The following is a 57,237-nucleotide window of genomic DNA, read 5'->3' as shown; positions in this document are numbered from 1 at the left end:
CCCGCGGCTGGTAACGACTGCCGCGCGTGCGCCCGTGACGACTGCCGCGCGTCCACCGGGGCGGTGGTGTGCCGGTGAGCGTCGCTCACGCGCGCATGCCGCGCGGTGCCGCGCGGTGTGGGCGTCTAGGGGTGTGCCGGCCGCCCGTCCGCCAGCCGGTCGCCGATGTTCCGCAGGCCCGTGAGGTCGTGGACGTCGCCGGGCAGTGCGGGCACTTCCACCACCGCCACCTCGGGGTGGCGGGCGGCGAAACGGTCGCGCGTGCGCTGCTCGCGCGAGAGCAGCTGCATACGCTCGGCGTGCAGCCTCAGCAGGGCCGCGGTGAGTTGGTCGACGGAGCGTTCCGCATCGGCGGGGGAGCCTTCCTCGGCGGCAGCGGCTGGGGCGGCGGCTGCGGTCTCGGATGCGGGAGAGGGTGAACTGCCGTGCGGGTCGGGAGAGTTACGAAGTCCAGCTTTCCCGCCCCCCTGACCCACAATGCGGGCGTCCTCAAGATTTTCCGCGGCCGCGAGCGCACGCTCGGCCGACAGCCCGCCGGCCCCGCTGCCGTGGACCCGGTTGAGCACCAGGCCGACCAGGGGCATGTGCTCCGCGGCCAGTCGCTCCACGAAGTACGCGGCCTCGCGCAGCGCGTCCCGCTCCGGGGCCGCAACCACCAGGAACGCCGTGCCGGGTGCCTGGAGCAGCTTGTAGGTGGTGTCCGCGCGCGTACGGAACCCGCCGAAGGTGGTGTCCATCGCGGCCACGAACGTCTGGACGTCCTTCAGCAGCTGGCCGCCCAGCAGCTTGCCCAGTGTGCCGGTCATCATCGACATGCCGACGTTCAGGAACTTCATGCCCGCGCGCCCACCCAGCTTGGCGGGAGCGGTCAGCAGGCGGATGAGGCGGCCGTCCAGGAAGGAGCCCAGCCGCTTGGGCGCGTCCAGGAAGTCCAGTGCCGAACGGGACGGCGGGGTGTCCACGACGATCAGGTCCCACTCGTCCCTCGCCCGCAGCTGGCCCAGCTTCTCCATCGCCATGTACTCCTGCGTGCCCGCGAAGCCCGCCGAGAGCGACTGGTAGAAGGGGTTCGCCAGGATCGCGGCGGCCCGCTCCGAGTCCGCGTGCGCCTCCACGATCTCGTCGAAGGTGCGCTTCATGTCGAGCATCATGGCGTGCAGCTCGCCGTCGCCCTCCGTGCCCTTCACCCGGCGCGGCACGTTGTCGAGCGAGTCGATGCCCATCGACTGCGCCAGCCGCCTGGCCGGGTCGATGGTCAGGACGACCACCTTGCGGCCCCGCTCGGCGGCCCGGAGCCCGAGGGCCGCCGCGGTCGTCGTCTTGCCCACTCCGCCCGAGCCGCAGCACACCACGATCCGGGTCTTCGGGTCGTCCAGCAGCGCATCGATGTCGAGCACGCGCGCGGAGGAGAGCCGGCGTCCGGTGTCCGCCACCCCGGCAGCCCCCCGCCCCTCGGCCTCCGCCGGTTCCGGCACCTCCTGGGGTTCCGCCGACTCCTCGGCCTCGACCGGCACCTCGGACTCGGCCAGCTCCTCGGCCTCCGCAGGCTCCCCAGGTTCCGCCGGCTCCTCGGCCTCCGCCAGTTCCTCGGCCTCCGCAGGCTCCCCAGGTTCCGTCAGCTCTTCAACCTCCGCCGGCGCCGGCTCTCCGAGGGTCTCCGGCTCTCCGAGAGTCTCCGGCCCCCCGGAAGTCTCCGGCGCCGCGGAGGCCCGCTTCTCGGCGGCCTCCCACTCCTCGGCGGCCTCGCGCGCCTCGGCCGGGTCCGGACTCATGACAACCCCTGCTTCCGCAGCTCGGTGGCGAGTTCGTACAGGCCCGCCAGCTCCATGCCCTCGGCCAGCAGCGGCAGTTCGGCCAGCGGCAGGCCCAGCTCGCCGAGGGCCGCGCGCTGCTCCTGCTCCAGCGCGTACCGCTCGGCGTACTCCGCGGCCTGGGCCAGCAGTGGGTCCACCAGCCTCTCGGCGTTCCCGCCCCGCCGGGCCCCGCCCAGACCGGCGGCCGAGAGCGCCCGCGCGACCGATGAACGCTCCACGTCCCGTACGAGTTCCAGGTCGTCCGCGTCCAGCACCTGCGGCCGGACCATGTTCACGATGACCCGGCCCACCGGCAACCGCGCCGCGCGCAGTTCGGCGATGCCGTCGGCGGTCTCCTGGACCGGCATCTCCTCCAGCAGCGTCACCAGGTGCACCGCCGTCTCCGGCGACTTCAGCACCCTCATCACCGCCTGCGCCTGATTGTGTATCGGGCCGATCTTGGCGAGGCCCGCCACCTCGTCGTTCACGTTCAGGAAGCGGGTGATGCGGCCGGTCGGCGGGGCGTCCATGACGACGTAGTCGTAGATGAACCGCCCGCCCTTGTCCTTGCGGCGCACCGCCTCGCACGCCTTGCCGGTCAGCAGGACGTCCCTGATGCCGGGGGCGATGGTGGTGGCGAAGTCGATGGCGCCGAGCTTTTTCAGGGCTCTGCCCGCCCCGCCCAGTTTGTAGAACATCTGGAGGTAGTCCAGAAGGGCCAGTTCCGGGTCTATGGCGAGGGCGTACACCTCCCCGCCGCCCGGCGCGACCGCGATCTTGCGCTCCTCATACGGCAACGCCTCCGTCTCGAAGAGCTGTGCGATGCCCTGCCGGCCCTCGACCTCCACGAGAAGCGTCCGCTTCCCCTCGGTCGCGAGGGCCAGCGCGAGGGCTGCGGCGACCGTCGTCTTTCCGGTCCCGCCCTTGCCGCTGACGACCTGGAGCCTGCTCACGTCCTCGAGCCTAACCAGTCCGGCCGACAACCACGCGGGAGGCTGTGGATAAGGGAGGTCCGGCCCGCTCCGGCCCAGCGGCTAAAGTCGGCCCCATGACCAAGTGGGAATACGCAACCGTGCCGCTGCTCGTCCATGCCACGAAGCAGATCCTGGACACCTGGGGCGAGGACGGCTGGGAGCTCGTCCAGGTCGTGCCCGGGCCGAACAATCCGGAACAGCTCGTGGCCTACCTGAAGCGGGAGAAGCAGGCGTGAGCGCGGTCGAGGCCAGGCTGGCCGAACTGGGACTGACCCTGCCGGACGTCGTACCGCCGCTGGCCGCGTACCAGCCGGCCGTGCGGTCCGGTGCGTACGTGTACACCTCCGGCCAGCTGCCGATGGTCCAGGGCAAGCTGCCGGTCACCGGCAAGGTGGGCGCCGAGGTCACGCCGGAGGAGGCCAAGGAGCTGGCCCGCACGTGCGCGCTGAACGCCCTGGCCGCCGTGAAGTCCGTCGCCGGCGACCTGGACCGCATCGCGCGCGTGGTGAAGGTCGTCGGATTCGTCGCCTCGGCGTCCGACTTCACCGGGCAGCCCGGTGTCGTCAACGGCGCCAGCGAGCTGCTCGGCGAGGTCCTCGGCGACAAGGGCGTGCACGCCCGCAGCGCCGTCGGTGTGGCGGTGCTGCCGCTGGACGCGCCGGTCGAGGTCGAGATCCAGGTCGAGCTGGCCCAGTGATCCTGCCGGGGCGCCGCTGACCTCGGTACCTCTCGAACATTCGCCCTACACGGGATAGCCTCCGGCCATGGCGAACGGTCAGTGGTACCCCCCGGAGTGGCCGGACCGCATCCGTGCCCTCGCGGACGGCACTCTCACCCCGGTGTCCCCCCGGCGCGCGGCCACGGTGCTGCTCCTGCGGGACACCGCCGCCGGTCCGGCCGTCCACATGCTGCGCAGACGCGCCTCCATGGCCTTCGCCGGAGGCGCGTACGCGTATCCCGGCGGCGGTGTCGACCCGCGCGACGACGACCGCCGGGTCCGCTGGGCCGGCCCCACGCGCGCGTGGTGGGCCGAGCGGCTCGGCGTCGACGAGGCGGGCGCCCAGGCCATCGTGTGCGCGGCCGTCCGCGAGACCTACGAGGAAGCCGGTGTGCTCCTCGCCGGCCCCGGCCCGGACTCGGTCGTCGGCGACACCACCGGCGAGGCCTGGGAGGCCGACCGCGCGGCCCTGGTCGCGCGTGAGCTGTCCTTCGCCGAGTTCCTCGACCGACGCGGTCTGGTGCTGCGCTCGGACCTGCTGGGCGCCTGGACCCGCTGGATCACCCCGGAGTTCGAGGCCCGCCGCTACGACACTTGGTTCTTCGTGGCCGTCCTGCCCGAGGGGCAGCGCACCCGCAACGCCTCCACGGAGGCCGACCGCACGGTGTGGATCCGCCCCGAGGAGGCCGCCGCCGGGTACGACAGGGGTGAGCTGCTGATGATGCCGCCCACCATCGCCACCCTGCGCCAGTTGCTGCCGTACGCCACCGCCGCCGAGGCGCTCGCCGCCGCTCCCGCGCGCGACATGACCCCGGTCCTGGCCCGGGCCCGCCTGCGAGACGGCGAGATCGTCCTCTCCTGGCCCGGGCACGACGAGTTCACCAGACACGTCCCGGCCGCCGCGACGACGGCTCCGACGACCGCTGAGAAGACCGGTGGAGGCCCCGCATGACCGACGCAGCAGCCCTGCCGGGCCAGCCCCGCGGCACAGTCCTCTCGGGGCCCGCCACCGAACGGGCCGTCAACGTCCTCGCGCCCAACGCCTCCGCGATGACCCTGGACGGCACCAACACCTGGATCGTCGCCGAGCCCGACTCCGATCTCGCCGTGGTGATCGACCCGGGTCCGCTGGACGACGTTCATCTGCGCAACGTCGTGGACACGGCCGAGAAGGCCGGCAAGCGCATAGCCCTGACCCTGCTCACCCACGGCCACCCCGACCACGCCGAGGGCGCCGCCCGTTTCGCCGGGCTGACCGGTACGCGCGTGCGTGCCCTGGACCCGGCGCTGCGGCTCGGTGACGAGGGCCTGGCCGCCGGCGACGTGGTCACCACCGGCGGTCTGGAGCTGCGCGTCGTACCGACCCCCGGGCACACCGCCGACTCGCTGTCCTTCCATCTTCCGGCCGACCGCGCCGTGCTGACCGGTGACACCGTCCTCGGCCGCGGTACGACGCTCGTGGCCCACCCCGACGGGCGGCTCGGCGACTATCTGGACTCCCTGCGGCGGCTGCGGTCCCTGACGGTGGACGACGGCGTGCACACCGTCCTGCCGGGCCACGGGCCGGTCCTGGACGACGCCCAGGGCGCCGTCGAGTTCTACCTCGCCCACCGCGCCCACCGGCTCGCGCAGGTGGAGACGGCGGTCGAGAACGGCTACCGCGCCCCGGCCGAGGTCGTCGCCCACGTGTACGCCGACGTGGACCGCTCGCTGTGGCCGGCGGCGGAACTGTCGGTGCGGGCCCAGCTGGACTATCTCAGCGAGCACGGGCTGATCTAGCCGGCCGCGGGTCCCGCAGGGCGTGCACGCGCGCGTGGGCGCCCTGCGGCCGGCCCGGCGGACCCGGGCGAGAGGCTGGGCGGCACGGCACCGCGTACGGCAGCGGGGCCCGTCCGCGCGTGCAGGGGGCCCCGGGGCCGTGGGGCGGGGCCCGGCGTCAGCGCGACCTCTTGGCCAGCCGTTCGACGTCCAGCAGGATGACGGCCCGCGCCTCCAGGCGCAGCCACCCGCGCTGGGCGAAGTCGGCCAGGGCCTTGTTCACGGTCTCGCGGGAGGCACCGACCAGCTGGGCCAGCTCCTCCTGGGTGAGGTCGTGGACGACGTGGATGCCCTCTTCGGACTGCACGCCGAAGCGGCGGGAGAGGTCCAGCAGGGCCCGGGCCACGCGGCCGGGGACGTCCGAGAAGACCAGGTCGGACATCGCGTCGTTGGTCTTGCGCAGCCGGCGGGCGACGGCGCGCAGCAGGGCGCCGGCCACCTCCGGGCGGACGTTCAGCCAGGGCTGGAGGTCGCCGTGCCCGAGACCGAGCAGCTTGACCTCGGTGAGCGCGGTCGCCGTGGCCGTACGGGGGCCGGGGTCGAACAGCGACAGCTCGCCGATCAGCTCACCGGGTCCGACGACGGCGAGCATGTTCTCGCGGCCGTCGGGGGAAGTGCGGTGCAGCTTCACCTTGCCCTCGGTGACGACGTACAGCCGGTCTCCGGGGTCGCCTTCGTGGAACAGCGAGTCGCCGCGTGCGAGGGTCACCTCACTCATGGAGGCGCGAAGCTCCGCGGCCTGCTCGTCGTCGAGTGCCGCGAAGAGCGGGTTGCGCCGCAGAACGTCGTCCACGAGTTATCTCCTTGTCGACCTGCTCAGGGGATGGTGCTCCCCGCGTGCCAGGGGACCGTGTTCCCCGTTTTGCCGGACGGTCCAAACAGTGTGATCTGTCACAAGGATGCCGCACACGTGTCCCGGGGTAAGCGTCAGGGGTCCAATCGGGGGCCGGTGAGCCGGGTCCGGGACGGATCACGGTGCCGGGCTCTAGGCTGGCCGGGTATCCAAAATGCCGGTGAGAGCACAGGCCAAGGGGGCTGGGCGGGTGGTTGTACGTCGGGATTCCGCCGTGGGCGAACAGGTCCCCGAGGAAAGTAATAAAACAGGCAAATCGGCTAAAAAGGTTGTCGACGCCGCGAAGAAGGCAGCGACTGTCAAGAAGGTCGCCAAGAAGGCCGCCGAGAAGACGGCGAGCGCGAAGAAGCCCGCCGAGAGGCCCGCCGAGAAGGCGGCCGCGGAGAAGGTCGCGTCCGCCGGAGGGCCGGCCGGGGGCGAGTCCCGTACCGCCCTGGTCCGCCGTGCCCGCCGCATCAACCGCGAGCTGGCCGAGGTGTACCCGTACGCCCACCCCGAGCTGGACTTCGAGAGTCCCTTCCAGCTGCTCGTCGCCACCGTGCTGTCGGCCCAGACCACCGACCTGAGGGTCAACCAGACGACCCCGGCGCTCTTCGCCAAGTACCCCACCCCCGAGGACCTCGCCGCCGCCAACCCGGAGGAGGTCGAGGAGATCCTGCGCCCCTGCGGCTTCTTCCGGGCCAAGACCCGGTCGGTCATAGGGCTCTCCAAGGCCCTCGCCGAGGACTTCGGCGGCGAGGTGCCCGGCAGACTGGAGGACCTGGTCAAGCTGCCCGGCGTGGGCCGCAAGACGGCCTTCGTCGTCCTCGGCAACGCGTTCGGGCGGCCCGGGATCACCGTCGACACGCACTTCCAGCGGCTCGTCCGGCGCTGGCGGTGGACCGACGAGAGCGACCCCGACAAGATCGAGGCCGCCATCGGCGCGCTCTTCCCGAAGGCCGACTGGACCGACCTGTCCCACCACGTCATCTGGCACGGCCGCCGCATCTGCCACGCCCGCAAGCCGGCCTGCGGCGCCTGCCCCGTGGCCCCGCTCTGCCCGGCCTACGGTGAGGGCGAGACCGATCCCGAGAAGGCGAAGAAGCTCCTGAAGTACGAGAAGGGCGGCTTCCCCGGCCAGCGGCTCAAGCCGCCGCAGGCCTACCTGGACGCGGGCGGCAGGCCGGCGCCGCCACTGGGGGCCGCGTGACGGAACGATCCCGGGCCCCTCGGGCGTTGCAGAGGGCAGAGCGACGGGGGTGGCGATGACGAGTAGTGACACGCAGGGCGGTCCGGTGGCGCTCAGCGTGGAAGGGGTGCCGGACTGGCTGGAACCCGTGGCGCGCGCCGCCGAGACGGTCCAGCCGCTCCAGCTGAGCCGCTTCCTGCCGCCGGAGAACGGCTCGGGGCGGCAGTCGGCCGTCCTGATCCTGTTCGGCGAGGGCGAGCGCGGGCCCGAACTGCTGCTCATGGAGCGCGCGGGCTCGCTGCGTTCGCACGCCGGGCAGCCGTGCTTCCCGGGCGGCGCGCTGGACCCGCAGGACGGCGACCCGCACGGTGAGGGCCCCCTGCGGGCCGCGCTGCGCGAGGCCGAGGAGGAGACCGGGCTCGACCCGTCCGGTGTGCAGCTCTTCGGCGTGCTGCCCCGGCTGTACATCCCGGTCAGCGGCTTCGTCGTGACCCCGGTGCTCGGCTGGTGGCGCGAGCCCAGCCCGGTCGGTGTGGTCGACCCGAACGAGACCGCGCGGGTCTTCACGGTGCCCGTGGCGGATCTCACGGACCCCGTCAACCGCGCCACCGCCGTGCACCCCAGGGGCCACCGCGGCCCGGCATTCCTGGTCGAATCGGCCCTCGTCTGGGGCTTCACGGCCGGAGTGATCGACCGCCTGCTGCACTACGCGGGCTGGGAGCGTCCCTGGGACCGGGAGAAGCAGGTCCCGCTCGACTGGCGCGCATGACAGGGTGATCCCGTGCTGTGTCTTCCGGGGACGCCGGGTCCCTCAGCCACTGCGCGGCGCGCCGGACCCCGGCCGGGCCGCGGGGACCGGAGTGAGTAGGCGAGGCCTGAAGCGGTGAACGTGCTGGACATCCTGTTGCTGGTCGCGGCCGTGTGGTTCGCGGTGGTGGGCTACCGCCAGGGCTTCGTCGTCGGCATCCTGTCGGTGATCGGCTTCCTGGGCGGCGGCCTCGTCGCCGTGTACGCACTGCCCCTGATCTGGGACGCCGTGACCGAGAAGAGGGACGTCGGCACGACCGCGGCCGTCGTCGCCGTGGTCGTCGTCATCGTCTGCGCCTCCGTCGGCCAGGCGCTGACCACCCACCTCGGCAACAAGCTGCGCCGGCAGATCACCTGGTCGCCGGCGCGCGCCCTGGACGCCACCGGCGGCGCGCTGGTCAACGTCGTAGCCATGCTGCTGGTCGCCTGGCTGATCGGCTCCGCGCTCGCGGGGACGACCCTGCCGACGCTCGGCAAGGAGGTCCGCGGCTCCAAGGTGCTCCTCGGGGTCTCCCGGGCACTGCCGGCGCAGGCCGACACCTGGTTCGCGGACTTCTCCTCCGTGCTCGCGCAGAACGGCTTCCCGCAGGTCTTCAGCCCGTTCGCCAACGAGCCGATCAAGGACGTACACCCCCCGGACACGGCCCTCGCGCGCAGCCCGGTCGCCGGTGCGGCCCAGCGTTCCATCGTCAAGGTCACCGGCACGGCCCAGAGCTGCGGCAAGGTCCTGGAGGGCACCGGCTTCGTGTTCGCCGACCGCCGGGTGATGACCAACGCGCACGTCGTCGGGGGCGTGGACGCGCCGAGCGTGCAGATAGGCGGTGTGGGCCGCGCGTACGACGCGAAGGTCGTCCTGTACGACTGGAAACGCGACATCGCCGTCCTCGACGTCCCGGACCTGAGGGCGGCCGCGCTGAGGTTCTCCGCGCGGGACGCCTCCGGCGGTGACGGCGCGATCGTCGCGGGCTTCCCGGAGAACGGCGCCTACGACGTGCGCGCCGCGCGCGTACGCGGGCGCATCACGGCCAACGGCCCGGACATCTACCACCGCGGCACGGTCCGCCGCGACGTCTACTCGTTGTACGCGACCGTCCGCCAGGGCAACTCCGGCGGCCCGCTGCTGACGCCGGACGGCAAGGTGTACGGCGTCGTGTTCGCCAAGTCCCTCGACGACGCGGACACCGGCTATGCCCTCACCGCGGACGAGATCCGGGCCGACATCCGACAGGGGCGCACGGCGAACGAGCAGGTCGGTACGGACAGCTGCGCCCTGTAGGCGGGCGGCGGTCGCTCAGCCGCGCGGATGACGCAGCCGCACGGAGACCCAGCGGGCCCGACGGCGCAGGATGCGCGGAATGCCCACTCGGAGGTCCGCCTCCGCGACCTGCGCGGTGCCTCGCCGGGGCGTGCTCAGGCCGGTGGCCGAGCGGCGGGTGCGGGGTGCGTCACTGTAGTCCTGCGTCCAGCCCATACCCGGACGTGTGCCCCCGCCCCAAGGTCCATAACCGCCTGGGCGCCGCCCAATTGGCCTATGCGGCGGGCATGAGCCGTCCGGGGGACAAGTGTTCAGGAAACCGGATACTCCGTACGTCGTTTCTTCACCGCACGGTCACCGGCCGGACGCCGGCTCCTCAGCGGTCGGGCTCGGGGTCCTCCAGCCAGTTGACCAGCTCGGTCGAGAAGGCCGCCGGGTCCTCCTCGTGCGGGAAGTGGCCGAGACCGTCGAACAGCCGCCAGCGGTAGGGGGCTTCGACGTACTCACCGGAACCGGCCGCGCTGCGCGTCCGGGCCACCGGGTCCAGCGAACCGTGCAGATGCAGGGTCGGTACCCGCACCGGCCGCTTCATCCGGCGGTAGAACTGCACGCCGTCCGGGCGGGCCAGCGAACGCACCAGCCAGCGGTACGGCTCGATCGCGCAGTGCGCGGTGGACGGGATGCACATGGCCCGCTGGTAGGTCTCCACGGCCGCGTCCTCCGGCGGCCGCGGCCCGGACCAGTCCCGGATCAGCCGGCCCGTCAGGGCGCCACCGTCGGCGGCGAGTTGACGTTCGGGGATCCACGGCCGCTGGAACCCCCAGATGTAGGAGCCGGCGGCTGTCTGCCGGGCGTCCCGGAGCATCGCCGCGCGCCAGCGCCGCGGGTGCGGCATGGACACCACGGCGAGACGCCGGACGAGCTTGGGCCGCATGGCCGCCGCCGTCCACGCCAGGTATCCGCCGAGGTCGTGGCCGACCAGCGCGGCGTCCGGCTCACCGAGCGAGCGGATCACGCCGGTGACGTCGAGGGCCAGGTTGGCGGGGTCGTACCCGCGGGGCGTGCGGTCGCTGCCGCCGACGCCCCGCAGGTCCATCGCCACCGCCCGGTAGCCCGCGTCGGCGAGCGCGGTCAGCTGGTGCCGCCACGTCCACCAGAACTGCGGGAAGCCGTGCAGGAGCAGCACCAGGGGGCCGTCGCCGAGTTCGGCGATGTGGAAACGCGCACCGTTCGCGGCGACGTCCCTGTGCGTCCAGGGACCTTCGATCCGTACGGCCGAGGAAGGGGCGGGGTCCGTCATGACGACGAGCGTGCCACAGCCTCGATGGCCGCGGGTCCCCGGTCCTCGGGCAGTTCGGGGCGCGGGTGCGGCTTCGCGTTCTGGAGGACGCCGGCCGTCTCCTTCATCGAGGCGGCCGCCTTCTGCGGGCCCTGGCCCTTCTTCGCCTTCTTCGCGAACACCACGCCGATCAGGCCGAGGAGGCCGGCGACCAGCACGTTGGCCGCGAAGGACAGCACGAAGCAGATCGCCAGGTTCCAGTGGCTCCAGGTGCGGATGCCGTACGCCAGTGCGAAGTTGAGCATCGGCAGGGAGAACAGCAGTACCGCGCCCGCCACCGAGAAGGCGCCGCCGCTGACCGCGCCACGCTTCACGTCCTGTTTCAGCTGGGCCTTGGCCAGTGCGATCTCGTCGTGCACCAGCGCGGACATCTCGGTCGTCGCCGAGGCGAACAGCTGGCCGATGCTGCGTTCGGCGCCGACCGGGCTGCCGTCGGGTGCGCTCATCGCGTTCTCCCTTGAAGGTCTCTCGTGCCGCGAGCGGGCTGTGCCGGGTGGCCGCCGCGCTCGTACGGCCGGGTGCGGCCGTACGTGTCCCGGGTGGCCGGCCGGCCGCCGTGCTCGGTGGGCCGTCTTGTTTTGTACCGTCTCGTCAGATCATGCCGGACGGTCGCCCTCCTCGCCTGCCCCACCCGGTACTTCCGCAAGCCCGTGGCGCGCCTCGGCCGCCCGCTCGGCGGCCAGGCGGCGGTGCTCGGCGGCCTTGCGCTCGTGGATCTCGGCCATCCGCAGGTGGTACGCCGGGTCGTCCTGCTCGTAGACGTCCGGGATGCCGTCGAGGTCCTCGTCACGGTCCTCCTCCTCGCACAGCCTGCGGTAGCGGGCGTTGCGCATCTTCAGCAGCACCGTCGCCCACGCCGCCGCGATCAGCGATCCGGTGAGGACGGCCGCCTTCGCCTCGGCCGTCAGTGCCGCGTCACCGCCGAAGGCCAGCTCGCCGATGAGCAGCGAGACGGTGAAGCCGATCCCGGCGAGTGACGCCACCGCGAAGACGTCGGCCCACCGGAGGTCCTCGCCGAGCCGGGCCCGGGTGAAGCGGACGGTCAGCCAGGTGCCTGCGAAGATGCCGACCGTCTTGCCGACGACCAGGCCGAGTACGATCCCGAGCGTCTCCGGCCGGGTGAACACATCACGCAGGGCCCCGCCGGACACCGGCACGCCGGCGCTGAACAGCGCGAACAGCGGCACGGCGAGTCCCGCCGACAGCGGTCGCACCAGGTGCTCGATGTGCTGGCCCGGCGAGTGCCGCTCACCCTCGCGGGGGGTGCAGCGCAGCATCAGGCCCATCGCCACGCCGGCGACGGTGGCGTGCACGCCGCTGTTGTACATCAGCGCCCAGTTGACGAGCGCGAGCGGTACGTACACGTACCAGCCGCGTACCCCCGTGCGCAGCAGCAGCCAGAAGACCACGAGGCCGGCGGCGGCCCCGCCGAGCGCGGCGAAGTTCAGCCGGTCGGTGAAGAAGACCGCGATGATCAGGATCGCGCACAGGTCGTCGACGACCGCGAGGGTGAGCAGGAAGGCGCGCAGGGCGCTGGGCAGCGAGGTGCCGATCACCGCCAGCACGGCGAGCGCGAAGGCGATGTCGGTGGCGGTGGGCACCGCCCAGCCCTGGGCGGTGCCGCCACCGCTGAGGCTGGTCAGGGTGGAGACGAGCGCGGGTACGGCCATCCCGCACAGCGCGGCCACAACGGGCAGTACGGCCGCCCTGGGGTCGCGGAGGTCACCGGCGACCAGTTCCCGCTTGAGTTCGATGCCGGCGACGAAGAAGAACACCGCGAGCAGGCCGTCGGCGGCCCAGTGGGCGACGGAGAGGTGCAGGCCGAGGGCGCCGGGGCCGAAGTGGAAGTCGCTCACGGCGTCGTAGCTGTGGCGCAGGGCGGGGATGTTCGCCCAGGCCAGCGCCGCGACCGCGGCGAGGAGCAGCAGGACACCGCCGGTGGTCTCGGTGCGCAGCGCCTCGGCCACGAAGTTCCGCTCGGGCAGGGACAGGCGTCCGAGAGCCTTGCGGGGCGTGTTCGGGGGGCGGGGCGGCGCGGTCACGGCAGACCTCCGGGTCGGTACGGCGACGTACGGCCGCCGCGGGGATCGCCGACGGCCCTGCCGACCAGACTTCCCGGCACACCCGAGCCGCAATTTTACCCGACTGTGACTTCGGGGGCCCGTGGGACGGACGGGAAGGGGTGCCCGGTGATCCACCGGGCACCCCTTCCCGCCGCCATGAGGTCGTACGGGCTAGTCCTCGTTCGGCGCGGCCGGCAGCTTGGCCTGGATGAAGTCCATGACCGTGGAGTCCGTCAGCGTGGTGACGTCACCGAGCTGGCGGTTCTCGGCCACATCGCGCAGCAGTCGGCGCATGATCTTGCCCGAGCGGGTCTTCGGCAGCTCCGCCACGGGCAGGATCCGCTTCGGCTTGGCGATCGGGCCGAGCGTGGCGCCGACATGGTCGCGCAGCGCGCGGACGAGCGCCTCGTCCTCGGACGCCGTGCCACGCAGGATCACGAAGGCGACGATCGCCTGGCCGGTGGTCTCGTCCGCGGCACCGACGACGGCCGCCTCGGCGACCGACGGGTGCGAGACCAGCGCCGACTCCACCTCGGTGGTGGAGATGTTGTGGCCCGACACGAGCATGACGTCGTCCACCCGGCCGAGCAGCCAGATGTCCCCGTCGCCGTCCTTCTTCGCCCCGTCCCCGGCGAAGTACCTGCCCTCGAAGCGGGACCAGTAGGTGTCGAGGAACCGCTGGTCGTCACCCCAGATGGTGCGGAGCATCGCCGGCCACGGCTCGGTCAGCACCAGGTAGCCACCGCCGCCGTCGGGCACCTCGTTCGCCTCGTCGTCCACGACCGTGGCGCTGATGCCGGGCAGCGCGCGCTGCGCGGAACCGGGCTTGGCGGCGGTGACGCCCGGCAGCGGCGAGATCATCATCGCGCCGGTCTCGGTCTGCCACCAGGTGTCCACGACGGGCGTCCGGTCGCCGCCGATGTGCTTGCGGTACCAGATCCAGGCCTCCGGGTTGATGGGCTCGCCGACCGAGCCCAGGACACGCAGGGAGGACAGGTCGAACTTGGCGGGGATGTCGTCGCCCCACTTCATGAACGTCCGGATCGCGGTCGGCGCCGTGTAGAGGATCGTGACCTTGTACTTCTGCACGATCTCCCAGAACCGCCCCTGGTGCGGGGTGTCCGGCGTGCCCTCGTACATCACCTGCGTCGCGCCGTTGGCCAGCGGGCCGTAGACGATGTACGAGTGCCCGGTGACCCAGCCGACGTCGGCCGTGCACCAGTACACGTCCGTCTCCGGCTTGAGGTCGAACACGGCCCAGTGGGTGTAGGCCGCCTGGGTGAGATAGCCCCCGGAGGTGTGCAGGATGCCCTTCGGCTTCCCCGTCGTACCGGAGGTGTAGAGGATGAACAGCGGGTGCTCCGCCTCGAACGCCTCCGGGGTGTGCTGGTCGGACTGCCGTCCGACCAGGTCGTGCCACCACACGTCCCGCTCGCCGTTCCAGGCCACGTCCTGCCCGGTACGGCGGACCACGAGCACGTGCTCGACGTTCCCCGCCTTCTGGACCGCCTCGTCCACGGCCGGCTTGAGCGCGGACGGCTTGCCGCGCCGGTAGCCGCCGTCACAGGTGATGACGACCTTGGCGTCCGCGTCCTGGATCCGGGTGGCGAGCGCGTCCGCCGAGAAGCCGCCGAAGACGACCGAGTGGGCGGCGCCGATCCGGGCCGAGGCCAGCATCGCGATCGCGGTCTCGGGGATCATCGGCATGTAGACGGCGACCCGGTCGCCCTTGCGGACGCCCAGCTCCAGCAGGGCGTTGGCGGCCCTGGAGACCTCGTCCTTCAGCTCGGCGTAGGTGATCGCGCGGCTGTCGCCGGGCTCACCCTCGAAGTGGATCGCGACACGGTCCCCGTGCCCGGCCTCCACATGCCGGTCCACGCAGTTGTACGCGACGTTCAGTTCGCCGTCCTTGAACCACTTGGCGAACGGCGGGTTCGACCAGTCCAGCGTCTCGGTCGGTTCCTTGGCCCAGGTCAGGCGGCGGGCCTGCTCGGCCCAGAAGCCGAGCCTGTCAGCCTTGGCCTGTTCGTACGCCTCCGCGGTGACGTTGGCTTGCGCTGCCAGGTCGGCGGGCGGCGCGAACCTGCGTTCTTCCTTGAGCAGGTTGGCCAGGCTCTCGTTGCTCACGACATCTCCCTTTCCAAGGGTGTCCGTTGTGTCCCAGGCCACAGCTCATCAGACGTGGGGGGCCGATGACAAGGGTCGACGGCAATATTGGTTTAGACCTGTCCGACGGTTGGCGCCCACATCGGCCCGCGCACCGCCTCACCTCCCTCGGCTCCACCCGCGACCTCCTCGAAGACCGCCGCCCCCTCCGACTCCGTGAGCAGGTACGCCTGTGCCTCGCCCACGTGGAAGTACATCCCGTGCAGTTCCAGCGTGCCCCTGGCCAGTGCCCGGGCGACCGGCTCGTGCGCCCGCAGGTGCGCCAGCTGCTGGACCACGTTGGCCAGGCACAGCCGCTCCACCGCGTCCGTGGGGACGCGCCCCGCCGGCCCCGGCAGCCCGCGCCGGTCCCCGGCCGTCCGCGCGAGACTCGGCAGCCCGTGCCGCAGCCAGCGGTGCAGCGGACCGAGCCCCTGGCCGGCGCCGGCGGACAGCAGTGCCTGCATCGCCCCGCACCCGGAGTGCCCGCACACCGTGATGGAGCGCACCCCGAGCACGTCCACCGCGTACTCGATGGCGGCGGAAACCGAGTCGTCGCCGTGCCCCTCACCGGGCGGCGGCACCAGATTGCCGACGTTGCGGACCACGAACAGGTCACCGGGACCACTGGCGGTGATCATGGACGTGACGAGCCGTGAGTCGGCACAGGCCAGGAAGAGCTGGGAGGGCCGCTGGCCCTCCCGGGCGAGCCGCGCCAGCTCCTCCCGCACCAGCGGCGCGGTGTTCCGCTGGAACGCGCCGATGCCACGGGCCAGTTCCCCGCCGCCCCGGCCGGCCCCCGGTCCCGCCGGGGCGGCGGGGGATCCGGCGAAGCAGGACCGGTGGTTGCGCCAGGGCGTCCACGGGTGACACCGGCACTCGGCTGCCGGGGCCCTCCCGACGGTCCGGCTCGCGCCGCCCCGTCCTGTCAGCTCGGCCGTACCACCGCGGGCGGTGTGCGTACCGCGCCAGTCCTGGAGCGACTCGTACGCCGCGTGGTCCATGAACGAACCGTCCAACTCCACGACGGCGTGAGCGCCCTGGGGCACGAGGTGCAGGGCTCTGCTGAGCCGCGGCACCGCGAGGAACGTCAACTGGCCCCGGACTCGTACGTGATGGACTCCTTCCTTCTCCTCGTGGGTGATGCGGGTGCGGGCGAGGCGGTGCAGGGCGACGGCGACCGCCACGGCGACCCCGAGGAACACGCCCTCCAGGACGCCGAGGCCCACCACGCCGAGTGTGGTCGCGGCGTAGACCGGCACTTCGCGGTGGCGGGTCACCGTGCGGATGTGGTGCGGGGACACCATCTGGATGCCGACGGCCATCACCAGGGCGGCGAGGGAGGCGAGCGGGATCTCCTCCAGGACCGGGACCATCAGCAGCGCGGCGACTACTACGAGAACGCCGTGCAGCATCGTGGAGTTCCGGCTGACGGCACCCGCTCGCACATTCGCGGTGCTGCGCACCGCCACCCCCGCGACGGGCAGTCCGCCGAGCGCCCCGGAGATCAGGTTGGCCGCCCCCTGGCCCAGCAGCTCCCGGTCCAGGTCGGAGCGGCCGGGCCGGGTGTGGGGGCCGGGGCGGGCGGCGACCAGCTTGTCCACGGCCACCGCGCCGAGCAGCGACTGCACGCTGCACACGAGGGTGGTGGTGAGCACGGCGGCGACGACGCCGGACACCGGTCCTTCGGGCAGCCCGGCCAGGGCGTGGCTGTGCCAGGACGGCAGGTCGACCCGGGGCAGGGACAGGCCGGCGAGGGCGGCGGTCGCGCCGGCACCGGAGACGGCGACGAGGGCGGCCGGCACCGTACGCAGCAGACGGCCGACCCGGCCGGGCAGGCGCGGCCAGCCCAGCAGCAGGGCCAGGGTGAGCAGGCTCATCGCCACGGCGGCCGGATGCAGACCGGCCAACTGGGCGGGCAGCGCACGCAGGTTGGCGAGCACGGAACTGTCCGGGGTGCCGCCGAGCACGATGTGCAGCTGGGCGACGGCGATGGTGATGCCGATGCCGGCGAGCATCCCGTGCACCACGGCCGGGCTGACCGCGAGCGCGCCGCGCGCCACCCGCAGGCAGCCGAGGCCGACTTGGGCGAGTCCGGCGAGGACGGTGATCCCGCAGGTCGCCCGCCAGCCGTAGCGGTGGATCAGGTCGGCGGTGACCACGGTGAGTCCGGCGGCGGGGCCGCTCACCTGTAGCGGGCAGCCGCCGAGCCGTCCGGCGACGACTCCGCCGACCGCGGCGGCGACGAGACCGGCCTGGAGCGGGGCTCCGGTGGCCAGGGCGATGCCGAGGGAGAGGGGCAGGGCGATCAGGAAGACCGCGACGGCCGCGGAAAGGTCGGCGCCCTCGACGGGGGAGCGGCGGCGCTTCGGCGCGGCATCGTGCGGTGGGTCGGGGTGCTGGATGTTCGGGGGTGCGCAGGTCGGCATGGTCCCGTCTCCTCCGGGGCGGCGCGGTCGCGGACTGGATGGGACCCCGCGGCGATGGGCGGGGCTCGGTCGCGGCCGTGGGTCACGGCGTGCAGCGGCGGGATGAATCTATGTCGGTAAAAGAATCGTAATGCCACGTAAAGGCAAGGCATAACTTTCTGAGGCAAATGGCGTAGTGCATCGCGCGTCAGGGTGAAGTGAGCATTTCATCGGCTTGTCGTATTAATTCCTTCTCGGCCTCGTGGGACCTTGGCGCCGCTGCCGGTGCAAGCCCGGCACATCAGCACAAAAACCCTCGTCAGCGTTGGCCTGAGAGAAGGAAGAAGGTGGGCGGAACATGGCCGCCACCCAGAGGATCGCCGTCGGCGCCGTGGCCGCCGCGGCCTGTGCGGCGTCGCTCGCCGGTTGTGCGACCGGCTCCGAAGGCACGAAGGAAGGGGCGTCCGGCCCGCAGAAGGGAGCGCCCGCGCCCAAGAGCGTGCTGCGACTGATCGGCGACGGATCCACCGCGTACACCGGTGCCCAGCCGTATCTGCCCAGCCCTGAACGGCTGAAACCCGGTCAGAAGCCGCCGCAGTTCGTCGTGTTCTCCTGGGACGGCGCGGGCGAGGACAGCCAGAAGCTCTTCTCGCACTTCCGCAAGGTCGCCAAGGAGAACCACGCGACCATGACGTACTTCCTCAGCGGCGTGTACATGCTGCCGGAGGAGAAGCGCGACCTGTACAAGCCGCCGCAGCACGCGCCCGGCCGCTCCGACATCGGATTCAACGACGAGCAGGGCATCACCGACACCCTCAGACAGGTACGCCTGGCCTGGCTGGAGGGCAACGAGATCGGGACCCACTTCAACGGCCACTTCTGCGGCCCCGACGGCGGTGTCGGCACCTGGTCGGTGAAGGAGTGGAAGAGCGAGATCGCCCAGGCGAAGGACTTCGTGAAGTCCTGGAGGTCCAACACCGGCATGAAGCGGGCGGCCCCGCTGCCCTTCGACTACGACAAGGAGCTGATCGGCGCCCGCACTCCCTGCCTGGAAGGGCAGAAGAACTTCATGAAGGCCGCCCGCCAGCTGGGCTTCCGCTACGACTCCAGCGGGGTCGACAACCAGGTCTGGCCCAGGAAGAAGCAGGGCCTGTGGGATCTGTCGATGCAGCTCGTGCCCTTCCCGGGCCACACCTATGAGCAGCTGACCATGGACTACAACTTCATGGTCAACCAGTCCGGCACCCAGACCCAGGGCGACCCCGACAAGTTCGACTACTGGGGCGACCAGATGCGCGACGGCCTCCTCAAGGGCTTCTACCGGGCCTACGACGGCAACCGCGCTCCCCTGATCATCGGCAACCACTTCGAGTCCTGGAACGGCGGCACCTACATGCGCGCCGTCGAGGACGTGGTGAAGGAGGTCTGCAACAAGCCCGACGTGCGCTGCGTCTCCTTCCACCAGCTGGCCGACTGGCTGGACGCCCAGGACCCCCAGACCCTCACGCGCCTGCGCACCCTGAAGGTGGGGGAGGCCCCCCGGCAGGGCTGGGCGTCCCTGATGTCCGGCCGTCCCGCCCCGGCGCCCAAGGGCGTGCCCGGGGCGCCGGCGGACAGGCCGTAGGGGTCAGGCGGGCGTCACCACCCCTTCGCCGAGCACGAACCCGGGGTCGACCTGCGCCGCCAGGTCGGCCCCGGTGCGCTCGTTGCCCCACGACTCGGCGTTCTTCAGGTGGAAGTGCACCATCTGCCGGGTGTAGCGCTCCCAGTCGCGAAGCTCGTACGTGGCGTCCGCGGTGGCCCGCAGGGTGTGCAGGGCGCGGGCGTTGGCCTCCTCCAGGAGGTCGAAGCGGGGCGGGCGGCCCTTCTCCATGGCGCGCACCCAGTCGGAGCGTCCGACCGTCACGAGCAGGTCGTCACCGACCTCCGCGCGCAGGAAGTCGAGGTCGTCCTGTTCCTGGATCTTGTTGCCGACGACCTTCAGGGCCACGCCGAAGTCGCGGGCGTACTCCTTGTACTGGCGGTAGACGGAGACCCCCTTCCGGGTCGGCTCGGCGACGAGGAACGTCATGTCGAAGCGGGTGAACATGCCGGAGGCGAAGGAGTCGGAGCCGGCCGTCATGTCGACCACCACGTACTCGTCGGGGCCGTCGACGAGGTGGTTCAGATACAGCTCCACCGCTCCCGTCTTGGAGTGGTAGCAGGCGACCCCCAGATCGGCGTCCGTGAACGGGCCCGTGACCATCAAACGGACGGCACCGCCGTCGAGTTCCACCGGACGCGCGCAGGCGTCGTAGATCGGGTTCGGGTCCGCGACCCGCACCAGCCGAGAACCCTCGCCGGGCGGCGTCGTCTTGATCATCGTCGCGGCGGAGGCGATGCGCGGGTTGGTGCCGCGCAGGTGGTCCTTGATCAGCGACAGCCGCTCGCCCATGGCGGGCAGCGCTGCCGCCTCCTGCTCGTCGAGGCCGAGCGCCGGCCCGAGGTGCTGGTTGATGTCCGCGTCGATGGCGACCACCGGAGCGCCGGCGGCCACGAGGTGGCGGACGAAGAGGGAGGAGAGAGTGGTCTTGCCGCTCCCGCCCTTCCCGACGAAAGCAATTTTCATGTTCACGAAGCGTAGTCGCGTCCTAGCGGTGTGTGTCACGCGGACGTGAAGAAGACCACTCCTTCGTGGGGTCGGCCGGTGGGGTGCGTAGTGTCGTACTCATGAGTACGACAGGCGCGACCGCCGATCCGCTCGCGGCCCTGGGTGCACTGCCCGGCGTGGCCGAGTCCGTGGAGTCCGTGCGCAAAGCCGTGGACCGGGTCTACGGGCACCGGGTCATGCGGCGCCGCAGCAACGCGATCACCTCCGAGGCGGCCCTGCGTGGCTCGCGCGGCTCGGCGGCGCTGTCCGGCGCCGACTGGGCCCTGGAGGAGGTGCGGCGGCGTACCGACTTCAGTGCCGACGCCGAGGCTCGTGTCGTGGGAGCGGCCCTGCGGCTCACCGCCGAGGCGGGACAGCTGCTGTCCGTCTGGCGCCAGTCGCCGCTGCGGGTGCTGGCCCGGCTGCATCTGGTGGCCGCGGCGAGCGGTGGCGACGAGGTCGGCCGGCCGCGCCAGGCGGGCGAGCCGGTGGACGAGCCGCTGGTCGGACTGCCGCTGCCGGACGCCGCCGAGGTGTCGGGCCGGCTGGAGGGGCTGGCGGACCTGATCATCGCCGGCAGTTCCGCGCCCGCCCTGGTGACGGCCGCCGTGGTGCACGGCGAACTGCTCGCGCTGCGTCCCTTCGTGTCCCACAACGGCCTGGTCGCGCGCGCGGCCGAGCGGATCGTGCTGATCGGCAGCGGCCTGGACCCGAAGGCGGTCTGTCCGGCCGAGGTCGGCCACGCCGAAGCGGGCCGGGCCTCCTACCTGGCCGCCCTGGACGGGTACGTCTCCGGCACCCCCGAGGGCATGGCGGCCTGGATCGCCCACTGCGGCCGGGCGGTCGAGCTGGGGGTCCGCGAGTCGACGGCGGTGTGCGAGGCGCTGCAACGCGGCGCGGCCTGACACCCGCCGGACAAGGGTTGCGGCGGTACGAATTCTCGTACCGCCGCTGGCATGCTCACCGGGTTACCAAGCGTCCTCGAATGATGCCCATCAGGCCGGGGACTTTGCCCTCACCTGGTGCGGCTGGCCCGTAATCGACGGGTCGACGTCGCGTGGGTGCGCGGTGTTCATGCGAGGTCCGTGGGGCCGCGTGCGTAGTGGTAGGGGATCCTCTCGGATGTCCTCTGGTCTCGCGGGCCTTGACTCCTTTGTACTGCAAGCCGGGACAGAGTGGAACCTCTGCCCGCACTTATTTATTTTCTGCATCAAATAGGGGTGAAACGGGCGTCGGTCAGGTGGTGCCGCGGCGCCGGCTGGCGTACCAGACGAGGCCCGCGGTCGCCCCTGCCGCCGCCACGGCCGCCGCCGCGACCAGTGCCGGGCGCGGTGGGACGGACAGCGCCGGCAGCCGCTTCTTGAGCGGGACCGGGCGGCGGAACTCCAGGACCGGCCAGCTGTGCGCGAGTGCCTCACGGCGCAGTGCGCGGTCCGGGTTCACCGCGTGCGGGTGGCCGACCGTGCGGAGCATCGGCAGGTCGGTCGCCGAGTCGCTGTAGGCGTAGCAGCGGTCGAGGTCGTAGCCCTCGGACGCGGCCAGCTCCTTGATGGCCGCGGCCTTGGTGGGGCCGTACGCGTAGTACTCCACCTCCCCGGTGAAGCAGCCGTCCTCGCCGACGACCATACGGGTCGCGACCACGCGGTCGGCGCCCAGCAGTTCACCGATCGGCTCGACCACCTCGGCACCCGAGGTGGACACGATCACCACGTCACGGCCGGCCGTGTGGTGCTCCTCGATGAGGGAGGCGGCCTCGTCGTAGATGATCGGGTCGATCAGCTCGTGCAGGGTCTCGGCGACGATCTCGCGTACCTGCTGGACGTTCCAGCCGCGGCACAGTGCGGACAGATACTCGCGCATCCGCTCCATCTGGTCGTGGTCCAGGCCACCGGCCAGGAAGACGAACTGGGCATATGCGGTGCGCAACGCGGCCCGGCGGTTGATCAGCCCGCCTTGGTAGAAGGACTTGCTGAAGGTGAGCGTGCTCGACTTCGCAATGACCGTCTTGTCCAGGTCGAAGAAGGCTGCTGCGCGGGGCAAGGAGTGGTTTTCCACGCCCCTGAGCATAGGCGCCCACCATTCGGCGTAAGGTGGGGCGCGTGGGTTTGCCTGAGAGGCCTCTCGGGTACACCATGGAAGTCACGGATCGTTCGCGACCGTGCTAACCCGGTCCGGCTCCTCCCCCCCCGAGTCGGCCGTGGGGACGACCCCCGCTCTCCCCCCCGGCGGGGGTCGTCGCATGTCCGGACGCATTTTGCCTGTCCCTCCCTTTCCTTCCGCGGTCGTACGGCCGGCGTCGCGCCGCCATGTCCGCGGTCTGCCTGCGCCCATGATTGCTCACGCCTGGTAATCGTCGCGGTGCGCTGTGGAAACCGCACGCGGATCAGCACAGTGGTCACCGGTATGGGTGACGGAGATATTCACAGGGTCCGCGTTGTCCACAGTTTTGGACCAAGATCCCCATCATTTCGCAGATCGCTGCACCGTGATTGCAGCGCGCTCGGGCCGCGGCGAGTTCCTGGCCGGTTCCGATTGCCCGAGCGCGCCCGGCCGGTTCCTATCGGCCGTTCATATGGAGGCCGCTCGCCGGTTCTCCACACGTTCGGGAATCGCGTGGCCACGGGGCCGCGCGGCCCGCGCAGCGAAGGGGGAACACCGTGACCGGAACCGTCACCCACGACCCGCCGCCCGGCACCGGAGAGCGGCCCGGACGACCGCTCATCGTCACCGAGGACGCCGCCCTGCTGGACGACCTGCTGCGCCTGTGCGCGGCGGCAGGCGCCACACCCGAGGTCCACCACGGCGTACCGGATTCCGGTGATCACTGGGAATCCGCGCCGCTGGTGCTGGTCGGTGACGACGCCGCCCGCCGGGTGCGCGGGGCCGTGCGCCGGCCCGGGGTGGTGCTCGTCGGCCGGGACCAGGACGACTCGGGGGTATGGAAACGAGCCGTCCAGATCGGCGCCGACCACGTGTTGATGCTCCCCGACGGCGAGCAGTGGCTGGTCGACCGCATCGCCGACGTCGCCGAGGGCATCGGCCGCCCCGCCCTCACCGTCGGGGTGATCGGCGGCCGGGGCGGCGCCGGGGCCTCCACCCTCGCCTGCGCGCTCGCCGTCACCTCAGCCCGCGAGGGGCTGCGCACCCTGCTCGTGGACGCCGATCCGCTCGGCGGCGGCCTCGACGTGCTCCTCGGCGGCGAGAGCGCGGAAGGGCTGCGCTGGCCCGCCTTCGCCGCCTCCCGGGGACGCGTCGGCGGCGGCGCCCTGGAGGAGTCGCTGCCCGAACTGCACTCCCTGCGGGTGCTCAGCTGGGACCGCGGTGACTGCGTCGCCGTGCCGCCCCAGGCGGTGCGCGCGGTGCTGGCCGCCGCCCGGCGGCGCGGCGGCACCGTCGTGGTCGACCTGCCCCGTCGCCTGGACGACGGGGTCGCCGAAGCCCTGGCCCAGCTCGATGCCGCACTGCTCGTCGTCCCCGCCGAACTGCGCGCGGTCGCCGCCGCCGGCCGGGTCGCCTCCGCCGTCGGGATGGTCGTACGGGACCTGCGGGTGGCCGTCCGCGGGCCGTACGCACCCGGTCTGGACGACCAGGAGGTGGCCCGGCTGCTCGGCCTGCCGCTGGCCGGCGAGGTGCCCGTCGAACCTGCGCTGCTGCGGCCGCAGGGCGGCGCGAAACCCCCCGGCGCCACCGGACGCGGCCCGCTCGCCCGGTTCTGTGTGAACTTCTGGGAGCGCGCCCTGGTCGAGGCGGGAGGCGCCCGATGACCCTCCCCGGGCTCGAACGGGCCGACGGCACGGCCCTCCTCGACGGCGTCCGCCGCCGGCTCGCCGAGAGCGGCGCCGAACCCACCCCCGCGCGCGTGGCCCAGGCCCTGCGCGAACAGGGCCGCGTGCTCGGCGACGCGGAAGTCCTCGGCGCGGCCGAGCAGCTGAGATCCGAACTCGTCGGCACCGGCCCCCTGGAGCCGCTGCTCGCCGACCCGGACGTCACCGACGTTCTGGTCTCCGCCCCGGACCGGGTGTGGGTGGACCGCGGCGGCGGCCTGGAACTGACCCCGGTGGCCTTCCCCGACGCGGCAGCGGTACGACGCCTCGCGCAGCGGCTGGCAGCCGTGGCCGGACGCCGGCTGGACGACGCCCGGCCCTGGGCGGACGCCCGGCTGCCCGACGGGACCCGGCTGCACGCGGTGCTGCCCCCGGTCGCCGTCGGCTGCACCTGCCTGGCCCTGCGGGTGGTACGGCCGCGGGCCTTCACCGTCGAGGAACTCGTCGCGGCCGGCACGGTGCCGCCCGGCGGCGACCGGATCCTCAGGGCGCTGCTCGCGGCCCGGCTCTCCTTCCTCGTCAGCGGTGGCACCGGGAGCGGCAAGACGACCCTGCTCAGTGCCCTGCTCGGCCTGGTCGGACCGGGTGAGCGGATCGTGCTCGCCGAGGACTCGGCCGAACTGAGACCGGACCACCCGCACGTCGTCCGGCTGGAGACGCGGCCCGCCAATCAGGAGGGCGCCGGCCTCGTCACCCTGGAGGACCTCGTGCGGCAGGCGCTGCGGATGCGACCGGACCGGCTGGTCGTCGGTGAGGTGCGCGGACCCGAGGTCGTGCACCTGCTCGCGGCTCTCAACACGGGACATGACGGCGGCTGTGGCACGGTCCACGCCAATACCGCGACGGACGTACCGGCCCGGCTGGAGGCGCTGGCCACGGCCGCCGGCCTGGACCGGGCCGCACTGCACAGCCAGTTGGCGGCGGCCCTCTCCGTGGTGGTGCACCTCGCACGGGACCGGTCCGGACGGCGCCGGATCGCTGAGGTCCACGTGCTGGAGCGGGACAGCACCGGGCTGGTGCGGACGGTGCCCGCCCTGCGGTGGGGCGAGCGGGCCTTCGTGCGGGAGCGGGGCTGGGAGCGGTTGCGGCAACTGCTCGACGCGGCGGACCAGTCCGGGGACGAGCTAGAGAGGCGACCGAGGTGACCGGTGGGACGACGACGGGGGCGTTGCTCTGTCTCGGCGCGATGGCCTGGCTGTTCCGTGGACGGCATCACGGGAAGCGGCGGGCACGACTGCTGTTCGCCGGTGGCGGGGTGGTGGCGACCGGGCCGCCCGCCTGGGAGCAGGCCCTCGCGGAGCTGCGGCGGACGCACGCGCGGTGGGGGCCGGAGTGGTGGGCGCTCCTTGCCGGGCTGGTGATCGGCCTGCTGGGTGCCTCGGTCCTTCCGGCCGTCGCGGGGGCGGCCGGGGTGCCGGTGCTGCGCCGGCTGCGGCTGGCCCGGCAGACCCGGCGGGCCCGGGAGCGGCGGGCGGATGCGGTGATCGCCCTGTGCGGGGCGCTCGCCGGGGAGGTACGGGCGGGGCGGCAGCCGGGCGAGGCGCTGCTGCGGGCCGCGCGGGAATTCCACGGACTCGGTGACGCGCAGGCGGCCCTGGTCGCGGCGGCCCGGTTCGGCGGGGACGTACCCGGCGCCCTCACCGCGGCGGCCCGGCAGCCGGGCGCCGAGGGCCTGCTCGGACTCGCGGCGTGCTGGCGGGTGGCCGTCGACCAGGGTGCCGGACTCGCCGGTGGCCTGGACCGGCTGGACGGTGCCCTGCGGGCCGAACGCGACCAGCGTGCCGACCTGCGCGCCCAGTTGGCGGGTGCCCGAGCCACCGCGGTGTTGCTCGCCGCCCTGCCCGCCCTCGGCCTGCTGCTCGGCGCGGCCATGGGTGCGGACCCGCTCCGGGTCCTGCTGCACAGCGGCGCCGGCCTCGGCTGTCTGGCGGTGGGGGCGGTGTTCGAGGCGGCCGGGATGTGGTGGGCGACGCGGATCGTGCGGGGCGCTGAGGCGGTGTGAGGGGGCTGGGCGGGTGGTGGAGGCCGGGTGGGCCGGTGGGTGGCCGTGGCCCGCGGCCGCGGTAAGGGGTTGTCGATGGGCGGGGTGGCGGGCGGGGTGGTGTTCGAGGTGGTTGTGATGCGGGGCGCGGTGCGAATGACGGGGAGAGGGCGGACGGTATGAGCGGAGAAGTCGTCCACAGGCTGGGGATGGCTGTGGCCGGGGTGCTGGCGCTCGGCTGGGGGGTCCGGAGACTTGAGCTGGCGCGGCGGCGGCGCCTGGCGCGACGCCGGGTGGTCGAGTTGCTGGGCTTCGAAGAGCCTGTTGCCGGCACATCGTCCGCGATCCCGGGGGCCGTACGCCGATGGCTGCCGCCGGCCGGTGCGGCGTGCGGGGTGTGGGTGCTGGTCGGCGGAGTCACCGGGGTCCTGCTGGGGCTCTGCCTGGGCGTGGTCCTGTGGCGGTGGCGGGACCGCCAGGCGGCCACCGGGCGGGACGAGGTGGTCGACACCGCCGGGGCCGCACGCCGGCTTCCGCTCGCCGCCGACCTGCTGGCCGCCTGTATCGCGGCCGGCGCCGGTCCGGTGATCGCCGCCCAGGCGGTCGGTGAGGCCCTCGGCGGCCCCGTCGGGCAAGCACTGGCGCGGGGCGCGGCGGAGGTCCGGCTCGGCGGTGAACCGGCGGCTGCCTGGCGCGGCCTGGCCGTGCTGCCCGGCGCCGGCGCCCTGGCGCGGCTCCTGGAACGGGCCGACGAGACGGGGCTCCCCGCGGCCGGCCCCGTCGCCCGCCTCGCCTCGGACGCGCGAGCGGACTGGGCCCGCGCCGCGACGGCCCGGGCACGCCGGGCCGCCGTACTGATCTCCGCGCCGGTCGGCCTGTGTTTCCTGCCCGCCTTCATCGCCATCGGCGTACTGCCCGTCGTGATCGGGCTGGCGGGAGGGGTGATGAGAGGGGGGTGAGGCGCACGGGAGCGGACCAGCAGACACATGTCAGGTAAGTGCCGGGAACGGCGACAGAAAGACCGGAACCTTCACGGGGGTCGAGATGAACAGGAAGATCAGGAAAGCGGCGGTCCGGGTGCGCAGGGCGTGCCGGCAGGACACCGGAATGGTGACGTCCGAGTACGCGATGGGCATCATCGCGGCCGTCGGGTTCGCGTTGCTGCTTTACGAGGTCGTCACCAGCGGCCAGGTCCGGGCGGAGCTACAGGGCATCGTGAAGAAGGCCCTCAGTGCGCGGATGTGAGCGAGGCGGGGACCGGGGGTTCGTGACCGCGGAGGCGGCCGTGGTGCTGTCCGTGCTGGTGGCGTTCACGATGGCGCTGGTCTGGGGGCTGCTCGTCGTGGCGGCCCAGATCCAGTGCGTGGACGCCGCCCGCACGGGCGCCCGGGCCGCCGCCCGGCAGGATCCGGCCGACGGGGTGGTGACGGTGACCCGGGAGGCGGCGCCGAGGGGAGCACGGGTGACCGTGGCACGCGAGGGCGAACGGGTCCGCGTGACGGTGGTGGCCGAGCCACCCGGGTTGAACGGGCTGCCGTTCGAGGTACGGGAGGAGGCCGTGGCACTCGTCGAGGACACGGCGGGAGCGGGGGAGGCGGGGCCATGAGACGCCGGGGCGGGCAGGGGTGCGCCGACGGCCGACGGCGGGCCGTCATGGGGTGGGCGGCGGCGCCCGGGCCGCGGGACGTGGAACGGAGGGAGGAGCAGGATCGGAGACACCTTGAGAAGCCGTGGGGCGGTGGACGGGGAAAGCCTGACCGGTGCCGGGAGTCCGACCGGGGTTCCGCCACCGTCTGGAGTCTGGGGGCGATCGCCGTGCTGTTGGCGGTGTTCGGCGGGGTGCTCGCTCTCGGGCATGCCGTCGTCGTCCGGCACCGGGCGGCCGGCGGCGCGGACCTGGCGGCGCTCGCGGCGGCGGACCACTGGGCCGAGGGTGGCGCGGCGGCCTGCGCCCGGGCCGAACGGGTGACGGCGGCGCAGGGGGTACGGCTGGTGCGGTGCGTGATCCTGGGTGAGACGTCGGACGTGTCGGTGGCCTCCGGAAGCGGGCCGTTCACAGCGGAGGTCAGAGCGAGGGCCGGACCGGCGGGACCGGCGGGACCGGTGGAGCCGGCGGCCCCGGAGTCACCCGACGTGCCGGACGAGCCCCAGGGCGAGTCGCCCACCGACGCGAACGGACACCGGGCCAAGCCGTCTGTGGTGCCGGTGCCGGTGCCGGTGCCGGTGCCGGTGCCCGTGCCGGTGGCCGTCCCGGGCGGGGCCGAGGCCAACCTGTCCGCTGTGCTGGGTGGGGCCGAGGTCAAGCCGTCTGCTGTGCCGGGCGGGTGGGCGTAGGGCCGAGTCGTCTTCGGTGCCGGTGCCGGTGCCGGTGCCGGTGGCGGTGCCGGGTGGGCTTGTGGCCAAGCCGTCTGGTGCGCCAGGCGGGCCCCAGGCCGAGCTGTCTGCCGAGCCGTTTTCGGTGCCGTCTGCCGGGCCGGTGCGGCGGGTTTCAGCCTCTGTCGCCTGCCGGCCGGGGCGAGCGTCAGGCGTCGTCATCCGCCTGACGCTCGCCCCGGCCGGGCCCCAGGTCTCGGCGCCGGGCCGTGCGGAGTGGTCCGGCCGCTGAGCCACTGGTGCCCGCCGCCCGGCGGCCCCGGGCGGCGGGGGCACCACCTCGCCCGTCGGCTCGCCGCCCAGCCGGCCCAGGTCCCCCTGTTGGCCCAAGCGGTCCGCGTGACCCCGCCGACCTGTCGTCCGGCCGGCCCACGATTCCCTGGTGGCTCGACCGGTCCGCGTGTTCCTGTCGGCCTTGCACCAGCCGCGCGGGGACCCCCGTCGGCTCGACCGGTCCGCCTGAGCCATCGGCCCTGCACCCAGCCGGACCGGAATCCCGGAATCCCATCTGTTGGCTCAACCGGCCTCTTCGCCCGGTCGGGTGGTCTGTGCCGGCTTTTCCTCCGGCGCTCCCCGCAGGAGGACCGTGAGCAGGCGTACCGCGCCCCTCTTGTGCAGGGGGTCGTTGCCGTTGCCGCACTTGGGGGACTGGATGCAGGACGGGCAGCCGGCCTCGCACTCGCAGGAGGCGATGGCCTCCCGGGTGGCGGCGAGCCAGGCGCGTGCGGTGTGGAAGGCGCGCTCGGCGAAGCCCGCGCCGCCGGGGTGGCCGTCGTAGACGAAGACCGTCGGGAGGAGTGTGTCGGGGTGCAGGGGGACCGAGACGCCGCCGATGTCCCAGCGGTCACAGGTGGCGAAGAGGGGCAGCATGCCGATCGAGGCGTGTTCGGCGGCGTGCAGGGAGCCGCCGAGGATCTCCGGGATGATCCGGGCCTCGTCGAGCTGGTCCTCGGTGACCGTCCACCACACCGCGCGGGTGCGCAGCGTACGAGGAGGGAGGTCGAGTTTGGTCTCGCCGAGCACTTCACCGGTGATGAGGCGTCTGCGGAGGTAGGAGACGACCTGGTTGGTGACCTCGACGGAGCCGTAGCACAGGCGGCCGGTGCCCCACGGGACCTCGGTGTCCGTCTCCAGGATGGAGATCGACGTGGTGTCGCGGGCGACCGTCGAGTACGGCGGGTCGGCCTGCTCGACGAGGGCGACGGAGTCCTCCAGGTCGAGGGAGCGGACCAGGTAGGTGCGGCCCTGGTGCAGGTGGACGGCGCCCTCGTGGACCGTGGAGTGCGCGGCGCTCGCGTCGACCGTGCCCAGCAGGCGGCCCGTACCGGCCTCGACGACCTGTACCGGACGGCCGCCGGTGCCGCGGATGTCCGTCAGGTCGGCGGCCCGCTCCCGGCGGGTCCAGTGCCAGGCGCTGGTACGCCGGCGGAGCAGCTTCGCGGCCTCCAGTTGCCGGAGCACGTCCGCGCAGGCGGGGCCGAAGAGCTCCAGGTCGTCCTCGGTCACCGGCAGTTCCGCGGCGGCGGCGCACAGGTGCGGGGCGAGGACGTAGGGGTTGTCGGGGTCGAGGACGGTGGATTCCACCGGTTGGCGGAACAGGGCCTCGGGGTGGTGGACGAGGAACGTGTCCAGCGGGTCGTCGCGGGCGACGAGGATCGCGAGCGCGCCCTGACCGGAGCGGCCCGCTCGGCCCGCCTGCTGCCACAGGGACGCACGTGTCCCCGGGTAGCCGGCGATCACGACCGCGTCCAGGCCGGAGACGTCCACACCCAGCTCCAGGGCCGTCGTGGCGGCGAGGCCGAGGAGTTCGCCGGAGTGCAGGGCGCGCTCCAGGGCACGGCGCTCCTCGGGCAGGTAACCACCGCGGTAGGCCGCGACACGCCGGACCAGGGAGCGGTCGACCTCGGCCAGTTTCTCCTGGGCGATCACCGAGATCAGCTCGGCGCCGCGCCGGGACCGTACGAAGGCCACCGAGCGCACGCCCTGCACCGTCAGGTCGGTCAGCAGGTCGGCGGTCTCCGCGATGGCGGTACGCCGTACGGGTGCGCCCTTCTCGCCGTGCAGCTCGGTGAGGGGCGGCTCCCAGAGGGCGAAGACCAGCTCGCCCCGCGGAGAGGCGTCGTCGGCGACCTCCACCACCGGCAGGCCGGTCAGCCGGCACGCGGCGACGGCGGGCTCGGCGGAGGTCGCCGAGGCCAGCAGGAACACGGGGGAGGAGCCGTAGCGGGCGCACAGGCGGCGCAGGCGCCGCAGCACCTGGGCGACGTGGGAGCCGAAGACGCCCCGGTAGGTGTGGCACTCGTCGATGACGACGTACCTGAGCGACTTCAGGAAGGAGGACCAGCGCGGGTGGGACGGGAGTATGCCGCGGTGCAGCATGTCCGGGTTGGTGAGGACGTAGTTGCCGTACTGGCGGATCCACTCCCGTTCCTCGAACGGTGTGTCGCCGTCGTACACGGCCGGGCGTACCGCCGTGCCGAGAGGTTGTGAAAGTTCCTTCACCGCCCGGCACTGGTCGGCCGCGAGGGCCTTGGTGGGGGCCAGGTACAGCGCGGTGGCGCCCCGGCCGTTCGGGGCTTCGGCGCCGTCCAGGAGGGTGGAAAGGACCGGGACGAGGTAGGCGAGGGACTTGCCGGAGGCGGTGCCGGTGGCGACGACCACCGACTCACCGTCCAGGGCGTGCTCGGCGGCCAGTGCCTGGTGCGCCCAGGGGTGCTCGATGCCGCACGCCTGGACGGCCGCGATCACCTCGGACCGAATCCGGTCAGGCCAGACGGCATGGCGGCCCGCACGCGGGGGCAAGTGCTCCGTATGAGTGATGCGCGCAGACCGGCTCGGCCCGGAGGCGAGCCGGTCCAGGACCGTGCCCGGAGACAGGCGGGAAGCCGGAGTCGCCGGGGACTGATCGGATCGGTGATTCTTGGCCATCGGCACCGAGTGTGTCACTGGAGTGACGGACAATGGAGCCAAGGCGTCGTGCACGCCTGCCGGTAAGTGATTGAATGCCATCGCGGCTGGCGATACGCCCCGGGGGCCGCAAGCCGAGATGCCCGAGGGGCGAGCGCTCGATAGCAAGGTGCTGGAGGATCCGTGGACCTGTCCCTGTCGACCCGTACCGTCGGCGATCGTACGGTCGTCGAGGTCGGTGGCGAAATCGACGTATATACCGCGCCCAAGCTGCGCGAGCAGTTGGTCGAGCTGGTGAACGACGGGAATTTCCACCTCGTCGTCGACATGGAGGGCGTGGACTTCCTCGACTCCACCGGGCTCGGCGTGCTGGTCGGCGGCCTGAAGCGGGTAAGGGCCCATGAGGGCTCGCTGCGCCTGGTCTGCAACCAGGAGCGCATTCTGAAGATCTTCCGCATCACCGGCCTCACCAAGGTGTTCCCGATTCACACCTCGGTCGATGAAGCGGTGTCGGCCACCGACTGAAGTCGGGCCGGCCGTCGGCGCCGGGCCCCTGCCGGGGTCTGCCGCCGGCCGGTCCCGTCCGAGCCGTGACCTGTCCGCGGCCGGCCGGTGAGCGGTCCGGTTCTCCGGGCCGTGATCCGTCCCGGTCGCCGGTCCCGTCCCGCCCCGGATCGCGGGTTGCGACCCGTCCCGGCCGGCGGGCTGTGACCCGTCCCGGTCGCGGGCTGTGACCCGTCCGGGTCAGCGTCGTGGTTCCGTTTTCCGGCCCATGGCCGTGGCCCGCCGGCCCGGGGGCATGACCGTCGGCTCCGGGCCGTGCCGCGTCCTGTGACACGTCCGGCTCCGGTTCGTGAGCCGTCCGGTTCCGGGCCGGTGAAACGGTCCGGCGCACAGAAGTACACCAGGGGGGTGCGGGCCCCGGGCGGCCCCGCCCCCGACCGCACGCCCGTAGTCGTGAGGGGGATGTATGGCCACCGTCGAACTCCGCTTCAGCGCGCTGCCCGAGCACGTCCGGACCGCCCGGCTGGTGGCGGCAGCGGTGGCGCGCAGGGCCGGAGTGGACGAGGCCGTCCTGGACGAGGTCCGGCTCGCCGTGGGCGAGGCGTGCTCCCGCGCCGTCGGGCTGCATCAGAACAGCGGCGTCACGGCACCGGTGACGGTGGCGCTGATCGAGGACGAGAAACAGTTCTCCATCGAGGTCGGTGACGAAGCCCCGCACGCCGTGCCGGGCGGCGACACGCCCGGCGACACGCCGGACGGTGACGCGGATGTCGAGGAGGACGAGATGGGCCTCGCGGTCATCAGCGGCCTCGTCGACGACGTGGAGGTCTCCACCGGGCACAACGGCGGCCTGATCCGGATGACCTGGCCGACCGCGCCGCCGGCCACCGTGCTCCTCTGAGCCGTCCGCACTCCTCGCAAGGGCCCTGCTGAGCAGGGCCCTTGTCGTTTTTCCGGCACCGCCCGGAATGCGTGAAGGAATTCACGATCAATGGCCGGATTATTTGATCAAGTGCTCATCGGGCTGTCAATGCGTTCGGGCCATTACCTCTTTCGGGCCATCACGACATGCCATCGGTCATCGGCTCGATCATTGTTGAGGGTGCAAGAGGCCGATTCCGTTTACCGTCCCCTGTCTAGTTCACTCGGGGGTACCTACAATCCGTCCACATCTTGAGCTCAGCCCAAGCGTCAAGGAGGACGAATGGCGGGGCTTTCCACCTCACATCAGTTGGGTCACCCGACAGCCCTCGCGGCTGCGGTCCTGACCGACGACAACCGGATCCTCGTGGCCGTCATCGCGGCGGTCGCCCTGGCCGCGCTGGCGGTCGCAGGGATCCTGGTGCGCCAGGTGCTGGCGGCGGGCGAGGGCACCGACAGCATGAAACGGATCGCCGAGGCGATCCAGGAAGGCGCCAAGGCGTATCTCACCCGGCAGTTGCGCACGCTCGGCGTATTCGCCGTCGCCGTCTTCTTCCTGCTCATGCTGCTGCCCGCGGACGACTGGAATCAGCGGGCCGGACGCTCGGTCTTCTTCCTGATCGGAGCGGTTTTCTCGGCGACCACGGGCTATATCGGCATGTGGCTCGCCGTGCGCAGCAATGTGCGGGTCGCTGCGGCGGCCCGGGAAGCCACCCCGGCGGCAGGGGAACCGGAAAAGGATCTCACCACCGTCTCGCACACCGCGATGAAGATCGCATTTCGCACGGGTGGCGTCGTCGGCATGTTCACGGTGGGGCTCGGTCTGCTGGGCGCCTCCTGTGTGGTGCTGGTGTACGCGGCCGACGCGCCGAAGGTGCTGGAAGGCTTCGGCCTCGGCGCCGCCCTGATCGCGATGTTCATGCGGGTGGGCGGCGGCATCTTCACCAAGGCCGCCGACGTCGGCGCCGACCTGGTCGGCAAGGTCGAGCAGGGCATTCCGGAGGACGATCCGCGCAATGCCGCGACCATCGCCGACAACGTGGGCGACAACGTCGGCGACTGCGCAGGCATGGCGGCCGACCTGTTCGAGTCGTACGCCGTCACTCTGGTGGCCGCGCTGATCCTCGGCAAGGCCGCCTTCGGCGACTCCGGACTGGCCTTCCCACTGCTCGTGCCGGCCATCGGGGTGCTCACGGCGATGGTCGGCATCTTCGCGGTCGCCCCGCGGCGCGCCGACCGCAGCGGCATGACGGCGATCAACCGCGGCTTCTTCATCTCCGCGGTGATCTCGCTCGTGCTGGTGGCGGTCGCCGTCTTCGTCTACCTGCCGGGGAGATACGCCGACCTGGACGGCGTCACCGACGCGGCGATCAGGGGCAAGAGCGGCGATCCACGGATCCTCGCGCTGGTCGCCGTGGCCATCGGCATCGTGCTCGCCGCCGTCATCCAGCAGCTGACCGGCTACTTCACCGAGACCAACCGGCGCCCGGTGCGGGACATCGGCAAGACCTCCCTCACCGGGCCGGCCACCGTCATCCTGTCCGGTATCTCGCTGGGCCTGGAATCGGCCGTTTACACCGCGCTGCTCATCGGCCTCGGTGTGTACGGGGCGTTCCTGCTCGGCGGTACGTCGATCATGCTGGCGCTGTTCGCGGTGGCGCTGGCCGGCACCGGTCTGCTCACCACGGTCGGTGTGATCGTCGCCATGGACACGTTCGGGCCGGTCTCCGACAACGCGCAGGGCATCGCCGAGATGTCCGGTGACGTCCAGGGCGCGGGCGCGCAGGTGCTCACCAACCTGGACGCGGTCGGCAACACCACCAAGGCCATCACCAAGGGCATCGCCATCGCCACCGCCGTCCTCGCCGCGTCGGCGCTGTTCGGGTCATACCGCGACGCGATCACCACCAACGTGCGGGACGTCGGCGCGACGCTCAGCGGGCCGGGTTCGCCGCTGACCCTGTCGATGGACATCTCCCAGCCCAACAACCTCGTCGGCCTCATCGCGGGCGCCGCGGTCGTCTTCCTCTTCTCCGGACTGGCCATCAACGCGGTGTCGCGGTCGGCGGGTTCGGTGGTGTTCGAGGTACGGCGGCAGTTCCGCGAGCACCCCGGGATCATGGACTACACGGAGAAACCCGAGTACGGACGGGTTGTCGACATCTGTACCAAGGACGCGCTGCGGGAGCTGGCCACACCCGGTCTGCTCGCCGTCATGGCGCCGATCTTCATCGGGTTCACGCTCGGTGTCGGCGCGCTCGGCTCCTACCTCGCCGGCGCGATCGGCGCGGGCACGCTGATGGCGGTGTTCCTGGCCAACTCCGGCGGCGCCTGGGACAACGCCAAGAAACTGGTGGAGGACGGCCACCACGGCGGCAAGGGAAGTGACGCCCACGCGGCCACGGTGATCGGCGACACGGTCGGTGACCCCTTCAAGGACACCGCCGGACCGGCGATCAACCCCCTGCTGAAGGTCATGAACCTGGTGTCGCTGCTCATCGCACCGGCGGTGATCAGGTTCTCCTACGGCGACGACAGGAACCTGGGCGTGCGGATCGGGGTCGCGGTCCTCGCGCTGCTGGTGATCGTCGTCGCGGTCTACATCTCCAAGCGGCGCGGGATCGCCGTCGGCGACGAGGAGGACACCGGGCGGGCCGCCAACTCACCGGACGCGGCGGTGGTTTCGTAGTCCCGTCGGCAAGGCCTGGTCAACGGGCGGGCGGGCGGCGCGTGGTGACGCGCCGCCCGCCCGCTTCCTGTGCGCCCGTGTACGCGTTGACCGGCCGCCTCCTCTTGCGCGCCCGCGTACGCCGTGAGCCTTCTCTCCCCTGGTGCGAATAGTCACAAAAGCCTACGTAGGGTCCGTCCGGTTGAGGGGGGTCCGCCGTCCGCCGTGTAGATTCCGGGGGCCGAGAGCCATGGAAGGGACCGATCCGGTGAACAAGAAGCTCGCGGCCGCACTGTCCGGCGGTGCGGTACTGGTAGGGGCGCTGTCGGGTTGCAGCAGCGGCGGCGGTGACAAGGGGCCCGATCCGAAGCTGGTCGCCTGGGCCAAGAAGGTGTGCGACGCGGTACCCCCGCAGGACGCGAAGATCCGGTCGGCCAACGCGTCGATCGCGTCCATCGCCACGGACAGCAACCTCCCGCCGAAGAGCGCCCAGAAGACCTACGCACAGGCCTTCCAGGACCTGGCCGACGGTTACAAGGCCCTCGCCGACGCCCTCGGTCACGCCGGAGCGCCGCCCGGGATCGACGACGGCGTCAAGCGGCAGCAGGACGCCGCCAGGAACCTGGCCGGACTCTCCTCGTCGTACGTCGACCTGAAGAAGAAGGTCGACGGGCTCGACACCAAGGACCAGGGCAAGTTCGCCAAGGGCCTCAAGGAGGTCGCCGCCGCCCAGGCGGAAGACGTCGGCAAGCAGAGCAACAGCGGCACTCAGGCGCTGAAGCGGCTGGAACAGGGCGACGTCAAGGCGGCGATGGCCGAGCAGCCCAGCTGCAAGGTCCGGGCGGCGTCCGGGTCGGCCGGGGCGACGCCGAAGGGGACGGCCGGCTGACGCCGGCGGCCGGTCCGTGCGCAGACGGCCCGGACAGCCGCCCCGGGCCACAATGGGGACGTGACTGACTCCGGACTCGCTCCCCTGCCCGCTTCCGACCGGCTCGACATCGCCGCGCGCCTGCGGGACGCCCTGCTGGCCGCCTCCTTCACCGCCGACGGGCTGCTCGACCTGCTCGGCGCCCCCGCCTACGCGGCGCTGGCCCGCAGCGAGACCGTGCCCGCACTCAGGGCGACCCGCGGCGACACGCCGCTGGAGACGCTCGTACGGCTGTTCCTGCTCCAGCAACCGGTGCCCCACGCGCGCGTGGCGGCGATCCTGCCGGCCGGGGAGGCGCTGGAAGCCGGGTGGCTCACCCGCGTGGGCGGCGACGAGGTGGCCGCCACCGTGGACGTACGGCCGTACGGCGGCCCCGGTGGCGAGGACTGGTTCATCGTCTCCGACCTGGGGTGCGCGGTGGGCGGCGCCGGTGGCATCGGGCAGCGCGACGAGGGGGTCGTCCTGGGCGTCGGCGGCGCCTCCACGACCCTCGCCGGCATCACCGTGCGCACGCCCGTCGCCTCCGCCCTGGACCTCGGCACCGGCTCCGGCATCCAGGCGCTGCACGCCGTCCAGCACGCCACGCGCGTGACGGCGACCGACCTCAACCCGCGCGCGCTGCACACCACGGCGCTCACGCTGGCGCTCTCCGGGGCGCCCGCCGCCGACCTCCGCGAGGGTTCGCTGTTCGCGCCGGTCCGGGACGACGAGAAGTTCGACCTGATCGTGTCCAACCCGCCGTTCGTGATCTCTCCCGGCGCCCGGCTGACGTACCGGGACGGTGGCATGGGCGGGGACGATCTGTGCCGCTCGCTCGTTCAGCAGGCGGGGGAACGGCTGACCGAGGGCGGGTTCGCGCAGTTCCTCGCGAACTGGCAGCACGTGGCGGGGGAGGACTGGCAGGACCGGCTCAGGTCGTGGGTGCCGCGCGGCTGCGACGCCTGGATCGTGCAGCGCGAGGTGCAGGACATCACGCAGTACGCCGAGCTGTGGCTGCGGGACGCCGGGGACCATCGCGCGGACCCGGTGGAGTACCAGGCGCGGTACGACGCCTGGCTCGACGAGTTCGAGGCGCGCAAGGTCAGGGCGGTCGGCTTCGGCTGGATCACCCTGCGCGGCACCGGGGCCGCCGAGCCCTCGGTCACCGTGGAGGAGTGGCCGCACCCGGTCGAGCAGCCCCTCGGCGAGGCGATCCGGGCGCACTTCGAGCGCCTCGACTATCTCCGGGCGCACGATGACGCGGCGCTGCTGGACAGCCGCTTCCGGCTCGCCGCGGAGGTGGTCCAGGAGCAGGTCGGGCTGCCCGGTGCCGAGGACCCGGAGCATGTGGTGCTGCGCCAGCACCGCGGGATGCGCCGGGCGACCAAGGTGGACACGGTCGGTGCCGGGTTCGCGGGCGTGTGCGACGGCACCCTGAGCGCCGGCCGCATCCTGGACGCCATCGCGCAGCTCGTCGGCCAGGACCCGGTGGTGCTCCGCGACCGGACACCGGCGCAGATCCGGCTGCTGGTGGAGCAGGGCTTCCTGGAGCCGGTGCGCTGAGCCGGGCGCACCCGGGGAGCCCGGGCGGGCGCGCGCTCAGCGCACCGTGAGGCTCGCGGCGCCGTGAGCGCGGGCGCGCGACGCGGCACGAAGGGGCCCGGGCGGGCCGGTGGCGTACGGATTGTGCCCGCGCTGTCGTAGGCGCCGGCGGAGCATGTTCTGACCGGCGCGCGCATCGTCGTATGCCCGCGGCACAGGCCGCACGGAGGTGCCGCGGGGAGTGCCGCGGGGAGGGGAACTGGCCCGTGACGGGAAAAAGGCCGGAAAAATAGGGTGCCGGGTTCCGGGACGACGTGTCCGAACGCACATCCGGCGGCTCGTCGGCCGTCCGTTCATCCCCGCGACGCCTGTCCGCCGCCCGCGCGTGCCACCCTCCGGGCGCCGGGCACGGCCGGGTGGCGCACAGGAGGTGGGCGGGGCATGGAGAGCGGGCCGGCGATCTTCGCCGGAGTGGTGTTCGCCCTGTTCGGAGCGGGTCTGCTGGCCTGGACCGGGGCTTGTCTGCGGCACCGCGAGCCGGTGGCCGACGGTGTGAGCCGGGTCGCATCGGCCACCGTCGCCAGCGTGGCCGGGACGGTGGCTCTGGCCCTCGGTGTGTACTGCCTGACCCGCCTCTGACACCGGGCGGCACCATGTCCGGGGAGTAAGGGGAGCATCACGCTCCGGACAGGGGGGCGGGATTTGCCAGGTAGTCCGGGCGGCAGGAATGGCGGTAGTCGGGTTACCGTTCGAGTGGCCGTTGTGGGCTTTTCCCGTTTGACACGGGGGCGGGATGTAGCGTCACACTCCGCAGCGTCACACGATCAGCAGTACGCCGTGCCCCCGGGACCAAGGTCCTGGAAGGCCCCAGCGTCGACCGGAGAGAAGAGCGAAGTTGTCCCCGACCAGCGAGACCGCAGAGGGCGGCCGCCGACTCGTCATCGTCGAGTCGCCTGCCAAGGCGAAGACGATCAAGGGCTACCTCGGCCCCGGCTACGTCGTCGAAGCGAGCGTCGGGCACATCCGCGACCTCCCCAACGGCGCCGCCGAGGTGCCCGAGAAGTACACCGGAGAGGTCCGCCGCCTCGGTGTGGACGTCGACCATGACTTCCAGCCGATCTATGTCGTCAACGCCGACAAGAAGGCGCAGGTCAAGAAGCTCAAGGACCTGCTGAAGGACTCCGACGAGCTGTTCCTCGCCACCGATGAGGACCGGGAGGGCGAGGCGATCGCCTGGCACCTCCAGGAGGTCCTCAAGCCGAAGATCCCCGTCAAGCGGATGGTCTTCCACGAGATCACCAAGGACGCGATCCGCGAGGCCGTCGCCAACCCGCGCCAGCTCAACCAGAAGCTGGTCGACGCCCAGGAGACCCGCCGCATCCTCGACCGCCTCTACGGCTACGAGGTCTCGCCGGTCCTGTGGAAGAAGGTCATGCCGCGGCTGTCGGCCGGCCGCGTCCAGTCCGTCGCGACCCGCCTCGTGGTCGAGCGGGAACGCGAGCGCGTCGCTTTCCGTTCCGCTGCGTACTGGGATCTGACGGGCACCTTCGGCACCGGCCGCGCGGGCGATCCGTCGGACCCGTCGTCGCTGGTCGCACGCCTCCAGACCGTCGACGGCAGGCGGGTCGCGCAGGGCCGCGACTTCGACTCCCTGGGACAGATCAAGAGCGCGAACACCCTCCACCTCGACGAGGCGAACGCCCGCGCCCTCGCCGCCGCCCTGGAGAACACCCGTTTCTCCGTGCGGTCCGTCGAGTCCAAGCCGTACCGCCGCTCGCCGTACGCCCCGTTCCGTACGACGACGCTCCAGCAGGAGGCGAGCCGCAAGCTCGGCTTCGGTGCGAAGGCGACGATGCAGATCGCGCAGAAGCTGTACGAGAACGGCTACATCACGTACATGCGTACGGACTCCACGACGCTGAGCGACACGGCCATCACCGCCGCCCGCGCGCAGGTCACACAGCTGTACGGCGCGAACTACCTCCCCCCGCAGCCGCGCACCTACGCCGCGAAGGTGAAGAACGCGCAGGAGGCGCACGAGGCGATCCGTCCGTCGGGTGACCGTTTCCGCACGCCCGCGGAGACCGGCCTCACCGGCGACCAGTTCCGGCTGTACGAGCTGATCTGGAAGCGGACCGTCGCCTCCCAGATGAAGGACGCGACCGGCAACAGCGTGACCGTCAAGATCGGCGGCGCCGCCGCCGACGGCCGGGACGTCGAGTTCAGCGCCTCCGGCAAGACGATCACCTTCCACGGCTTCCTGAAGGCCTACGTCGAGGGCGCCGACGACCCGAACGCCGAGCTGGACGACCGCGAGAGCCGGCTGCCGCAGGTCTCCGAGGGCGACGCGCTGTCCGCCGACGAGATCAGGGTCGACGGGCACGCCACCAAGGCCCCGGCCCGCTACACCGAGGCCTCCCTGGTCAAGGAGCTGGAAGAGCGCGAGATCGGCCGCCCGTCGACGTACGCGTCGATCATCGGCACGATCCTCGACCGCGGCTACGTCTTCAAGAAGGGCACGGCCCTCGTGCCGTCCTTCCTGTCCTTCGCGGTGGTCAACCTGCTGGAGAAGCACTTCGGCCGGCTCGTCGACTACGACTTCACCGCCAGGATGGAGGACGACCTCGACCGCATCGCCCGCGGCGAGGCCCAGGCCGTGCCGTGGCTGAAGCGCTTCTACTTCGGCGAGGGCAACGTCAGGGCCGCCGCCGCGGACGCGGGCAACGGCGACGGCGACCACCTCGGCGGCCTCAAGGAACTGGTGACCGACCTGGGCGCGATCGACGCGCGCGAGGTGTCGTCGTTCCCGGTGGGCAACGGCATCATGCTCCGCGTCGGCCGCTACGGCCCGTACATCGAGCGCGGCGAGAAGGACACCGAACAGCACCAGCGCGCCGACATCCCGGACGACCTGGCGCCGGACGAGCTGACCGTCGAGCTGGCCGAGGAACTGCTGGCCAAGCCCAGCGGCGACTTCGAGCTGGGCACCGACCCGGCCACCGGCCACACGATCGTCGCCAAGGACGGCCGCTACGGCCCGTACGTCACGGAGATCCTCCCCGAGGGCACCCCGAAGACCGGCAAGAACGCGGTCAAGCCGCGCACCGCCTCCCTCTTCAAGTCCATGGCGCTCGACACGGTGACGCTCGAGGACGCGCTGCGGCTGATGTCGCTGCCGCGAATCGTCGGCACCGACGCCGACGGCGTGGAGATCACCGCGCAGAACGGACGCTACGGCCCGTACCTGAAGAAGGGCACGGACTCGCGTTCGCTCCAGGCCGAGGACCAGCTCTTCACGATCACGCTGGAAGAGGCGCAGGCGATCTACGCCCAGCCGAAGCAGCGCGGCCGGGCCGCGGCCAAGCCGCCGCTGAAGGAGCTGGGTGATGATCCGGTCTCCGGAAAGCCGGTCGTGGTCAAGGACGGCCGGTTCGGCCCGTACGTCACCGACGGCGAGACCAACGCGACCCTCCGCTCCGACGACAGCGTAGAGACCATCACCCCTGAGCGTGGTTTCGAGCTGCTCGCCGAGAAGCGCGCGAAGGCTCCGGCCAAGAAGACCGTGAAGAAGGCGACGGCGAAGAAGACCGCCCCGGCGAAGAAGGCCGCGGCCAAGAAGACGGCCGCGAAGAAGACGACGGCGGCCACGAAGAAGACGGCCGCCAAGAAGACCACCGCCAAGAAGGCCACGGCCACCAGTGCGGCGGCTTCCGGCACGGAGGACTGACGCCCGGACCGGACCGGAAACCTTCACTCCGGCTTCGTGCACGCACGCCCCGGCATCACTTTGATGTCGGGGCGTGCGCATGCCAGGACAGGCGAGGTGTGGTGTCGGCGGCTGCGGATAGGCTGAACGCATGACGCGAGCCGAGCAGCCAACGGCCCACCCCACAGCACCGGACGACGCCCTGGTCGCGGACTCCCGCGAACGCGCCGTCCGCTCCCTGCTGCGCCGACCGCAGCTCAGGCGCCTGTGGAGCGCGCAGCTGGTCAGTGGGGTCGGCGACACCCTCTCCCTTCTCGTACTGGTCGTCCTGGTCCTCCAGGCGGCGATCGCCGAGGGCGCCTTCGGCGGCGGCTACCGAAGGGTGGCCTTCGCGGTCGCGATGGTCTTCGCGGCACGCATCCTCGCCACGCTCCTCTTCGGCGCCGTCCTCCTCGGCCCGCTGACCGCGCTCACCGCCCAGGAGGGCCCCCTCGACCGGCGCTGGACCATGGTCGGAGCCGACGGCGTCCGCGCCGCGCTGCTGATCGTCGCCCCCCTGTGGATCGACTGGACCCCGGACGACGCGCTCGCCGTCCTGCTCGTCACCGCCTTCGTCACCGGCGTCGCCGAGCGGCTGTGGACGGTGTGCCGCGAGAGCGCCGGCCCCGCCCTGCTGCCGGCCCCGCCGCCGGAGGGCGCCACGGTACGGCCGCTCCCGGACCACCTGGACGCCCTGCGCCGCCTGGCGCTGCGGACGACGTTCCTGGCGGTCCCGCTGGCCGCCGCCGCTCTGGTCGTCGCCGGTCTGCTGAACAACCTGCTGGGCACCGGCGTGGCCTGGTTCGACCAGCACCAGGCGGCCCTCGGGTCGTATGTGGCGGCAGGCCTGTTCGCCGCCTCCCTGTCCGTGCTGACCGCCCTGGAGCTGCCCGGCATCCGCACCCCGCGCGCGCGGTCCCCGCTGGAGGGCCTGCGCCGCCCGCGCACCGGCACCGGCGTCGACAAGGGCCGTACGGGCGCGGTGCCCCTGCTCGTCCCGGCCTGTGCCTCGGTCGCCGGCGCGATCGCGGCGGCCGTCGCCGTGTGCGTGCTGCACGCCAAGGACCTGGGCGGCGGCCCGGTGCTCTACGGCCTGCTGGTGCTGGGCCTGACCGGCGGTGTCGGCGTCGGCATCCGTACCGCCGCCGCGGTGCTGCCCTCGCTCTCCCGCCGTCGCCTGCTGGCCCTCGCCATCGCCGTCACCGGCATCGCCCTGCTGGCCGCCGGACTGGTCCCCGACGTCACCACGGTGCTGCTGCTCGTCACGCTGGCCGGCGCCGGCGCGGGCGTGGCCGCCAACACCGGACACACCCTGCTCGACCAGGAGACCGAGGACTACCGCCGGGCCCGCACCACCGAGCACCTGCACGCCGTGGTCCGTGTCTTCATAGCGCTCGGCGCCCTGATCGCGCCCCTGGTCGCGGCGCTGATCGGCCCGCACCGGCTGGAGAACGGCAAGTTCGTCTTCGCCCACGGCGGGGCCGCCTTCACCCTGATGCTGGTCGGCGCGCTGCTGCTGCCGGTGGCCGCGCTGGTGCTCGCCAAGGTCGACGACCGGTCCGGCGTACCGCTGCGCCAGGACCTCAAGGACGCGCTGCTGGGCGGCGACGACCCCGTCACGGCGCCGGCGACGACCGGCTTCTTCATCGCCCTGGAGGGCGGTGACGGCGCCGGCAAGTCCACCCAGGCCGAGTCCCTCGCCGAGTGGATCCGCGCCAAGGGCCACGAGGTCGTGCTCACCCGTGAGCCCGGCGCCACCCCGGTCGGCAAGCGGCTGCGCTCGATCCTGCTGGACGTGTCCTCGGCGGGCCTGTCGCACCGCGCGGAGGCACTGCTGTACGCCGCCGACCGCGCGGAGCACGTCGACACGGTCGTACGCCCCGCGCTGGAACGCGGCGCGGTGGTCATCTCCGACCGCTACATCGACTCCTCCGTCGCCTACCAGGGCGCCGGACGCGATCTCTCCCCGACCGAGATCGCCCGCATCAACCGCTGGGCCACCGACGGGCTCGTCCCGCACCTCACCGTCCTGCTGGACGTCTCCCCGGAGACCGCGCGCGAGCGGTTCACCGAGGCGCCGGACCGGCTGGAGTCGGAGCCGGCGGAGTTCCACGCGCGCGTACGGTCCGGTTTCCTGACGCTGGCCGCCTCCGACCCCGGCCGCTACCTGGTCGTGGACGCCGGGCAGGAGCCCGAGGCCGTCACCACCGTGATCCGGCACCGGCTGGACATCGTGCTGCCGCTGTCCGAGGCCGAGGTCAAGGCCCGCGAGGAGGCGCGCAGGAAGGCTGAGGAGGAGGCCCGCCGCAAGGCCGAGGAGGAGGCCGCGCGCAAGGCCGAGGAGGAGCGCCTGGAGCGCGAGCGCCAGGAGCAGCTCGCCAGGCTGCGCGCCGAGGAGGAGGAGCGCAAGCGGCGCGAGCTGGAAGAGGCGCAGCGGCGCGAGGCCGAACGGCAGGCGGAGGAGGCCCGGCAGCGGGCCGAGGAAGCCGCCCGGCGTGCGGAGGAGGAGCGGCAGCGGCTCCTCGCCGAGGAGAAGGCGCGCGCCGAGGCCGAGGCCCGCCGCAGGGCCGAGGAGGAACGGCGCCGCAAGCAGGCCGAGGAGGAGGCCCGGCGGCGCGCCGAGGAAGAGGCCCGCCAGGCCCGGTTGCGTGCCGAGGAGGAAGCCCGCCGTCTGGAGGCGCAGCGCAAGGCCGAGGAGGCGTTGCTGCGGGCCGAGGAGGCCCGTCGGCAGGCCGCCGAGGCCGCGGCGGCAGCCGACGCGGCGGCCCGCAGGCCCACCGCCCCGCTGCCGGGCACCCCGGCGGCACCGGGCACGGCGGCCGTGACGGACCAAGCGGTCACGGCCCCCACGCCGGTGGTCTCACCTGGCGCGGACGACCGACGTAGGGACGTCCGGGACACGGACGACACCACGGTGCTGCGGCCGGTGCGCGCGGAACGCGGCGGCCCCGCCGAGGAAGCGCGGCGGCCCCACGCCGACGCCGAGGTGACCGCCGAGCTGCCGCAGCCCCCGGTGACGCCGGGTGCGGCGGACGAGACGGCCGTACTGCCGCCGGTGTCCGTCGAGGACACGGCCAAGCTGCCGCCGGTGTCCGTGGAGGACACGGCCAAGCTGCCGCCGGTGACGCATCCCGGTGCCGCCGACGAGACCGCCGTGCTGCCGCCCGTACGGGAGGACGACCCGGCGGGCCGGGTGCCGCCCGGCTTCTTCCGGGACGAGCGGCCGGGCGGGCGGCGGCCGGGCGCGGGCCCCGACGGTTCCGAGGCGCACACGCGCGAGATGCCCCAGATCGACGCCGACGGCACACCGCGCCGCCGCCCGCGCTCCGACTGGGCCGAGGAGACCCCGCTGGACGACCTGCCGACCCTGGCGGACGAGCTGCTGGGCTCCTACGACGAGCAGCCGCACGGCGACCAGGGCGGCACCGGCGAGAACCGGAACCGCGGGGGCCGCGGCCGGGGCCCCCGCGGCTGAGCACACACGCCCACCGGGTGCGGGGCGGAACCGGTTTTCCCGCCCGGCACCGGTTGGGCGGGGACGGTGCGTGCTCGGCGCCGGCGAGGGCGAGCCTCGGTTCCCGCCCGGCACCGGGGCTGAGACGGTTCCCGCCCGGCACCGGCTGAGGGCCGCCAACGGTTCCTGTCCGGCACCGGTCCACAGCGGGGATCGTCGCCGACCGCAAAGTCGAAAAGCACCGGAAGGCGCAGGACGCCGGCGAGCGAGGGAGCGCAGCCTCTTCCTGCCCTAGTCCGCGGCGGCCGGTTCCGACAGGCCTCCCGGGTGGGGACCGGGCGCGGCCGACCGTCGCTCCTCCTGCCTGCCCAGCACCGCGAGGCTCACGGTGCTGGTGACCGATCCAGCCGCCATCAAGGTCATCGCCGTGGCCGGGGACGTCAGCTGGGCCAGTGTGCCCGCGAGGGCGGCGCCGACGCCCTGGAGGGCGGCCATGCCGGTGGCGTGCAGGCCCAGGGCGTGGCCCGCGAGGTCGTCGGGGGTGAGCGACATGAGGCGTTCCTGAAGGACCAGACCCGCGGCGAAGCCGACGGAGGCCACGGTGACGGCCACGGCCGACAGCGCCACTGCCGGCCGCAGGACGAAGCACAGATACGGAACCGCGAGCAGCAGACGCAGCGGGGTCGCGATACGGCGGCGCACCGAGGGCGGTACGAGGCGGCCCACCGCCATGTCGCCCACGAACATGCCCAGTGCCCCGCACGCGTACAGCGTGCCGGCGGCTCCGGGGGCGTAGGAGACGTAGAGCGAATCGCTGCCGACCACCAGCCCGTTGGGGACCCACAGCCCCAGATACGTCAGGCGGCGGGGGCGCGAGGACCACAGGAGGGCGTTGGTGCGCCAGGTCGCCGAGATGGACGGGCGGCCGGCGGAACGGGGTGGGCGGGCCGTGAGACCCAGGCGGGTGACGAGGGCCGCCAGCAGGTACAGCGCGGCCGCGAGGAGGAGGCAGGCCGGCGGGGGCAGCAGCGCGAGCAGTGCGCCGCCCGTCGCGAAACCGGCCATCTGCGTCAGGCCCCAGAGCATGTTGTACACCGAGCGGCCGAGGACATAACCGTCTTTGGTGAGGATGTCGTTCAGCAGTCCCCCGCGCACTCCTCCGCCCAGCGACGCGACCAGGCCCTGGAGGAGCAGGACGGCGAAGACCGCCCGGACCGGCAGACCGGGCAGCGCCAGCACCGTCGTGCCGGCCGCGAAGGCGAGGGCGATGCCGGACAGGATCGCGCGCGGGGGCAGGCGGTCGGCACCCGAGAGCAGGAAGGTGGCCCCCGCCAACTGCGCCAGCTGCGGGCCGAACATGCTCACCGCCGACAGGAGCGGGGAGCCGGTGGCCCGCAGCACCAGCGTGCCGAGGGCCAGGCCGCCGATCGTCTGGGCCGCGGCAAAAGCGGCGAAGGAGAGCAGGAACGGGGTGTACTCCGGGGTGCGGAACAGGGTCCGGTAGCTGCGCATGTGCCGAGTCTCGGAGCGGCCCGGGGCCGTGTGCACCGTTTCGCCGACACGCGAAAGGTCGTACGTACGCATGGGCTCATGGCAGGTCGGCACCGACACCCTCGCCCGCAGCCGGTTCGTGCTCTCGCCGTTCGCCGGGACCTTCGGGAGCCTGAGACTGCTGTGCGCGGGGGCCGGCGCCCATCCGGGCGAGGAGGCATGGCTGCGCGCCCACCTGCCCGGCTACCGCGCGCGCCTCGCGGCCGACCCGGTGACCGCGCGGCTCGTGCCGGCGGCACTCGGCACCTCCTGGATCGCCGACTTCTTCTGCCCCACCTCGTGCGTCGGGGAGGGTTTCGAGGAGACCGTGGCCCGGGTACGGGCGGCCGGGGCCGGGGAGGCGCGGGCCGACCTCCGCGTGTCCCTCCGGGGCCGGCTCCCCGCCGTCCTGGAGCGGGACGACCTGCCCGAGCGGGCGAGCGCGCTCCTGACCTACGTCTGGGAGGAGACCGTACGGCCGTACTGGGAGCGCCGGCGGCGCGTCCTGGAGGCCGACGTGGTCGCGCGGACCGCGCGGGTGAGCCAGGGCGGCTGGGCGGCCGTGCTGGACTCGCTGCGGCCGGGGATGACGCGGTGGCTGGGGGAGAGCCGGTTCCAGGTCAACCTGAACGCGTATCCGCCGCGGGAGATCGCCGCCGGGGCCGAGCTGCTGTTCATGCCGGTCACGCCGGAGACCAGTTGGGTCTCGTGGGAGGGACGGGAGCGGTACGCCGTCGTCTATCCGTGTCTCGGGGTGCTCGCCGACAGCCACCGTCGGCGGCCCGTCCCGGCCGGGCTCGGAGCGCTCATGGGTACCGCGCGCGCCGGAGTGCTGGCGCTGCTCGGAACTCCCATGAGCACGACCCAGCTGGTCGCCGTGACCGGTCAGGGCCTCGGATCGGTGGGCCGGCATCTGCGGGTCCTGCTGGACGCGGGGCTGGTGGAGCGGCAGCGGGCCGGCCGGTCGGTGCTGTACGTCCGCACGGCGGCGGGGGAGGTGCTCATGGAAGCGTCCGCACCCGGTACCGGCGACCGGGATGCGGGACGCCGAGGCGACCGCACCGGCCACCGCCGGCGCCCGTTGTCAGACCTCGCCCGCACAATGGAGTCCGGAACGTGGAGTGTGACGGAAGGACGGCGTGACCCATGACCGTGTGGGACGACCTCGTCGGGCAGGAGAAGGTGAGCGCGGTGCTGGATGCGGCCGCGCGGGACGCCGATGCCCTCGTCACGGCCGCCGCGGCGGACCAGCCGCCGCCGGAGGCGTCGAAGATGACGCACGCCTGGCTGTTCACGGGCCCGCCCGGCGCGGGCCGCAACCAGGCGGCGCGGGCCTTCGCCGCCGCACTCCAGTGCGTGAGCCCCGACCGCGCCCTCGGCGGAGCCCCCGGCTGCGGTTTCTGCGACGGCTGTCACACGGCCCTGCTCGGCACGCACGCGGATGTGACGACGGTCGCCGCGGTCGGCTCGGAGATCCTGGTCAGGGACATGCGGGACACGGTCCGCAAGTCGTTCACCTCACCGGCGACCGGCCGCTGGCAGATCATCCTGGTCGAGGACGCCGAGCGGCTGAACGAGAAGTCGGCCAACGCCGTCCTGAAGGCCGTGGAGGAGCCGGCCCCGCGCACGGTGTGGCTGCTGTGCGCCCCGTCCGTCGAGGACGTCCTGCCCACCATCCGCTCCCGCTGCCGGCACCTGAATCTGCGCACGCCGACGGTCGACGCGGTCGCCGACATGCTCGTACGCCGCGACGGCATCGACCCGGAGGTCGCCGTCGCCGCCGCCCGCGCCACCCAGGGCCATGTCGACCGGGCCCGCCGGCTCGCCACCGACCCGGCGGCCCGCGAGCGGCGCGCGGCCGTGCTGAAGCTGCCGCTGCGCCTCGACGAGGTCGGCGCGTGCCTCAGGGCCGCGCAGGAGCTGGTCGACGCGGCGGCCGAGGACGCCAAGCAGCTCGCCGAGGAGACGGACGGCAAGGAGACCGAGGAGATGAAGGCGGCGCTGGGCGCGGCCCAGGGCGGCCGGCTGCCGCGTGGCACGGCGGGCGTGATGAAGGACCTCGAGGACATGCAGAAGCGCCGCAAGACCCGTACGCAGCGCGACAGCCTCGACATCGCCCTCGGTGACCTCACCGCCTTCTACCGCGACGTCCTCGCCCTCCAGCTCGGCACCCGCGTGGCGATCGCCAACGCCGACGCCGGGGACGCCCTGGAACGGCTGGCCCGCGCCGGCGCGCCGGAGTCCACCCTCCGCCGTATCGAGGCGATCGCCGCGTGCAGAGAGGCCCTGGACCGCAATGTGTCCCCGCTGCTGGCCGTGGAGGCGATGACCATGGCCCTGCGGGCGGGGTGACGGTGCGGCCCGGCCGCCGAGGGGGACACGGCGGAGGGTGTCCCTCGTACGAGCCACAGTTCGCACAGAACGCACCCGGCCGGTCGCGCACCGTTACGCTCGGCTGATGCACACCAGGCCATCCCCCCACCGGATCCGTGGCATCCGCACCCGGACGACGGCCCGTCTCGCGGCCACCCTCGTCACGGCCGCCGCCCTGCTCATGTCCGCCTGCTCACCGGGGAGTTCCAGTACGGCGAGAGGCGCGACGGTGGACGCGGCGCTGGCCGCGCTGCCGCGTTCGACGCCGTCGGCGCTGACGTCGTACTACAGCCAGCGGCTGCGATGGCGCGACTGCGGAGCACCCGGCTTCCAGTGCGCCACGATGAAGGCCCCGCTGGACTACGCCGCACCCGGCGCCGGCTCCGTCCGGCTCGCCGTCGCGCGCAAGAAGGCCACCGGGAAGGGCAAGCCGCTCGGGTCGCTGCTGGTCAACCCGGGTGGTCCGGGCGGTTCGGCGGTCGGCTACCTCCAGCAGTACGCGGGCATCGGCTACCCGGCCCAAATCCGGGCCCGTTACGACATGGTCGCGGTGGACCCCCGGGGTGTCGCCCGCAGTGAGCCCGTCCACTGCCTCGACGGGCAGCGGATGGACGCGTACACGCAGACCGACATCACCCCCGACGACCGGCGGGAGCGCAACGCGCTGGTCACGGCGGACCGCGAGTTCGCCGAGAGCTGCGGGGCCCACTCGGCGAAGCTGCTGCGGCACGTCTCCACCGTGGAGACGGCCCGCGACATGGACATCCTGCGGGCGGTGCTCGGCGACCGGAAGCTGAACTACGTAGGGGCGTCGTACGGCACGTTCCTCGGGGCGACGTACGCCGGGCTGTTCCCGGCGCGGGTCGGCCGGATGGTGCTCGACGGCGCCATGGACCCGTCCCTGGACGCCCGCAGGCTGAACCTGGACCAGACCGCCGGCTTCGAGACGGCGTTCCAGGCGTTCGCGAAGGACTGCGTACGGCGCTCCGACTGCCCGCTCGGCGGGAAGGGGACGGCACCCGCGCAGGCCGGCGACCACCTGCGGGCGTTCTTCCGCAAGCTGGACGCCCATCCCGTGCCCGCGGGCGACGCGGACGGCCGCAGGCTGGGGGAGGCGCTGGCCACCACCGGGGTGATCGCGTCGATGTACGACGAGGGGTCCTGGGAGCAGCTGCGCGAGGCGCTGACCTCGGCGATGCGGCACAACGACGGCGCGGGCCTGCTCGCCCTCTCCGACAGCTACTACGAGCGGGACGCGAACGGCCACTACAGCAACCTGATGATGGCCAACGCCGCCGTGAACTGCCTCGACCTGCCGCCGGCCTTCACCGGCCCGGAACAGGCGGAGAAGGCACTGCCCGCGTTCGAGAAGGTGTCCCCGGTCTTCGGCCCGGGCCTGGCCTGGGCGGCGCTGAACTGCGCGTACTGGCCGGTGAAGGCGACAGGTGAGCCGCACCGCATCGAGGCGAGGGGCGCGGCGCCGATCCTGGTGGTCGGCACGGTCCGCGACCCGGCGACCCCGTACCGCTGGGCGCAGTCCCTGGCCCGCCAGCTCTCCTCCGGCCGCCTCCTGACCTACGTCGGCGACGGCCACACCGCCTACGGCCGCGGCAGCGCCTGCATCGACTCGGCGATCAACACCTACCTCCTCCGCGGCACCCCGCCGGCTCCAGGCAAACGCTGCTCCTAGAGTCCGGAGTCCGGATCACGCACCCGACCCCGCTCACCCCACTGACGGGCCACCACCGACACCCCGCGCCCTGAGCCGGACGACAGGCCGTGGCCCGCGCCGCTCGCCCCGGAACCACCCGCTCCGGGGCGGGTACGAAGCACCCCGCGGAACTGTGTAGACTTACCGTCGTTGCTGATCGCACCGTAGTGCGGACAGCGCGCCGCTTTAGCTCAGATGGCCAGAGCAACGCACTCGTAATGCGTAGGTCTCGGGTTCGAATCCCGAAAGCGGCTCGGAATCACCCCAGGACTCACTCGCCGTGACCTGGGGTTTTTTCATGCCCGGGGCATGCCGAGACGCACGACGGGGATGCCGCGGAAGTGCCGGCTCGATGGGCAGGGGCATCAGCCCGGCCGTCTCGTCCGTCGCGTAACCGGGCATCACGGCCCCGGCAGCCAGGGGGCGGCGGCGGTCGCGTCGCGCGGTTCAGCACGAGAGTTCGGGGGCTTCGCTGTCGGCGTGCGAGGCGGCGGGCACGCCGATCGCGACGGCGACGACCACACCCTTCTTGTGCGTGACGGACACGCTGATGCCGGCGATGCCACGATCGCGGGCGTGCCGGGCCGCCGCGCCGGAGAGGCGGACCTGCGGCGCCCCGCCGTGGGTCCGCAGGATGGCCACCTGGCGGGGGGTCACGCCCGCCCCCACACCGGTGCCGATGACCTTCAGCACCGCCTCCTTGCCCGCGAAGCGCCCGGTCAGGAACTCATGGGCTCGCTCCGCGCCGAAGGAGGCGGCGGTCTGGAGTTCTTCTGGGGCGTACGTGTAGTCACGGAACCACGGGCGGGCGAGCAGGGCCGCCAGTTCGTTCTCGTGCGTGACGTCGACACCGATCCACACCGTGTGTTCCCCCTGCCCCTTCGCGGTGTCCCGCTAGTCGAGAAACGTCCTCTTGAGTACGCCCTGGAAGACGGCCAGCCGCTGGATGTGACCGGTTCCCTCCATGAACTCGAAGGCCCGCGCGTCCCGGTACAGCTTGTTCAGCAGCGGGTCCTCCAGAAGCGCGCCGGGGCCCATCAGGTCCGCGGCGGCCAGCGTGCAGCGTTCGGCCAGCTCCGCGGCGCGCGTCTTGACCCCGGCGACGCGGTCGGCGCGCACCCGGCCGGCGTCGATGGCCGCGGCGACCTCGTAGTTCTGCCGGCGTACGGCGGCGAGCCGGTCCTCCAGGTCCTCCAGCCGGGCCCGGGCGCCGCCCGTCAGGGCGGGGCGCTGCTCGCGTACGTGGTCCAGCGTCGCGCGGCACAGCCCCACGATGGTGCCGGCCAGCACCGGGCGGAACCGCTGGAGGGTGCGGATGGCGCCGATCAGCCCGCGCCGGCTGGGCTTGAGGCTGTCGTAGCCGAGGATCCGCTCACGCTCCACGCGTACGCCGTCGAGCCTGATGGCGGAGATCCGCGCCCCGCGCATGCCCACGGTGGGGATCGGCTCGGCGTGGAATCCGGGAGCGTCCGTGTCCACCAGGACCGCCTCGATGCCCAGCGGCCCGGGCGCCCGGCGGCAGAACACCACGCCCAGCTGGGCGTACGCGGCGTTGCCCACGTACCGCTTCTCGCCGGTGAGGCGGAAGCCGTCGCCCTCGGGGACGAGCGTGGTCTCCAGCTCGGTGGCGGCCGATCCCTTGGCCGGTTCGGTGAGCCCGAAGAACGTCCAGACGGGCTCCGGTCCGGCCATGCGCTCGTAGTACATGTGGCGCTGCTTGTCGTCGCCCAGGGCGCCCACCGCCACCCCCGACATGAGGGGACCGGGGCAGGCGAGCATGAATCCCGCGTCGCCGTAGCTCAGCTCCTCGATGGTCACCGTGTGTTCGAGGCAGGAGGTCATGTCGTAGGTGTACGCGCCGATGCGCAGCGGGGAGTCGAGGTACTCCGCCGGTATGGTGCAGCCGCGCATGATGTCCACGGCGGGCAGTCCAAGCCAGCGGTCGATCGCCTCCGGGTCGCGGTCGATCTCCAGGCCGATCGTCCGCAGTTCGCGGCCGGCCTCCCGTACGTACGAGCGCAGTGCGGCGATCCGCTCGCCGGTGGGCTCAGTCATCTCCGGCCTCCGATCCCGGCTGCTCCGGGCGCAGGTAGGTGTTGCCGAGAACCTCGGTCAGGTACAGGACGGTCCCCGGCCCCCCGGCGGCGAAACCGGCGGCGCCGTACAGCTTGAGGGCGGTGCGGCCCGCGTCCACCAGGTCCCGGTGGATCCGCCAGCGCCGCCACGGGGTGCTCATGGGCAGCTCGCGCAGGTCGTCCGACTCCGACAGGGCAAGGGCCACATCGGCCACCGCGCCCTGGACGAGCTGGCGGTTGAGCAGGTTGGCGCCCTCCGAGACGCGCCTGTCGAGCCGGGCGACCGCGCCGTCCAGCACCTCGCGCAGGGTCCGCCGGTGCAGCCCGATCAGTTCCTCCGCGAACGCCTGCTGCCGGCGGTCGGCGGCCGGTGTCCCGCCGTGCTCCGCCATCAGCGCTCCCGAGCTGCCCGGCACGTGCGCCCCGGCGGTCACCCGCGCCGGTGAGGCGACGGCCCAGCCGCCGCGGGAGACCACCAGGCCGCCCGGGGCCACCCTGTCGTGGCAGGCGTCCAGCGCGGCGGCGAAGTCGCGCAGGGCCGCCGCGTCCGGGGAGGTCGTCGTGGCGGTGTCCACCGGTGTCACCGTCCCTCACCTCCCGCCGCGCCCGGGAGCGCGCCGTGGCCGTCCGACCGCAGCACGGCCAGGTGACTGTCCCCGGAGCGCGGGTCGGTGTCGCACAGCACCACCGTCGGGTACTTCCGCTGCCAGGAGCGCCAGTGCCGGGCGAGCGCCAGCCACACGCTGGTGCAGTACGTGCCTTGGCCGGCCTGGTAGTGGTGGCGGACGCCGTCGAGCGTGGCCACGTCCAGCCACGGCCCGGCCACCACCAGGGTGCCGTCCGGCTCCTTGTCCGCCACCGCGCCGATCCGGGCGGCCACCGGCTCGGTGGCGGGGACCGCCTCGACTCCGGTCACCCGGGGCCCGCCGTCCCGGCCGAACCGGAGCATGACCCCCGAGTCCACCAGGTGGTTGTCGTGGACCAGCGGGAACCGGGTGGGCAGGGTGGTCTGCTCCAGGACGGCGAGCACCGCATCGAGGCTGCGTCCGGCGCGCTGGAAGGCGGAGATGATGCGCAGCGCCGTGAAGGGCGCCGCCAGGCCCTGCTGGTGGATGCCGAAGTTGGTGGCACGGCCGCCGAGAAGCCGGTCGAGATAGGGGGAGATCGCGGTGAACGGGGTGACGTCCGGCAGCGCCTGCGTCACGATCACCAGATCGGGCGCGCTGTCGCCGATGTCACCGGCCGTCACCAGCCGGTCGACCAGCTCCCGGTGGCCGACGTTCGGCCCCGCGCGCAGCAGGTCCTCCTCCACCTCCAGCCCGAACGGCTCGACCAGGTCGCGGTAGTAGGAGAGGAGGGACGGGTCGTCGTCGTAGGGCCTGCGCGGTGGGCACACCACGGCGCAGGCGGCACGCAGACTGGGCATCGCCGTCGCCTCATCCCTCGCCGGTGGTCTGCGCGGTCTGGGACAGGACGTAGTCGGTGAGCGATCCGACCGACTTGAAGTCGTCCATGTCCAGGTCCTCGGGGTCCACCGATATGTCCACGGCGTCCTCCAGTGCCATGAGCAGTTCCAGGACGGACGTGGAGTCCAGATGCAAGTCCTCGAAGAGGCGTACCTCCTCGGTGAGACCGGTGACGGGGCGCTCCAGCACCTCGCTGAGGGACTTCTCCACCGCCGAGATCACGCTGCCGCGTTCCATTGCCAGTTCGCTCCTGTGTCAGTCGAAGTCGATGAGGCGCTGCTTGGTGAGCAGTTCCTCCTTGCGGTCCCGCTCCCGCACGAGGTGCGCGGTCCCGTTGTGGACCAGCACCTCGGCCGGGAAGCCGTGGCTGAGGAACAGGCCCGGTGAGGCGGTCGGTCCGTACGCTCCCGAGCGCTCGACCCCCAGCAGGTCACCGGCCTGGACCGGGGGCAGGACGACCTTCTTGCCGATGACGTCGTTGGGGGTGCACAGCGGCCCGGTGACGGTGTAGGTGCCGGTCAGCTCGTCGTCGTACCGGGTCAGGGAGCGGATCGGGAAGTTGCGCTTGACGAAGCTGCCGACTCCGACCGCCGCCATGTGGTGGTTGGTGCCGCCGTCGGCGATGACGAACCGCTCGCCCATCGACTCCTTGACGTACAGCGCCCGCACCACGTACGTGCCGCACGTCGCGGTCAGGTATCGCCCGAGTTCGTTGATCAGCCGGCACCGGGGGTGCGCGGCGGCGAACGGCTCGACCACCTCGTTGATCCCGGCGACCGTGGCCTGGAGGTCGAGGTCCTTCTCGTTGTCGAAATAGGCGACGCCGAAGCCGCCGCCGAAGTCGACGGTCTCCAGTTCGATCCCGAGGGCCTGCGCGAGTTCGTCGGCCATGGCGAGGATCTGGCGGGTGTTGTGCGCGAGGTCCTCGGCGCCCAGGAAGCGGGTGCCCATGTAGGCGTGGAAGCCGCGCACCCGCACCCTGCGCAGGCGGTCGAAAAGGCTCCGGGAGCGGCGCAGGACGTCGGCGTCGATGCCGAACTGGCGTGGCTTGCCGCCCATCGTCAGGCCGGAGCCCTTGGTGTGGAAGTCCGGGTTGACGCGGAGCAGCACGGGGACCTCGTCGCGGCCCGTGGCGGCGGCGATCTCCTCGATCTCGGCGGCCTCGTCCAGCGACTCGCACACGATGGCGTACAGACCGGCGGCGACGCAGGCCTCCAGCTCGGCGCGCGTCTTGCCCGGTCCCAGGAAGATGACGTCGTCCGGTGCGATGCCCGCTCGCTCCACGGTCAGCAGCTCGACCATGGAGGAGATCTCCGCGCCGGCGCCGAGCTTGCCCAGCCGGGAAGTGACGCTGACGTTCGGGTTGGCCTTCAGGGAGAAGAAGACGTCCACCGCCGGGTGCAGCCGGTCGCGCAGCGACTGGTAGACGGAGCGCAGCTCCTCGGCGTCGTAGACGAACACGGGGGTGCCGAACTCCTCGGCGATGTGCGAGATCGGCACACCCTGCACATGGAATTCCGTGCCGCTCGTGCCGTCGGTGCTGCTGGTGGCTTCCTTCCGGCTGCTCATGGCTTCCTCTCGGTGGTGCCGAATCGTGCGAGCGAGCGGGCCACCCGCTGGTCGAGGGCGGCGAGTTCCTCGCGTCTCGCGGCGAAGAGCATGGTGTAGAGCCGGCCGTCGAACGGGACGGAGGCGCCGCTCTGCGCGTTGACCGTGCCGAAGGACGTGATGACCGCTCCGTTGCCCGCCGACGGCGGTTCGGCCAGGGCGCCGAGGGCCTCGGCCACCTCGTCGAAGGAGACCGGCGTGGTGAGCCGCAGGGGATAGTGCCTGGCCAGTGCCGTGCCCCCGGGGGCCAGGAACCGTTCGGTGACGCGCCCCTGGTAGCTGGACATGTTCAGCCGGGCGTTGATCTCCAGGACCGGATGGACCAGGTCGTCGGTGCCCACGAGGGCGTCGACGCCCACGATGCCGAAGAACCCGTCCTTGTACAGCCGTGCGCCCAGCGCCTCGGCGGCCTCGGTCAGCGTCTCGTGCTGGGCCGGGGTGAGGCCGGCCGGCATGACGTGGCCGAGGTGCACCCCGCCGGAGGTGAGCGCCTCCTTGACGAAGTCGAGCCGGACGCCCCCGGCGCGGTCGATGGTGAACTGGTAGTTGAGGTCGAACCGTTTGGGCAGGAACCGCTCCACGACGACATGGATCGCGTCGTCGCCGGTGTTGTGCGCCCGGCGCTCGACCATGCGCAGCAACCTGTCGGCCTTCTTGCGGCTGTCCAGTACGAGCAGGCCCTTGCCGGAGACGCCGTAGGCGTCCTTGACGATCAGCGGCCCGCCGTCGCTCAGCCCCTGGTCGAGCGCGTGGCGCAGCTGCGGGACCGTCTCGCAGCAGAATCCGGGTATCTCGCGCAGCCCCAACTCCCCGGCGAGGCGGCGGCTGTAGATCTTGCTGTTGACCCGCTCGTAGGTGGCCGCGTTCGGCACCGCGGCGCGCAACCCCGTCTCCAGGGAGATCCGCTCCTCCAGGGGCGAGTTGCCCATGGGCATCAGATACGCGCCGTCCCGCGCGAGCTGCCGCAGCCGGTCCATCAGTTCCGGTGAGTCGAGCACGGCCTGGCTGGTGCCGCCGACGCCGGCCGGGTCCCGCGTGACCAGCTCGACGGGGGCGCCCAGGCCGGTCTTCTCGACGTAGCGGCGGTAGCCGTCGTCCAGTGGCCGGTCCAGCAGCAGGCAGTCGGTGGGTTCGGCCAGCAGGGCGCCGAGTTCCTCCATGCGCTGCACGGTCGCGCTGGTGGCCGACACGCGCGCCGCCGGCAGGCCGACGTAGTCGCGCGCCCACTGGTTCTCCACCTCGAAGTTGCACAGCCACACGAACCGGGCGTCGCGGTCGCCGGTGAGCGCTTCCTTGAGATCCGCCGTGTAGGCCGTGGCGTTCACCGCGCTCACCGCTTCCGGTGGGTGATCACCATGGCGCCGAAGGTGGCGCCCAGACCGACGGAGCACAGGACGTAGTGGCGGCCGTCGACGAGCCGGTCGCTGTCGCGCAGCGTGGTGTAGTTGACGAAGACGTCCGAGGCGTAGCAGTGGCTGTAGCGCGCGATGTTGTCCAGGAAGAACCGGCCCGGGTCGGCGCCCATCTCCTTGATCGTCTGCCGCCAGGAGACCATGTTCACGTTGTGCGGGACAACGAGGTCGATGTCGTCGAAGGTCAGCCCCGCCTCCCGTACGGCTTCCAGGATGACCTCGCCGAGCACCGTGCTGTAGGCCCGGCCGAAGCCCTGGATCTCCTC

47 protein-coding genes, 1 tRNA gene and 1 pseudogene (1 of these 49 cut by a window edge) are annotated in these 57,237 nt (G+C 72.6%); 28 read left to right on the top strand and 21 right to left on the bottom strand.

Features of this window, described 5'->3' with window-relative positions; all coding sequences use genetic code 11:
• Positions 1-125 precede the first annotated feature (125 nt).
• Together ABZ117_RS16975 and ABZ117_RS16970 are read right to left on the bottom strand one after the other, a co-directional pair.
• The gene (locus tag ABZ117_RS16975; protein WP_356821454.1) at positions 126-1,772 is read right to left on the bottom strand and encodes an ArsA family ATPase; all 1,647 of its coding nucleotides are present in this window, start codon (positions 1,770-1,772) and stop codon (positions 126-128) included.
• The gene (locus tag ABZ117_RS16970; RefSeq protein ID WP_356821452.1) at positions 1,769-2,746 is read right to left on the bottom strand and encodes an ArsA-related P-loop ATPase; all 978 of its coding nucleotides are present in this window, start codon (positions 2,744-2,746) and stop codon (positions 1,769-1,771) included. The genes ABZ117_RS16975 and ABZ117_RS16970 overlap by 4 nt, the downstream gene beginning before the upstream one ends.
• Before the next feature lie 95 nt (positions 2,747-2,841).
• On the opposite strand from ABZ117_RS16970, the gene ABZ117_RS16965 reads away from it, so the two are divergent.
• The 4 genes from ABZ117_RS16965 to ABZ117_RS16950 all read left to right on the top strand — a co-directional run bounded on the left by ABZ117_RS16965 (position 2,842) and on the right by ABZ117_RS16950 (position 5,264).
• Entirely contained in the window at positions 2,842-3,003 is a 162-nt protein-coding gene (locus ABZ117_RS16965) for a DUF4177 domain-containing protein (protein ID WP_003975360.1), read from the top strand.
• Positions 3,000-3,464 carry a RidA family protein gene (locus ABZ117_RS16960; protein ID WP_356821450.1) on the top strand — a complete coding sequence of 155 codons (465 nt, stop codon included), beginning with the start codon at positions 3,000-3,002 and terminating at the stop codon, positions 3,462-3,464. Before ABZ117_RS16965 ends, ABZ117_RS16960 begins: the two co-directional genes overlap by 4 nt.
• Positions 3,465-3,531: 67 nt before the next feature.
• The gene (locus tag ABZ117_RS16955; RefSeq protein WP_356821448.1) at positions 3,532-4,437 is read left to right on the top strand and encodes an NUDIX hydrolase; all 906 of its coding nucleotides are present in this window, start codon (positions 3,532-3,534) and stop codon (positions 4,435-4,437) included.
• Positions 4,434-5,264, top strand: coding sequence for an MBL fold metallo-hydrolase (locus ABZ117_RS16950; RefSeq protein ID WP_356821446.1), 831 nt, complete (start codon positions 4,434-4,436; stop codon positions 5,262-5,264). The genes ABZ117_RS16955 and ABZ117_RS16950 overlap by 4 nt, the downstream gene beginning before the upstream one ends.
• Positions 5,265-5,421: 157 nt before the next feature.
• Here the strand turns inward: ABZ117_RS16950 and ABZ117_RS16945 are convergent, their stop codons facing one another.
• On the bottom strand, positions 5,422-6,096 hold the full coding sequence (locus tag ABZ117_RS16945) for a Crp/Fnr family transcriptional regulator (RefSeq protein WP_030734182.1): 675 nt from the start codon (positions 6,094-6,096) through the stop codon (positions 5,422-5,424).
• A 214-nt stretch (positions 6,097-6,310) separates the two neighbouring features.
• On the opposite strand from ABZ117_RS16945, the gene nth reads away from it, so the two are divergent.
• The 3 genes from nth (at position 6,311) to ABZ117_RS16930 (ending at position 9,407) form a co-directional block, all read left to right on the top strand.
• Positions 6,311-7,345, top strand: coding sequence for an endonuclease III (nth, locus tag ABZ117_RS16940; RefSeq protein WP_356821444.1), 1,035 nt, complete (start codon positions 6,311-6,313; stop codon positions 7,343-7,345).
• Positions 7,346-7,400: 55 nt separating this feature from the next.
• On the top strand, positions 7,401-8,093 hold the full coding sequence (locus tag ABZ117_RS16935; RefSeq protein WP_356821442.1) for a CoA pyrophosphatase: 693 nt from the start codon (positions 7,401-7,403) through the stop codon (positions 8,091-8,093).
• 114 nt (positions 8,094-8,207) lie between these two features.
• Positions 8,208-9,407, top strand: coding sequence for a MarP family serine protease (locus ABZ117_RS16930; RefSeq protein ID WP_356821440.1), 1,200 nt, complete (start codon positions 8,208-8,210; stop codon positions 9,405-9,407).
• 15 nt (positions 9,408-9,422) lie between these two features.
• On the opposite strand, the gene ABZ117_RS16925 is transcribed toward ABZ117_RS16930, so the two are convergent.
• The 6 genes from ABZ117_RS16925 to ABZ117_RS16900 form a co-directional block, all read right to left on the bottom strand.
• Positions 9,423-9,602: a hypothetical protein gene (locus tag ABZ117_RS16925; protein WP_356821438.1), complete on the bottom strand. Its 180-nt coding sequence runs from the start codon at positions 9,600-9,602 to the stop codon at positions 9,423-9,425.
• 160 nt (positions 9,603-9,762) lie between these two features.
• A complete protein-coding gene (locus tag ABZ117_RS16920; protein ID WP_356821436.1) occupies positions 9,763-10,686 on the bottom strand; it encodes an alpha/beta hydrolase in 924 nt (307 codons plus the stop codon).
• Positions 10,683-11,171 (bottom strand): phage holin family protein, encoded by a 489-nt coding sequence (locus ABZ117_RS16915; protein ID WP_356821435.1) that lies wholly within the window; start codon positions 11,169-11,171, stop codon positions 10,683-10,685. Before ABZ117_RS16915 ends, ABZ117_RS16920 begins: the two co-directional genes overlap by 4 nt.
• Positions 11,172-11,321: 150 nt before the next feature.
• The gene (nhaA, locus tag ABZ117_RS16910; RefSeq protein WP_356821433.1) at positions 11,322-12,767 is read right to left on the bottom strand and encodes a Na+/H+ antiporter NhaA; all 1,446 of its coding nucleotides are present in this window, start codon (positions 12,765-12,767) and stop codon (positions 11,322-11,324) included.
• A 192-nt stretch (positions 12,768-12,959) separates the two neighbouring features.
• Positions 12,960-14,915, bottom strand: coding sequence for an acetate--CoA ligase (acs, locus tag ABZ117_RS16905; RefSeq protein ID WP_356821431.1), 1,956 nt, complete (start codon positions 14,913-14,915; stop codon positions 12,960-12,962).
• A gap of 92 nt (positions 14,916-15,007) precedes the next feature.
• Positions 15,008-17,362 (bottom strand): SulP family inorganic anion transporter, encoded by a 2,355-nt coding sequence (locus ABZ117_RS16900; protein ID WP_356821429.1) that lies wholly within the window; start codon positions 17,360-17,362, stop codon positions 15,008-15,010.
• Positions 17,363-17,699: 337 nt separating this feature from the next.
• Between ABZ117_RS16900 and ABZ117_RS16895 the strand changes: the two genes are divergently transcribed.
• Positions 17,700-18,965: a hypothetical protein gene (locus tag ABZ117_RS16895; protein WP_356821428.1), complete on the top strand. Its 1,266-nt coding sequence runs from the start codon at positions 17,700-17,702 to the stop codon at positions 18,963-18,965.
• A 3-nt stretch (positions 18,966-18,968) separates the two neighbouring features.
• Here the strand turns inward: ABZ117_RS16895 and ABZ117_RS16890 are convergent, their stop codons facing one another.
• Positions 18,969-19,949 carry an ATP-binding protein gene (locus ABZ117_RS16890; RefSeq protein ID WP_356821427.1) on the bottom strand — a complete coding sequence of 327 codons (981 nt, stop codon included), beginning with the start codon at positions 19,947-19,949 and terminating at the stop codon, positions 18,969-18,971.
• A gap of 101 nt (positions 19,950-20,050) precedes the next feature.
• On the opposite strand from ABZ117_RS16890, the gene ABZ117_RS16885 reads away from it, so the two are divergent.
• Positions 20,051-20,875 carry an oxidoreductase gene (locus ABZ117_RS16885; protein ID WP_356821426.1) on the top strand — a complete coding sequence of 275 codons (825 nt, stop codon included), beginning with the start codon at positions 20,051-20,053 and terminating at the stop codon, positions 20,873-20,875.
• A gap of 331 nt (positions 20,876-21,206) precedes the next feature.
• Here the strand turns inward: ABZ117_RS16885 and ABZ117_RS16880 are convergent, their stop codons facing one another.
• Complete coding sequence (locus ABZ117_RS16880) at positions 21,207-22,037, bottom strand: HAD-IB family hydrolase (protein WP_356821424.1); 831 nt, start codon at positions 22,035-22,037, stop codon at positions 21,207-21,209.
• 590 nt (positions 22,038-22,627) lie between these two features.
• On the opposite strand from ABZ117_RS16880, the gene ssd reads away from it, so the two are divergent.
• The 7 genes and pseudogenes from ssd to ABZ117_RS16845 all read left to right on the top strand — a co-directional run.
• Positions 22,628-23,734, top strand: coding sequence for a septum site-determining protein Ssd (ssd, locus tag ABZ117_RS16875; protein ID WP_356821422.1), 1,107 nt, complete (start codon positions 22,628-22,630; stop codon positions 23,732-23,734).
• Entirely contained in the window at positions 23,731-24,939 is a 1,209-nt protein-coding gene (locus tag ABZ117_RS16870) for a TadA family conjugal transfer-associated ATPase (RefSeq protein ID WP_356821420.1), read from the top strand. Before ssd ends, ABZ117_RS16870 begins: the two co-directional genes overlap by 4 nt.
• Before the next feature lie 41 nt (positions 24,940-24,980).
• Positions 24,981-25,796: a type II secretion system F family protein gene (locus ABZ117_RS16865; RefSeq protein WP_356821620.1), complete on the top strand. Its 816-nt coding sequence runs from the start codon at positions 24,981-24,983 to the stop codon at positions 25,794-25,796.
• Between the two features lie 158 nt (positions 25,797-25,954).
• Entirely contained in the window at positions 25,955-26,734 is a 780-nt protein-coding gene (locus tag ABZ117_RS16860) for a type II secretion system F family protein (protein ID WP_356821418.1), read from the top strand.
• Positions 26,735-26,819: 85 nt separating this feature from the next.
• Positions 26,820-27,020 (top strand): DUF4244 domain-containing protein, encoded by a 201-nt coding sequence (locus tag ABZ117_RS16855; RefSeq protein WP_121787640.1) that lies wholly within the window; start codon positions 26,820-26,822, stop codon positions 27,018-27,020.
• A gap of 22 nt (positions 27,021-27,042) precedes the next feature.
• Positions 27,043-27,381 carry a TadE family type IV pilus minor pilin gene (locus ABZ117_RS16850; RefSeq protein ID WP_356821415.1) on the top strand — a complete coding sequence of 113 codons (339 nt, stop codon included), beginning with the start codon at positions 27,043-27,045 and terminating at the stop codon, positions 27,379-27,381.
• Positions 27,382-27,545: 164 nt separating this feature from the next.
• A pseudogene (locus tag ABZ117_RS16845) lies at positions 27,546-27,875 on the top strand (Rv3654c family TadE-like protein); the annotation flags it as partial.
• Positions 27,876-28,664: 789 nt separating this feature from the next.
• Here the strand turns inward: ABZ117_RS16845 and ABZ117_RS16840 are convergent.
• Positions 28,665-31,157, bottom strand: a complete 2,493-nt coding sequence (locus tag ABZ117_RS16840) for a DEAD/DEAH box helicase (protein WP_356821413.1) — start codon at positions 31,155-31,157, stop codon at positions 28,665-28,667.
• Between the two features lie 81 nt (positions 31,158-31,238).
• Between ABZ117_RS16840 and bldG the strand changes: the two genes are divergently transcribed.
• The 8 genes from bldG to tmk all read left to right on the top strand — a co-directional run bounded on the left by bldG (position 31,239) and on the right by tmk (position 44,817).
• Positions 31,239-31,580 carry an anti-sigma factor antagonist BldG gene (gene bldG, locus ABZ117_RS16835; protein ID WP_121787637.1) on the top strand — a complete coding sequence of 114 codons (342 nt, stop codon included), beginning with the start codon at positions 31,239-31,241 and terminating at the stop codon, positions 31,578-31,580.
• Positions 31,581-32,025: 445 nt separating this feature from the next.
• Entirely contained in the window at positions 32,026-32,460 is a 435-nt protein-coding gene (locus ABZ117_RS16830; RefSeq protein WP_356821412.1) for an ATP-binding protein, read from the top strand.
• A 303-nt stretch (positions 32,461-32,763) separates the two neighbouring features.
• Positions 32,764-35,169 (top strand): sodium-translocating pyrophosphatase, encoded by a 2,406-nt coding sequence (locus tag ABZ117_RS16825; RefSeq protein ID WP_356821410.1) that lies wholly within the window; start codon positions 32,764-32,766, stop codon positions 35,167-35,169.
• A 247-nt stretch (positions 35,170-35,416) separates the two neighbouring features.
• Positions 35,417-36,037 carry a small secreted protein gene (locus ABZ117_RS16820; protein WP_356821408.1) on the top strand — a complete coding sequence of 207 codons (621 nt, stop codon included), beginning with the start codon at positions 35,417-35,419 and terminating at the stop codon, positions 36,035-36,037.
• Between the two features lie 60 nt (positions 36,038-36,097).
• On the top strand, positions 36,098-37,618 hold the full coding sequence (locus tag ABZ117_RS16815; protein WP_356821406.1) for a class I SAM-dependent methyltransferase: 1,521 nt from the start codon (positions 36,098-36,100) through the stop codon (positions 37,616-37,618).
• 420 nt (positions 37,619-38,038) lie between these two features.
• Positions 38,039-38,236, top strand: coding sequence for a hypothetical protein (locus ABZ117_RS16810; protein WP_356821404.1), 198 nt, complete (start codon positions 38,039-38,041; stop codon positions 38,234-38,236).
• Between the two features lie 256 nt (positions 38,237-38,492).
• The gene (gene topA / locus ABZ117_RS16805; protein ID WP_356821402.1) at positions 38,493-41,324 is read left to right on the top strand and encodes a type I DNA topoisomerase; all 2,832 of its coding nucleotides are present in this window, start codon (positions 38,493-38,495) and stop codon (positions 41,322-41,324) included.
• Positions 41,325-41,454: 130 nt separating this feature from the next.
• Complete coding sequence (gene tmk, locus ABZ117_RS16800; RefSeq protein WP_356821401.1) at positions 41,455-44,817, top strand: dTMP kinase; 3,363 nt, start codon at positions 41,455-41,457, stop codon at positions 44,815-44,817.
• Between the two features lie 270 nt (positions 44,818-45,087).
• On the opposite strand, the gene ABZ117_RS16795 is transcribed toward tmk, so the two are convergent.
• A complete protein-coding gene (locus ABZ117_RS16795) occupies positions 45,088-46,308 on the bottom strand; it encodes an MFS transporter (RefSeq protein WP_356821400.1) in 1,221 nt (406 codons plus the stop codon).
• A 70-nt stretch (positions 46,309-46,378) separates the two neighbouring features.
• On the opposite strand from ABZ117_RS16795, the gene ABZ117_RS16790 reads away from it, so the two are divergent.
• The 4 genes from ABZ117_RS16790 (at position 46,379) to ABZ117_RS16775 (ending at position 50,664) form a co-directional block, all read left to right on the top strand.
• Entirely contained in the window at positions 46,379-47,476 is a 1,098-nt protein-coding gene (locus tag ABZ117_RS16790; RefSeq protein ID WP_356821398.1) for a helix-turn-helix domain-containing protein, read from the top strand.
• The gene (locus ABZ117_RS16785; RefSeq protein ID WP_356821397.1) at positions 47,473-48,678 is read left to right on the top strand and encodes a DNA polymerase III subunit delta'; all 1,206 of its coding nucleotides are present in this window, start codon (positions 47,473-47,475) and stop codon (positions 48,676-48,678) included. The genes ABZ117_RS16790 and ABZ117_RS16785 overlap by 4 nt, the downstream gene beginning before the upstream one ends.
• 106 nt (positions 48,679-48,784) lie before the next feature.
• Entirely contained in the window at positions 48,785-50,389 is a 1,605-nt protein-coding gene (locus tag ABZ117_RS16780; protein WP_356821396.1) for an alpha/beta hydrolase, read from the top strand.
• Positions 50,390-50,590: 201 nt separating this feature from the next.
• Positions 50,591-50,664: transfer RNA gene (locus ABZ117_RS16775), tRNA-Thr, on the top strand.
• 193 nt (positions 50,665-50,857) lie between these two features.
• Here ABZ117_RS16775 and ABZ117_RS16770 read toward each other — a convergent pair.
• The 8 genes in view from ABZ117_RS16770 to ABZ117_RS16735 are tightly spaced (at most 33 nt apart) and all read right to left on the bottom strand, a layout consistent with a single transcriptional unit that may run on beyond the window.
• The gene (locus ABZ117_RS16770; protein WP_356821394.1) at positions 50,858-51,271 is read right to left on the bottom strand and encodes a 4'-phosphopantetheinyl transferase superfamily protein; all 414 of its coding nucleotides are present in this window, start codon (positions 51,269-51,271) and stop codon (positions 50,858-50,860) included.
• 33 nt (positions 51,272-51,304) lie between these two features.
• Positions 51,305-52,465 (bottom strand): acyl-CoA dehydrogenase, encoded by a 1,161-nt coding sequence (locus ABZ117_RS16765; RefSeq protein ID WP_356821393.1) that lies wholly within the window; start codon positions 52,463-52,465, stop codon positions 51,305-51,307.
• The gene (locus ABZ117_RS16760; protein ID WP_356821391.1) at positions 52,458-53,060 is read right to left on the bottom strand and encodes a hypothetical protein; all 603 of its coding nucleotides are present in this window, start codon (positions 53,058-53,060) and stop codon (positions 52,458-52,460) included. The genes ABZ117_RS16765 and ABZ117_RS16760 overlap by 8 nt, the downstream gene beginning before the upstream one ends.
• Positions 53,061-53,065: 5 nt before the next feature.
• Positions 53,066-53,911, bottom strand: coding sequence for a hypothetical protein (locus tag ABZ117_RS16755; protein WP_356821389.1), 846 nt, complete (start codon positions 53,909-53,911; stop codon positions 53,066-53,068).
• Positions 53,912-53,921: 10 nt separating this feature from the next.
• Positions 53,922-54,188, bottom strand: a complete 267-nt coding sequence (locus tag ABZ117_RS16750; RefSeq protein ID WP_356821387.1) for a phosphopantetheine-binding protein — start codon at positions 54,186-54,188, stop codon at positions 53,922-53,924.
• Between the two features lie 18 nt (positions 54,189-54,206).
• Entirely contained in the window at positions 54,207-55,520 is a 1,314-nt protein-coding gene (locus ABZ117_RS16745; protein WP_356821386.1) for a diaminopimelate decarboxylase, read from the bottom strand.
• The gene (locus ABZ117_RS16740) at positions 55,517-56,884 is read right to left on the bottom strand and encodes a hypothetical protein (RefSeq protein ID WP_356821384.1); all 1,368 of its coding nucleotides are present in this window, start codon (positions 56,882-56,884) and stop codon (positions 55,517-55,519) included. The genes ABZ117_RS16745 and ABZ117_RS16740 overlap by 4 nt, the downstream gene beginning before the upstream one ends.
• Positions 56,885-56,889: 5 nt before the next feature.
• Positions 56,890-57,237, bottom strand: the end of a protein-coding gene (locus ABZ117_RS16735; RefSeq protein WP_356821382.1) for a 3-oxoacyl-[acyl-carrier-protein] synthase III C-terminal domain-containing protein. It continues 603 nt past the right edge of the window; only the last 348 of its 951 coding nucleotides appear in the window; the start codon falls outside the window, past its right edge; it ends in the stop codon at positions 56,890-56,892.

The organism is Streptomyces sp. NPDC006309 (assembly GCF_040613095.1).
In the GTDB taxonomy this organism is placed as follows: Bacteria; Actinomycetota; Actinomycetes; order Streptomycetales; family Streptomycetaceae; genus Streptomyces.
The sequence above is the reverse complement of the archived record's forward strand: the minus strand, read 5'-3'. Positions and strand labels throughout refer to the sequence as shown.

Bases quoted from the DNA above. Each gene is read 5' to 3' on its own strand.
- ABZ117_RS16950 (WP_356821446.1), top strand. From the start codon at position 4,434: ATGACCGACGCAGCAGCCCTGCCGGGCCAGCCCCGCGGCACAGTCCTC.
- tmk (WP_356821401.1), top strand. From the start codon at position 41,455: ATGACGCGAGCCGAGCAGCCAACGGCCCACCCCACAGCACCGGACGAC.
- ABZ117_RS16750 (WP_356821387.1), bottom strand. From the start codon at position 54,188: ATGGAACGCGGCAGCGTGATCTCGGCGGTGGAGAAGTCCCTCAGCGAG.
- ABZ117_RS16780 (WP_356821396.1), top strand. From the start codon at position 48,785: ATGCACACCAGGCCATCCCCCCACCGGATCCGTGGCATCCGCACCCGG.
- ABZ117_RS16885 (WP_356821426.1), top strand. From the start codon at position 20,051: ATGAGTACGACAGGCGCGACCGCCGATCCGCTCGCGGCCCTGGGTGCA.
- ABZ117_RS16860 (WP_356821418.1), top strand. From the start codon at position 25,955: ATGAGCGGAGAAGTCGTCCACAGGCTGGGGATGGCTGTGGCCGGGGTG.
- ABZ117_RS16870 (WP_356821420.1), top strand. From the start codon at position 23,731: ATGACCCTCCCCGGGCTCGAACGGGCCGACGGCACGGCCCTCCTCGAC.
- ABZ117_RS16755 (WP_356821389.1), bottom strand. From the start codon at position 53,911: ATGCCCAGTCTGCGTGCCGCCTGCGCCGTGGTGTGCCCACCGCGCAGG.
- ABZ117_RS16935 (WP_356821442.1), top strand. From the start codon at position 7,401: ATGACGAGTAGTGACACGCAGGGCGGTCCGGTGGCGCTCAGCGTGGAA.
- ABZ117_RS16920 (WP_356821436.1), bottom strand. From the start codon at position 10,686: ATGACGGACCCCGCCCCTTCCTCGGCCGTACGGATCGAAGGTCCCTGG.
- ABZ117_RS16955 (WP_356821448.1), top strand. From the start codon at position 3,532: ATGGCGAACGGTCAGTGGTACCCCCCGGAGTGGCCGGACCGCATCCGT.
- ABZ117_RS16915 (WP_356821435.1), bottom strand. From the start codon at position 11,171: ATGAGCGCACCCGACGGCAGCCCGGTCGGCGCCGAACGCAGCATCGGC.
- ABZ117_RS16795 (WP_356821400.1), bottom strand. From the start codon at position 46,308: ATGCGCAGCTACCGGACCCTGTTCCGCACCCCGGAGTACACCCCGTTC.
- ABZ117_RS16765 (WP_356821393.1), bottom strand. From the start codon at position 52,465: ATGACTGAGCCCACCGGCGAGCGGATCGCCGCACTGCGCTCGTACGTA.
- ABZ117_RS16890 (WP_356821427.1), bottom strand. From the start codon at position 19,949: ATGAAAATTGCTTTCGTCGGGAAGGGCGGGAGCGGCAAGACCACTCTC.
- ABZ117_RS16965 (WP_003975360.1), top strand. From the start codon at position 2,842: ATGACCAAGTGGGAATACGCAACCGTGCCGCTGCTCGTCCATGCCACG.
- ABZ117_RS16840 (WP_356821413.1), bottom strand. From the start codon at position 31,157: ATGGCATTCAATCACTTACCGGCAGGCGTGCACGACGCCTTGGCTCCA.
- ABZ117_RS16900 (WP_356821429.1), bottom strand. From the start codon at position 17,362: ATGCCGACCTGCGCACCCCCGAACATCCAGCACCCCGACCCACCGCAC.
- ABZ117_RS16825 (WP_356821410.1), top strand. From the start codon at position 32,764: ATGGCGGGGCTTTCCACCTCACATCAGTTGGGTCACCCGACAGCCCTC.
- ABZ117_RS16975 (WP_356821454.1), bottom strand. From the start codon at position 1,772: ATGAGTCCGGACCCGGCCGAGGCGCGCGAGGCCGCCGAGGAGTGGGAG.
- nth (WP_356821444.1), top strand. From the start codon at position 6,311: ATGCCGGTGAGAGCACAGGCCAAGGGGGCTGGGCGGGTGGTTGTACGT.
- ABZ117_RS16855 (WP_121787640.1), top strand. From the start codon at position 26,820: ATGAACAGGAAGATCAGGAAAGCGGCGGTCCGGGTGCGCAGGGCGTGC.
- ABZ117_RS16830 (WP_356821412.1), top strand. From the start codon at position 32,026: ATGGCCACCGTCGAACTCCGCTTCAGCGCGCTGCCCGAGCACGTCCGG.
- ABZ117_RS16790 (WP_356821398.1), top strand. From the start codon at position 46,379: ATGGGCTCATGGCAGGTCGGCACCGACACCCTCGCCCGCAGCCGGTTC.
- ABZ117_RS16880 (WP_356821424.1), bottom strand. From the start codon at position 22,037: ATGCTCAGGGGCGTGGAAAACCACTCCTTGCCCCGCGCAGCAGCCTTC.
- ABZ117_RS16895 (WP_356821428.1), top strand. From the start codon at position 17,700: ATGGCCGCCACCCAGAGGATCGCCGTCGGCGCCGTGGCCGCCGCGGCC.
- ABZ117_RS16925 (WP_356821438.1), bottom strand. From the start codon at position 9,602: ATGGGCTGGACGCAGGACTACAGTGACGCACCCCGCACCCGCCGCTCG.
- ABZ117_RS16865 (WP_356821620.1), top strand. From the start codon at position 24,981: ATGGCCTGGCTGTTCCGTGGACGGCATCACGGGAAGCGGCGGGCACGA.
- ABZ117_RS16785 (WP_356821397.1), top strand. From the start codon at position 47,473: ATGACCGTGTGGGACGACCTCGTCGGGCAGGAGAAGGTGAGCGCGGTG.
- ABZ117_RS16810 (WP_356821404.1), top strand. From the start codon at position 38,039: ATGGAGAGCGGGCCGGCGATCTTCGCCGGAGTGGTGTTCGCCCTGTTC.
- ABZ117_RS16745 (WP_356821386.1), bottom strand. From the start codon at position 55,520: ATGAGCAGCCGGAAGGAAGCCACCAGCAGCACCGACGGCACGAGCGGC.